The following is a 44,980-nucleotide window of genomic DNA, read 5'->3' as shown; positions in this document are numbered from 1 at the left end:
AACCCGTTGGTCGCGGAGACCCAGGACTCGACGAAGGCGTATTCGGGTGTGTCGTTGCTGGAGTCGGCGGCGGATCTGAAGTCGGCGATCGAGAGCGGGGACTGGGCGTCGGTGGCGTTGGGGGCGGTCGGGACGGCGCTGGATGCGTTGTCGATGGCGATGGACCCCTTCGGCGCGATCCTGGCTGCCGGGGTGGGGTGGCTGATGGAACACGTCGGCCCCCTCAAAGAAGCGTTGAACGGGTTGACCGGCAACGCCGACGAGATCGCCGCCCAGGCACAGACCTGGGCCAACGTCGCCACCGAACTGGGCGCCATCGGTGTCGATCTGACCGGGATGGTTACCGCGGACACCGCGACCTGGACCGGCAACGCCGCTGACGCCTACCGCCAACGCGCCAAAGACACCGTCACCTTGCTGGAGACGGCGCAGAAGGGGTGTGAGGGTGCCTCGAGTGGGGTGAAGACCGCTGGTGAGGTGGTGGCGGCGGTGCGGGCGCTGGTGCGCGACATCATCGCCGAGCTGGTCGGGCATCTGATCAGCTGGGCCCTGCAGGTGGTGTTCACCCTCGGCATCGGGATGACCTGGGTCGTCCCCCAGGTCATCAACGCCGTCGTCAAAACCGCTTCCAAGATCGCTGATCTGGTCAAACGCCTCGTCAAAGCGTTGCAGGCGTTGATTCCGCTGCTCAAACGCGCCGGGGACCTGTTCTCGGATGCGGCCAAAGCCCTGCGCAACATCAAACCGGGCAAGGCCGCCCCGGCGCCGAAGCACACCGAGATCAACGGCAACCCCAAAGGCATCGAGACCCACGGCGGCACCGGCGGCGGTAAGGGGGGTGGGGACGCCACCACCACCTCCGGCGCCAAAACCGACCCCGCAGGAACCAAAAACGACCCGACTCCGGTACCGAAGAACGCGGACGACACCGGGAAGACCACGGAACCCCCGCCACCACCGGCCACCCGTGGCCTCGACGGGGACGGCACCTCGACGTCGGGTGCGTCGAAGGGCCCCTCCAAGGACGGCCAGAACCCGGCGGAGACCAAGGAACCCGGCCAGAAGCCCTGCGAGTTCGACCCGATCGACGTCGCCACCGGCGACGTCCTGCTCACCGAGGTCGACCTCGTCGTCCCCGGCGACCTCGGCGAACTGGTCACCCGCAACCACGTGTCCTCCTACCGGGACGGCCGCTGGTTCGGCCCCTCCTGGGCGGCCCTGCCCGACGAGCGGCTCACCCTCGACGCCGGCGTGGTGCGCTACCACTCGGCCGACGCCATGGTGCTGACCTTCCCGCTGCCCGCACCCGGCACCACCGCCACCGCCCAGCACGGGCCGGTGCGCCTGCTGCACGCCGACGGCGACGACTACGTCGTCACCGACCCGAAACGCGGGCTGGCCCGGCGCTTCTCGCCCGCCACCGGCAGCGATGGCGAGCTGCTGCTGCGCGAAGTCCGGGCCGAGCACGGCGAATTCCTCGAACTCGACCGCGACCCCGGCGGCGCGCCCCGGCTGCTCACCCACTCCGGCGGCGCCCGGATCGCGTTCGACACCGCCGACGGCCGCGTGCGGGCCGTCCGCGCCCTCTCGCCCGGCGGGGACGTGCTGGTCGCCCGCTACGACTACGACGCACACGGCCACCTCGCGCTGCGCACGAACTCCACGCCCCGCCCGGCGCTCTACAGCCACGACGCCGACGGCCGGATCACCGGCTGGACCGACCACAACGGCGCCTGGTACCGCTACGTCTACGACGACCAGGGCCGCTGCGTCCGGACCGTGGGCGACCAGGGCTACCTGGACGGCTCGCTGGCCTACGCCCCGGGCCGCACCACGACCACCGACTCGCTCGGGCACCGCAAGGTCTTCGAGTTCGACGCGGCGGGCAACGTGGTCGCCGAGACGGACAAGCTCGGCGGCGTCACCCGCAGCGAATGGGGCCCGCACAACCTGCTGCTGTCCCGCACCGACCCGCTCGGGCGCCGCACCCGGTTCGAGCACGACGACGCCGGGATCCTCCGCGCGGTCGTGCGCCCCGACGGCTCCCGCGTGGTCCTGACCGAGCACACGGACACCACGCTGGAAATCGAGGTCACCGGCGACGACGGCCAGGTCTATCGCCGCCGCTACGCGGGCCCGGCGCTGCCCGATCCCTACACCGGCCCGCTCGGCGTCGCCGAGGACCAGGAGGCCGAGAACCAGGACGCCGGCCACGCGCCGGACCCCGGGACCCCGGCCGAGCCGGACCTGTTCGGCCGCCCGCGCGTCGTCCGGCACGCCGCCGGCCGCACCGCGCTGACCTGGACGGTGGAGGGCGACCTGCGGGCCGTCGTGGCCGCCGACGGCGCCCGGCAGCAGTGGACCTACGACGGCGAAGGCGGCGAGACGTCGCACATCGACGCACTCGGCCGCGTCACCGTCACCGAGCGCGGGCCGTTCGGCATCGTCACCGCCACCACCGACCCCTCGGGCGCACGCACCATCCACCGCTACGACACGGAACTGCGGCTGCTGGCCGTGACCGACCCGGCCGGACGGACCTGGGAGTACACCTACGACGCCGAAGGCAGGCTGCTCACCCAGTCCGACTTCGACGGCCGGGTCACCCGCTGCGCCTACGACGCCGCCGGGCAGCTGGTCCGCCTGGTCAACGCCGCGGGCGAGGTCGCCGAGTTCCGCTACGACCTGCTGGGCAACGTCACCGAGCGCGTCAGCGCCGCGGGCACCGAGACCTACCGGTACGACCCGGTCGGCAGGCTCGTGCACGCCGCCGGTCCCGGCGGGACGGTCGAGCTGGCCCACGACGACGCGGGCCGGGTCGTCCGGCAGACCACCGGCGGCCGGACCACGATCTTCGGCTACGACAGCGATTCCGCCACCCGGCGGCGCACACCGTCCGGAGTGGACGTCCACTGGCGACGGACGTCCGACGGCGTCGACCACCTGGAGGTCGCCGGGACCGGGCTGGCGCTGCGGCGCGACGGCGCGGGCCGCACGGTGGCCGTCGTGGCCGGGGCGAACCCGTTGGTGCAGCAGGAGTTCGACGGCGCGGGCCGCCTCGCGGCGCAGCGCACGCCCGCCGGGATCCGGCGCTACCACCGCCGTCCGGACGGCAGTGTCGCGGTGCGGGAGGACCCGGAAGGCGCGGTCCGGCACGAGTTCGACGCGGCCGGCCGGATCACCGCCGTGCTGCGACCCGGTTCGGCCGAGCACTACGCCTACGACGTCACCGGCCACCTGGTTTCGTCGTCGCCGGGCACCGGACCCGAAGCCGGGCCGCGCCGCTACACCGGCGGCGTGCTGGAGTCGGCGGGCGCGGTGCACTACGTCCACGACGCGCAGGGCAGGCTGGTCCGGCGGACCGTCGGCGACCTGACGTGGACGTTCGGCTGGGACGTCCACGACCACCTGACGACGGTGCACACCCCCGACGGCACGGTCTGGCGCTACCACTACGACGCGCTGGACCGCCGGATCGCCAAGGAGCGGCTGGACGCGGCGGGTGAGGCCGCCGAGCGGGTCGAGTTCACCTGGGACGGCAACGCACTGGTCGAGGCCCGGCACACGGCAGGCGGCGCGCCGGTGCAGACGTGGACGTGGGTGCACCACCCCGACGACGGCAGGCCGGTGGTCCAGGCGGTCACCACCCCGGACGGCCGTACGTGGCTGGCCGCGCTGGTCACCGACGACGTCGGGACGCCGACGGAGCTGGTGGGCGTGGACGGCGTGGTCCGCCCGGTCCGCACGAGCCTGTGGGGCCTGTCCGGGCCGGGCGCGGGGGAGACGCCGCTGCGCTTCCCCGGCCAGTACCTCGACCGGGAAACCGGGCTGCACTACAACGTCTTCCGGTACTACGACCCGGCGAACGCCCGGTACATCTCCCCGGACCCGCTCGGCCTCGTCCCGGCGCCCAACCCGCTGACCTACGTCGGTGACCCGCTGACCGAGTCCGACCCGCTCGGCTTGACGTCCGGCGGGTTCGGCAGCGACCCGGGCGACCAGCGCCGCTTCTCCACCCGGACGACGGCGGGCAAGTGCAAGCAGGCCACCCAGGCGGCGGCGCCGTACCCGAACCCGGCGACCCGGCCGAGGCGGGGCGGCGGCTCCGGCAGTACCTCGTCGAACCAGCCCGTCGCACCGCCCCCGCCGCGGGGCCCGAGGGACCCGGTCAGCGGCCGCACCACCTCCCAGGGCGGCGGCACGTCGTCCGGCGTCCAGACCCTCGACGGATCGCCACGGCCCGGCGGCTCGAAGCCGCAGCCGGGCGAGCTGACCGACGTCCAGGAACTGGAGAACACCAAGACCTCCGGCTACAGCAAGGAGCTGCAGGACGAGCTGAAGCACGTCAAGGGCTTCGACCAGGGCAGCGGCGCGCGCTGGATCCGCGGCCACCTCCAGAACGACAACCTCGGCGGCCCCGGCCTGTCGGAGAACATGACCCCGCTGACCTCGACGGCGAACAAGAACATGTCCAGCAAGTTCGAGACCCCGCTGAAGAACGCGAACACCCGCCTCGACCAGCTGAAGTCCCGGCTGCCGACGGACGCGGAACTGGGCCGCGCCGGCTTCCAGCCGAGCCAGTTCAACAAGGTCCGGCAGGACATCCAGAACCTGACGGTGGAGTACTCGGTCGACACGAGCCCCGGCGTGAAGTTCCCGAATTCGACGAACCCGTTCGAGCGCTCGATCCGGGAACACCTGGTGCTCAACGCGGAGTACAAGGGGCTGACCCCGGAGGTGCAGCAGTACATCAGCTTCGCCAAGGAGCCGAAGTTCCTGCCGCAGTTCCCGCCGAAGGGCACGAAGATGGACACCCTCACGGGCGAGTTCAGCTGACCGGGGCCGCCGGCCCGGCGGGGTAGCATGGGCCGGGTGATCGAGCTGGTGCTCGGGACGCTCGACCTGGCGAAGGTGCGGTTCGCGCGGTCGCCGATGGAGGAGCTCCGCAACAGCGTCTACGTCCTCGACGGCCGCCGGGGTGCGGATCTGCACCGGCCGTGGGTGGCGCTCGCCCGCAGCAGGCTGGCCGGTGTGGATCTCACCGTGCTGGTCACCCTGCTGTCGCTCGATCATGCCTTCCCGGGGTTCCTCAACCCGCTGACCGAGCCCGGCGAGACGTTCGGCGACCAGCTCGACCGGGTGCGGGCCACCGACGACGCCGGGGTCCGGTGCTACTTCGACGAAAGCTGGCCGCCGTCCGGGATTCCGCCGGTGCTGCGGCCGCTGTACGACGATCCGCAGCGCGCGCTCGGGCCCTTCTGCGATCTGCTCGCCCGCTACTGGAAGGCGGCGATCGAGCCGGTGTGGCCGCGGCTGTGCGCGTTGCACGAGGCCGACTTCGCCCACCGGTCGGCCATGCTGACCCGCGGCGGGCTCGCCCGGCTCTTCGACGACCTGCACGCGCAGATTGAGTACGCGGGCGACCGGCTGCGCGTCCTCCTGCCGCAGCACGACGTCCTGCACACCGTGAACGGCGTGGGGGTGCTGCTCAAGCCGAGCGCGTTCATCTGGCCGCGGATCAGCGTCTGCGACGGCCACGACCAGGTGTCGATCGGCTATCCCGCGCGCGGTGTCGGCAGGCTGTGGCAGCAGGCGCCGCCGGTGGCGCGCAGCCCGCTGGCGGACCTCGTCGGCCGCAGCCGGGCGGCGCTGCTCGCCCTGCTCGACCTGCCCCGCTCGACCACCGAGCTGGCCGAGCAGCTCGGCGTCACGGCCGCCACGGTCAGCGAGCACCTCATGGTGCTGCGGTCGAACAACCTCGTCCGGTCCCGCCGCACCGGCCGGGTCGTGCTCTACGAACGCACCCCGCGCGGCACCGGCCTCCTGCACGACGATTCGGCCCTGCCCTGATCGTCGCGTCCCGGTGGCTTCCGTCGCGACGATGGGACCACGAGGGACGAGGGAGGGCCGGGGATGCGCGGGACGGACGTCGCGGACGCAGTGGTGCGGATCATCGCGCGGGACGGGCTGGCGGCGGTGACTGCGCCGGCCGTCGCGGAGGAGGCGCGGCGGTCACGGGAGTGGGTGCAGCGCCACGCCACCGCCGAGGAACTGCTGCTGCGCCTGACCCTGACGAACACTGTTGCGGCAGTCGACCGCCGGATCGCGGCCGCACGGCACTCGCTGCCCGGGCTGCTCGGCACCCTGGCCGGGCAGCGGGTGCCGGATCTGGCGGAGCACCTGGCGTGGCTGAGCGCGCTCGCGCGGTCGGCGGCGGGCCCGGACCTCGCCGACCCGCTGCGCCTGCGTTTCGGCGCGGTCCACCGGGATCTCCACGCCCGGACCGCGACGGCGGCCCCGGCGGCGGACCACGCGGCCCGGGTGACATCGGCGCTGGCGGACGGCCTCGCGGCTCACGTGTTGATCGGCGCGTGTTCGCCGCAGGAGGCGGCGGGCTTGCTGGCCGCCTACGCGACGGCCTCGCGGCTCACGTGCTGATCGGTGCGTGCTCACCCCAGGAAGCGGCGGGCTTGCTGGCCGCCTACACGTCCATGACCTGATACCCCGGCGAACCGGCATAGGTGGCGAGGTTGGCGGGCCCGTAGGGCGGCTGCATGTGCTGCTGCCGGTACACCGCGCAGGAGGCGGCGAACTCCGACGCCGGGTCCGCGGCGCCGATCTCGCGGTCCACCGAGCCGAACCACCGGTAGAAGCCCTTGAGCGACCGGTGCAGCGTACCCAGCTCGTCGCGGGCGGCCAAGCCGTCGAACGCGTCCGGGGTGAACGCCAGCCCGCACTTCTCGGCGCGCCCCGCCATCCAGCGCAGCGTGAGGTCCGCCAGTGCGGGCTCGGGATAGCCGCCGCCGATGTCGGAGTGGACGCCCGCGAACCAGAGCTGCTCGCGTTGCTGGCCGTCCGCGTTCTTCGACGGCTTCCAGACCGCCGGGCGGAACGCCTTCCGGTGCTCGTCGACCGCCAGCGCCTGGAAGGCCGACTGCACCGTCGAGGACAGCTCGGTGTCGTGGAACTGCCAGCGCTTGTTCAGCCGGTGGATCAGGCGGCCGCCGCTGAGCGGGATGCCCAGCGCGCCGACGGTGTCCCAGACGCCGACGAACCGGATCGGCGTCACGTCCTGGTGGGCGTGCTTCGCGCGGAACTCCCGCGCCCGCGCGCTGTCCGGGCCGCTGAGGGCCCGGTTGCGGTCGCGGTACAGCCGGTAGGCGTCCCCGAGCAGGTCGATCTCGGCAGGCCGGAGGACACCGCAGTTGCGGATCAGGCCGACGACACTGCGCGCGGTGTAGGCACCGCGGCTGAACCCGAAGAAGAACAGCTCGTCGCCGGGTTCGTAGTGCCGGACGACGAACCGGTAGGCGTCCTGCACGTTGGCCGACAGGCCCACGCCGAACACGCCGCCGGTGAGGTGGTCCCACAGCTTCTTCCCGGTGCCGACGCCTTCGCGGTAATGGACCCGCTGCTCGATCCCCGCGGCATCCACGGGCGCGACGGCCTGCTTGAGCCGCACCACGTTCGTCGGAGCGGGCTGGGTGAGCGTGTTCCAGGTGCCGTCGCAGCAGATCACCAGCCGTTTCGCCATGTTCCCTCCCGGCGTCGTCCGTGAGTCGCCATCGGACAGTCGCGCGTTACGGCACGGCGGGCCTATCGTGCGGTATGGAGGACTGGGGGTCCGAAGCGGAACGACGGCTGTTCGCCACCGCGGGCACGTGGCTGCTGCTTCTCCTGGCGATCTTCGGCGCGGTCTTCCTGGTGGCCGGCATCCAGGGCGTCGCCGACGAGAGCCGGGCGGTGGGGGTGTTCCCGGCGCGGGTGGTGGCCGAGGCCGGGCCGTCGCTCCACACCGTGACCGTCCGCGGGCCCGACGGCCTGAAGCGGGTGAACGTCACGAAGTACGGCCGGCGCCAGGTAGGCAGCACCATCGAAGTCCGGTACTGGCCGGGCGGTCACCGGATCGAAGCGGCCACGCCGACGTACCGGCTGCTCGTGGTGGCAGGCAGCCTGATGATCCTGATCGGTGGCGGCGGCGCCGGTTACCGCGCCGCCCGGGCGCGACGGCGGCGGTAGGAACCGCGCTGGACGTCGCCGGTGGCGTCGGTCGTCGTACTTGCCCCCGAAAGGTGGCGGGCGGTGTTGACCAGGCCGACCATGCTGAACGCCTGCGGGGTGTTGCCGACCTGCCGCCGCAGCCGGGTGTCGTACTCCTCCGCCAGCAGGCCGACGTCGTTGCGCAGCCCGAGGAGCCGCTCGAACAGGTCCCGCGCCTCGGCCGTGCGGCCGATGCCGTGCAGGGCGTCGGCGAGCCAGAAACTGCACGCCAGGAAGCTCGCCTCGCCGCCGGGGAGGCCGTCGACGCCGCCGTCGGCCGAAGGGTCGTAGCGGCTGACGAAGCCGTCGTGGGCCAGTTCGGTGCGGACGGCCTCGACCGTGCCCGCCACCCGCGGGTCGCTCGCCGGCAGGAAACCCACCCTGGGGATCAACAGCAGCGCGGCGTCGAGGCCGCGGGACCCGTAGAACTGGGTGAAGGTGCCGCGCCCGGCGTCGTAGCCGTGGGTGCAGACGTCGTCGTGGATGCGGTCGCGCAGGGCACGCCACCGGCCGGACGGCCCGTCGAGGCCGTGGCGTTCGACCGTGCGGACCGCGCGGTCGACCCCGGCCCAGGCCATCACCTTCGAATGCACGAAGTGCCGCCGCGGGCCGCGGACCTCCCACAGGCTGTTGTCCGGCTTGTCCCAGTGGCCTTCGAGGAAGTCCAGCAGTGCGCGCTGCAGGTCCCACGCGGTGTGGGAGGTGGCGATCCCGGCCTCGCGGACCAGGTGCAGCCCGTCGAGGACCTCGCCCCAGACGTCGAGCTGGAACTGGTCCGCCGCGGCGTTGCCGACGCGGACCGGAGCGGAGCCCTCGTACCCGGCCAGCCAGTCCAAAGTGGACTCCGGGAGCCGCCGGCTGCCGTCGATGCCGTACATGATCTGCAGGTCGGCCGGGTCGCCGGCGACCGCTCGGACGAGCCATTCGCGCCAGGCGCGGGCTTCCTCGTGGTAGCCGGTGCCGATCAGGGCCTGCAGCGTGAAGGTCGCGTCGCGCAGCCAGCAGTAGCGGTAGTCCCAGTTGCGCGGCCCGCCGATCTGCTCGGGCAGCGACGTCGTCGCCGCGGCCAGGATGCCGCCGGTGGGCGCATAGGTGAGGCCCTTGAGCGTGACGAGGGCGCGGCGGACGGCGTCGGGCCACGCCCCGTCGTACCGGCAGCGGCCCGCCCAGTCCGCCCAGAAGCCTTCGGTGTCGCGCAGGGCGGTTTCGGCGTCGACGTGGCGAGGCCGCGGCAGGTGGGACGCGCGGTGGGTCAGCACGAACGGGACGCGGTCCCCGGCCGCCACGGTGAACTCCGCGTGGGTGGCCAGGTCCTCGCCGTGCAGCGGCACCGGGGTCCGCAGCCAGATCGCGTCCGGGCCGGCGACCGCGGCGAAGTCGCCGTCCTCGTGGTGCACCCACGGGGTCACGTGGCCGTAGTCGAAGCGCAGCCGCAGCAGCATCCGCATCGGGACGCGGCCGGAGACGCCTTCGACGATCCGCACGACGTCGGCGGCCTCGCCGCGGGGCGGCATGAAGTCCAGGACCCGGACGGTCCCGTCCGGGGTGTCCCATTCGGAGGACAGCACGAGCGAGTCGCCACGGTAGGCGCGCCGCGTCGCCGGGCCGCCGCCGGCCGGGGCGAGCCGCCAGGTGCCCGCCCGCTCGTCGTGCAGCAGCGCGGCGAAGCAGGCGGGGGAGTCGAAGCGGGGCAGGCACAGCCAGTCGATCGCGCCGTCGCGGGACAGCAGCGCGGCGGTGTGCAGGTCGCCCAGCAGGGCGTAGTCCTCGATGCGGGGCATCTCGCTCCTCAGTCGCCGGACAGGGTGATGACGACCTTGACGTCGTCCTCGCCCGCCTCGAAGGCTTCGGCGGCCTTCTCCAGCGGCACACGCCGGGTGACCAGCCGCTCCAGCCAGCCGCGGTCCGCCCGGGCGAGCGCGTCGGCCGCCGCGTGGTAGTGGCGCAGGTTGGCGTTGACCGAGCCGAGGACTACGTCGTTTTCGAGGACCAGCTCGCGGTTGATGCCGCCCGCGTCGACGGTGAGCGTCCGCCCGGTGGGGGACACGCCGGTGAGGCAGACGATGCCGTAGGCGGCGGTGCCCGCCATCGCCTCGAACACCAGGCTGCCGACGCCGGTCGCCTCGACGACGATGTCGGGTTCCAGCGCCGGGAGCACCTTCTCGACCGGGTCGTGGTGGTAGGTCGCGCCGAGGGACTCGGCCAGGCCGGGCTTCGGGCCGCCGGTGACGCGGTCGAGGACGTGGACGTCGAGCCCGCGCTGGACGCCGAGCAGCGCGGCCAGCAGCCCGATCGGGCCGGCGCCGGTCACCAGCACCCGCCGCGGCTCGAACCACGCCCGCTCGCCGACGCGCTGGATCTGCTCCCAGGCCTTCGCGACGACGGTCGTGGGTTCCAGCAGCATCCCGACCCGGCGCAGGCCCGGGTCCAGCCGCACCGCGTAGTCCGGTTCGACCGTCCACAGTTCACTGCCGTAGCCGTCGATCTCCTTGATGCCGCGCTCGGTGTAGCGGCCGTTGCGGCACATGTCGAACTCGCCGGCGGCGCACGCCCCGCACGGCTGCGGGTCGGGACGGCGGACGACGCCGACCACCAGGTCGCCCTGCGCGAAGCCGCCGGACGGCGTGATCACCTCGCCGAGGGACTCGTGCCCGAGCACGAGCCGGTCCCGGCCCGGCGGCGCCCAGCCGTACTCGCCGCGGGCGATCTCCTTGTCCGTGCCGCACACGCCCAGTGCCAGCCCGCGGACCAGCAGCTCGCCCGGTGCCGGCGCGGGGTCCGGCAGCGTGTCGTCCCGCAGCGATCCCTGCCGCTGCGGGACCACGGTCAGCGCTCGCATCCGGTGCTCCTCCACTTCGTCGTCGACTTGCCTGCCGGGTTGCCGGGGCCCGGCGGGCTAAACCTTCGCCACGACAACAGTTGCAGCCCGTAAGCAATCGGCGGGTGGTTTCGGACTTGCTAAGCTCGGCAAGTCGTGAACGCGGCGTCGCCGTCGAGGAGGAGTGTCCGTGAGCAGGCCCCTCTACCAGGCGAAGGCCGAGTTCTTCAAGACGCTGGGGCATCCCGCCCGGATCCGGGTGCTGGAGCTGCTGAGCGAGCGCGAGCACGCCGTGGCGGAGCTGCTGCCCGAGGTCGGGGTCGAGCCGGCCAACCTGTCCCAGCAGCTGGCCGTGCTGCGCCGCGCGGGGCTGGTGGTGACCCGCAAGGAAGGCTCGACGGTCCACTACTCGCTGACCAGCCCGCACGTGGCCGAGCTGCTGCAGGTGGCCCGCAAGATCCTGACCGGCGTCCTGGCGGGGCAGCTCGAGCTGCTCGACGACCTGCGGGACCCGTCGGGGGAGTGACGCCGGACGGTGTGTGCCGGGTCTCGCAATCCAACACTTGCAAAATTCTTTAACTGCATAGACCATCGACGACGTGGCTTCGACGTCGGCGGATCGCCCCGGAAACCCCTGTGTCGCGATCGTCTCCGACGGCAGCGGCCTGCCGCCCGGCGGCGACCTGACCGAGACGCTGAGCCTCGAAGCCGAGCTGGTCGGCCGCCTGGCTGGCCTGCCTGCCCGGCAGAAGATCCTCCCGGCCTCGGACGCGGCGGGCCTGGCCGCCGGAATCCGGGCCCTGCCCGCGGACATCAGCGCCGTCCTGCTGACCGCCGTGGCCCCCGCGCGGGCGCGCCAGGCACAGCAGGAACTGCGCGACGGCGGCGCGCGGCCGCTGGTCACCCGCGAGGACGCGACCGCGATCGCCCTGGCCGCGCTGGCCACGAGGACGCTGGCCGCGGCCGGGCGCTCGCACGGCAGCCGCGTCGTCCTCGCCGGGGCGCGGGAGCTGCCGCTGCTGATCACGCTGCTGATGGCGGCGGGCGTCACCGACATCACGACCTGGGAACCGGCCGACGCGGCGATCTTCCCGCTGCACGGCATCGTCTTCGGCGCGGACGTGGTGATCGACCTGGCCCGCGCGCTGCCGCCGCGGGTGGCGGCCCGGCTCGGCGGCACGACGGTGCTCACGGGTGCCGACGCGGCGGCGGCTCCCTACGCGGCGGCCGGCCTCCTCCACGCGGCGGTCACCACGCCAGGGCTCGTTTTCGGCATCGACGTCTACTGTGCTTGCGCCGACGTTCTCGTGCGCGGTGCCGGAACGACCGTGTCCGTTTCGCAGGGCACCGCACTGACCCGGCTGGTCGCCGAAGCGGTGAGCTGCCGGGGCGACGGCTGAAGCCGTTCCGCAATTCCGTTCCTGCCATGAAGATGAATCTCGTTCTGCGTTGGCACGCGGGCGGCCCGGGAATATCACCCCGGCGGGGGACTATCAAGCCCCGCAAGGCGGGCTGAGGTTAATTTCCGGCAACGCGACCGAACCGTTACGTGCGTTGCTCCGGTCGAGTCGTATCTTTTCGGGGCAGGCGATGATCGACATCGGTCGACGCAGGATCCGGTTCGCATAATCGTGGCACGAGTACCTGGATTCCATTTCCGGATGCCGGGAAAAATGTCGGAGTATTCACTTTAAGGAATTGCCATGCCCGCTGCCATCAGGTCGTTGTCCCGGGGGGATCAGCTCGGCGCGGACGGGTGCCGGTATCTGCTTCTCCCGCCGGCCGGTGGCACCGTCGGCACGCTCCGGCACGTCACCGCGGCCGCGCCCGGCGCCGACGTCTGGGGCGCGGAGTACCCCGGCCGGGGCGACCGGCTGGACACGCCGCCGCCCGGCTCGCTGGACCGGCTGGCCGAGCACCTCACCGGCGAGCTGCTGCTGCGCGGCACCGCGTGGGTGCGGCGGACCGTCCTGGTCGGGTTCAGCATGGGCGCGTTCGTCGCGGTCGAGGTGGCGCAGCGGCTGCGCACCCGCTGCGGGCCGCTGCCCGCCGCCGTCGTCGTCATCGGGGCACCCGCGCCGCAGCGGCGGATCCGCGGGCGGTACCGGCACCTCGGCGAGGACAGCCTGCCCGAGGTGCTGACCGGCGAAGGATTCGTGCCGGGACTGGGAAACCGGGCCTCGTTCGAGGTCTGGGCGTACGCGGTGGACCTCCTGCGCCGCGACGTCGCCCTCACCGCCGCCTACCGCGGCCCGGCAGGCACGCCGGTGCGGTGCCCGCTGGCCGCCCTGTGCGGGCAGGACGATCCCGTCGTCACCGAGGACGCGACCGAAGCGTGGCGGGAGTGGACGACCGGGGCGTTCCTGGCCGCGACCGTGCCGGGCGGCCACCTCGGGCTGCTCGCCCCTGGCCGCGGCGCGGAGTTCTGGACGTGGATGCGGCGGGTCGAACGGGACGTCGTCGCGGCGGGAGCACGCGATGCCTGACCTGCCGCCGTCCGTGGTCGGAGGCGGGCGGCGCTTCGTGCCGCAGGTGGGCTGGCAGCAGCTGTTCGAGCTGCGGGCCCGCGCCTTCCCGGGCCGGACGGCGCTGGTCGCCGACGACGTCGCCGTCAGCTTCGGCGACCTGTGCCGCTGGAGCGGGCGGCTGGCCAACGGGCTGCGGGCGGCCGGTGCGGTCCCCGGCTCGGTCGTCGCGTGCGCGATGTCCCGGTCCGTGCGGGCGATCCTCGCCCCGCTGGCCGTCGCCAAGGCGGGAGCGGTCTACCTGCCGCTGGATCCCGGGCTCCCGCCGGCGCGGCGCGCGCTGATCCTCGCCGAAGCGCGTCCGGCGGTGCTGCTCACGGACGTGCCGGAACTGGCGGCCGACGCGGATGTGGTGCTCACGCCGGAGAACTGGCGCCGCGAGCTGGCCGCCCGGCCCGGAGACGGCGACGCGGGCACCCGCCCCGGCGATGCCGCGTACGTCGTCTGCACCTCCGGCTCGACCGGGCGGCCCAAGGGCGTCGTGGTCGGGCACCGCAGCCTGGTCAACCTGTACGGCGAGCTGGCCGCCCGGCTGTTCCCGGCGGGCGGCGAGCCGCAGCGGGTGGCGCACGGCCTGCCGCTGGCGTTCGACGCGGCGTGGAACCCGTTGCTGTGGCTGGTCGGCGGGCACGAGCTGCACCTGGTGCCCGACGACGTCCGCGCCGATCCCGAGCAGTACGTCCGGTTCGTCCGCGAGCGGCGGCTCGACGTCGTGGAGGCCGTCCCGGCACAGCTGACCGGGCTGGTCGACGCGGGCCTGCTCACCGCGGGCACCTGCCCGCGGATGCTGCTCATGGGCGGCGAAGCGGTCCCACCACCGCTGTGGACGCGGCTGCGGGCGACGCCCGGCCTGACCGCGGTCAACCTCTACGGCCCGACCGAATGCACGGTGTTCACCACGTTCTGCCGGGTCGCCGATCAGGCGGAACCCGCGATCGGGCGGCCGATCGCCAACACGAGCGTCCGCGTGGTCGACCCGCACGACCGGCGGCCGGTGCCGGTCGGCGAGCCCGGCGAGCTGCTCGTCGGCGGGGCGTCGCTCGCGCTGGGCTACCTCGGCGACGCGGCGCTGACGGCCGAACGGTTCGGGACGGCACCCCAGCGCTGGTACCGCACCGGCGACCGGTGCCGCTGCGAGCCCGACGGCACGCTGCGCTGGCTGGGCCGCTTCGACGACCAGGTCAAGATCCGCGGGCACCGCGTCGAGCCCGCCGAGGCCGAACGCGCGCTGCTGGCGCTGCCCGGCGTGCGGCAGGCGCTGGTCCGGGGCGAGGACGGCGTCCTCGTCGCCTACGTCGTCCTCGGCTCGGGAACGCCGGCTGCCCTGCGCGAGCGGCTCGCCGAGACCCTGCCCGAATATCTGGTGCCCGCGATCGTCGAAGTCGGCGCGCTGCCGGTCGGGCGGACCGGCAAGGTCGACCGGCGCGCCACCCGGATCGCGCCGCGGCCGGTGGCGATGACCCCGGCCGAGACGGTCGTCGCGGCCGCGTTCCGCAGCCAGCTCGGGGTCGTCTCGGTGGCCCCGGACAGCGATTTCTTCGCACTCGGCGGGCACAGCCTTTCGGCCGCGGCACTGGCTGCCCGGCTGCGGGCCCGCGGGGTGCCGTGCTCGCTGCGTGACGTCCTGCGGCGGCGGACCGTCGCCCGGATCGCCGAACTCGTCCCCGACATCCCGGAAGGCGGAGCCCCATGACCGACTTCGACGTCATCGTCGCCGGCGGCGGGCCCGGCGGCTCGACCGCGGCCGGGCTCGTCGCCGCCGACGGGCACCGCGTCCTGCTGCTGGAGCAGGAACACCTGCCGCGCTACCGGATCGGGGAGTCGCTGCTGCCCGCCACGGTGCACGGGATCTGCGCCCTGCTCGGCGTGCGCGACGAGATCGAGCGCGCCGGGTTCGTCCGCAAGCGCGGCGGCGCCTTCCGGTGGGGGAGCAGCCCCGAGCCGTGGACGTTCTCCTTCGCCGCCTCCGAGCGCATGGCCGGGCCGACGTCGTACGCCTACCAGGTCGAGCGCACCCGCTTCGACACGATCCTGCTGCGCAACGCGGCCCGGCTCGGCGCCGACGTCCGCGAGGGTCACCAGGTGCTCGGCACGCTCCGCGACGGCGGCCGGATCACCGGCGTCCGCTACCGCGACGAGAGCGGACGCGAGCACACGGCGACGGCCCGGTTCGTCGTCGACGCCTCCGGGCACACCAGCCGCCTGCACCACGCCGCAGGCGGAGTCCGCGAGTACTCCCCGGACTTCCGCAACGTGGCGCTGTTCGGCTACTTCCTCGGCGGCGACCGGCTGCCCGAGCCGGACGCGGGCAACATCCTCTGCGTCGCGTTCGACGCGGGCTGGTTCTGGTACATCCCGCTGTCGCCGACGTTGACGAGCGTCGGCGCGGTCGTCCGCCAGGAGTGCGCCGCCCGCGTGCAGGGCGACCGCGAAACGGCGTTCCGCGGCCTGATCGCGGACTGCCCGCTGATCGCCCGCTTCCTCCGCGACGCCCACCGCGCCACCGAGCCGCCGTACGACCGGCTGCGGGTCCGCCGGGACTATTCCTACGACCGGACGACGCTGCACTGCCCGGGCCTGGTGCTGGTCGGCGACGCCGCCTGCTTCATCGACCCGGTGTTCTCCTCGGGCGTCCACCTGGCCACCTACAGCGCGCTGCTGGCCGCGCGGTCGATCAACAGCAGCCTGGCCGGGACGGTGCCGGAAGAGCGGTGCTTCGCCGAGTTCGAAGCCCGCTACCGCCGCGAGTTCGGCGTGTTCCGCGACTTCCTGAAGGGCTTCTACCGGCTGGAGGCCGACGCCCGGTCCTACTTCCGCCAGGCACACCGGGTGACCGGCCACGGCACCGACGACCGCGCGGCGTTCGCCGACCTGGTCGGCGGAGTGTCATCGGGCGATTTCGACGTCTTCGGCGAGGTCCTCGCGGAGGGAGCGCAGCTGCAGCTGCGCGGCCTGCTGGGAGCCGAGGCGGGCGAGGAGCCCCCGATGTTCCCGGGCGGCCTGGTGTCCACTCCGGACGGACGTCGCTGGCAGACGGCGTCCGGGGAACTGCCGTTGGTCCGGCAGGTGACCGATGCCTGACCTGACCGTCCTCCTCGCCGCACTGGCCGTGATCCTCGGGCTGGCCCGCCTTGCCGGGGCGGCCGCGATGCGGCTCGGCCAGCCCGCCGTCTTCGGCGAGATCCTCTGCGGCCTCGCCCTCGCCCCGGCCCTGCGGCTGCTCCCCGCCACCGCGGACAGCGCGCTCACCGCGCTCGCCCAGCTCGGTCTCGTGCTGTTCCTCTTCGCCGCCGGGGCGCACCTCGCGCCGTCGATGACCACGCGCAGGCTGAAGTCCGCCGTGATTCCCGCGCTCGGCGCCACGCTCGTCCCCTTCGCGCTGGGCGCCGCACTCGCCGTGTGGCTGGCCCAGCGGCACGCCCGCGGCGGCACCGGGGCGTTCGTCCTCGTCGTCGCGGCCGCGATGGCGGTGACCGCCTTGCCCGTGCTGGCCCGGATTCTCGCCGAACGCGGGCTGCTCGACGCCGTCGCCGGGCAGCGGGCCCTCACCGCGGCCGCCGTCTCCGACGTTGCCGCGTGGACCGTGCTCGCTCTCGCCACCGCTTCGGCGCACGGCTGGTCCGCCACGCTCGCGCTGCTGCCGCTGGCGGTGCTGTGGCCTGCCCGGCGCCGGCTCGGGCGGCTGTCCCGGTCGTCGGCGATGGTGGTGGCGGCCGGGCTCGCCTGCGCGGCCGCCGCCGTCACCGAAGCTGCGGGCCTGCACCCGGCGATCGGGGCGTTCTTCGCCGGGATCGTCGTCGGCCACGCCGTCCCGGCGCTCGCGGAACCGCTCAGCCCGGCCGGTTCGCTGCTGGTGCCGCTGTACTTCGTGCTCGTCGGCCGGGCCGTCGACGTGCGCCTGCTCGACGCGGCACTGGCCGCCGACATCGCCGCCGTCGTCGCCGTCGCCGTGGCGGGCAAGCTCGGCGGCGCCTACCTCGGCGCGCGCTCCGGCGGGCTGGACCCGCACCCGGCCGGGGTGTTCGCCGTGCTGATGAACACCCGCGGGGTCACCGAAATCGTCTTCGCCGGCATCGGGCTGAACCTCGGTCTCCTCGACGGCGCCCTCTACACCGCGATGGTCGTGATGGCGCTGCTGACCACGGCGATGACCGGCCCGCTGCTCACCCGGCTGTCCCGGCAACGCGAGGGAGTCTGACATGCCCGCCTACCCACCGGAACCCTGGCGCATCAAGATGGTCGAGCCGCTGCGGGCCACCACTCGCGCCGAGCGCGAGACGGCGTTGCGTGCCGCGGGCTGGAATCCGTGCCTGCTGCGGTCCGAAGACGTCTACGTGGACCTGTTCACCGACTCGGGCACCAACGCGATGTCGGACCGGCAGTGGTCGGCGCTGCTGCGCGGCGACGAAGCCTACGCCGGTGCCCGCAGCTTCTACGTCTTCGAGCAGGCCGTGCGCACCTTCTACGGCTACGAGCACGTCATCCCGGTCCACCAGGGCCGCGGCGGCGAGAACATCCTGTCCCGCTGCCTGATCCGGCCCGGCACCCACGTCCCCGGCAACATGTACTTCCCCAGCACGCGCGCCCACCAGGAACTGAACGGGGCGCAGTTCCACGACGTCATCGTCGACGAAGCCCACGACCCGGATTCGGACCACCCGTTCAAGGGCGACGTCGACCTCGCGAAGCTGAAGGCGGTGATCGACGAGTTCGGCCCGGCTTCGATCCCGTACGTCTCCCTGGCGGCGACGGTCAACATGGCGGGCGGGCAGCCGATCAGCGTCGCGAACCTGACCGAGACGTGCGAACTGGCGCACTCGCACGGCATCCCGGTGTTCCTCGACACCGCCCGCGCGGTCGAGAACGCCTGGCTCGTCAAGCACCGCGAACCCGGCTGGGCCTGCCGCCCGGTCGCGGAGATCCTGCGCGCGCTGTGCGCCCCGACCGACGGCGCGGTGATGTCGGCGAAGAAGGACTCGCTCGCCAACATCGGCGGCTGGCTCGCCCTGCGCGACCCGGACCTCGCCGAGCAGGCCCGCGGCCTGGTCCTGCTGTACGAGGGCCTGCACACCTACGGCGGCATGGCAGGCCGCGACATGGAGGCGATCGCGGCGGGCATCGCGGAATCGGTCGACGAGAACCACATCCGCGCCCGCGTCGCCCAGGTCGAGTACCTGGGCGAGCGGCTACGGGAGGCGGGCGTGCCGGTGGTACGCCCGTTCGGCGGCCACTGCATCTGCATCGACGCGGCGGCCGCCCTCCCGCACATCCCCAGGGACGAGTACCCGGCCCAGACCCTGGCGTGCGCGGCCTACCTGCAGGCGGGCATCCGCGGCGTCGAGCGCGGCGCGGTGACGGCGGGCCGCGACCCGTCGACGGGCGAGAACCGGTTGCCCCGCCTGGAACTCCTGCGCCTGGCCATCCCGCGCCGCGTGTACACGAGGGCCCACATCGACCTGGTGGCCGACGCCCTCATCGCGGTCCACCGCGACCGCGACCGGATCACCTGCGGGCTGACGTTCGACTGGGAGCCCCAGCATCTGCGGTTCTTCCAGGCCCGCTTCGCACCGGCGAGGGGACCGAGCATCTTCGGCGGCTGACGCGCCCCAAGGGGGGCGTTGGTGGAGTCCCACGCACCGAAGGCGAACCGTCTTGAATGACTCATTCAGGACCTCCGAAGACCTGAATGAGTCATTCAAGACACCGCACCACCCTCCGACCGCACTCCGGGCCACGGTTCCCCGCGAAACGGAGGTCGGCAAAAGGTGGTTCGCCAACGCCATGTTGGGGCGCTTGGGGCACCCGGCTCCAGCCCGCGTGGGATCGAACTGCCCCCGGCGAGCGGGCCGCCCGGGTGTCACGCGGCGAGCGTGCGGGGTGCCAGCCCGGCGACCCGGTTCAGCAGTTCCCGGGCGGCCGGCAGGTTCCGGTGCGGGCGCAGGCACTGGCGCAGCGTCCGCACGGCCGCGTCGAGCCGGGCGCTGTGGACCGCCGGGTAGATGTCGAGGAAGCGGTGCCAGGAGCCGACCGCCTCCTCCACTCCGCCGTGCGCGGCCTGCAGCTCGGCCAGGCGGGCCAGGGTGACCGCGCGGGCGCGGTACTCGTTGCGCGGGCGGTTGCGCAGTGACTCGCGCATTGCCCGGATCGCCCCCGGTCGGTTGTCCAGGCAGGCCGCCACGGCCGCGCGCTGGTGGGCGAACGAGCCGAAGTGGTACGCCCCCACCGCGCCGACCTCGCCCTCGGCGCGGGCCAGCTCGTGTTCGGCCGTGGCCAGCCCGGCCGACGCCCGGCGCCGGTCGCCGGTCGCGGCGGCCGCCACCGCCAGCTGGCCGTGCAGGAACGCGCGGGTCTGCGGGGCGGCCCTGGTGCCCACCGTGCCGGTGGCCGCCTCGGCCAGCCGCAGCGCCTCGGCGTGGTGTCCGAGCGAGCGGGCCTGGACGCTCATCGCCCGCAGCGTGATCGCGTACCGGAACTCGTCCTCCGCCTCGGCGGCCAGCTTCAGGGCGACGCGGTAGTAGCGCTGGGCGACGCCGTGCAGGTTGTCGTCGAAGCACAGGAATCCGCAGAGATACGTCAGCTCCGCGGCGACCTGCAGCAGCTCCCGGTGGACCGCCGGCGAGGTGGCGCCCGCGTGCAGCCACGGCGACACGGTGTTCGCCAGGTAACCGGCCACCGGCGCCCGGACCGCGCCGCCGCCGAGCGTTCCGTCCGCGTCGGAGAACACCTTCAGCGCGGCGCGCGCCGCGTCCAGCTCTGCCCGGCTCACGGTCCCGGTGCCCGGGGCGGCCGCGGCTTCCGGGAAACCCGGCACGGTGAGGAGCGCGAGGCGGTACACGTCCAGCCGGGACGGCACGCGTTTGGCGGGTTCCCCGGCCAGGCGGACGAGCCGGGCGGGAAGCGTGCCTGCCTTCGGCGGCAGCCCGGGGCCCGCCGGGAACCCGGCGCCGGAAACGGTGACCGTGCGACCCAGCCGTCTGCTCAGCGCCTCGGCGACCAGCTCGGGGACCGGCGGCCGGGGACGTCCGCCCGCGAGCCACTGCGCCGCCGAAGCCCGGCCGTAGCTCAGCCGCAGGCCGGACTCCGCCGCGACGGCGTTGACGGCGCGCGCCAGGTCGCCGCCGCTCCAGGCGCACTCGGTGAGAAGTGCTCGCAGTGCATTGTTGGGAACGCGCGCGTCGATGTTCATGAGTCCCGCTTTCGGTTTCGGCGCAAGATCTGTGAGAAGGATGCAGTGTCAATTCTGCCGCGAAGCTGGACGCTCGGCCGGTGGCATCCCCGTTGTCCTCATCGACGATCAAGAGCTTACTGATCAAGGAAGCCGTGACGGCAGCGGCGAACGAGTGTGTGCTGTGGCACAGGCAGTTTCTCTGTGTGAGCGAAGCGCGTCGGGAGGAAACAGTGATCACTCTTCCGGAACTGTTCGGACTTTCCGGGAAAACCGCGCTCGTGACCGGAGCGTCACGGGGAATAGGCCGGGCGATCGCGCTCGGCCTTGCCGCGGCGGGGGCCGACGTGGCCCTGCTCGCGCGGGGTACGAGCGCGCTGGAGGAGGTCGCCGCCGACGTCGAGGCCTGCGGGCGCCGCGCGCTCGTGCTCACCTGCGACGTCACCGACCACGCCGAGACACGGCGCGCCGTCGCCACGGCGCTGACCGAGTTCGGGCAGATCGACATCCTCGTCAACAACGCGGGTGGATTCCGGTTCGCCGGCCCGTTCCTGGAACTGAAACCGGACGACTGGGACGAGGTTCTCGCCCTGAACTTCGAAGCAACGGTGAATCTCTGCCGCGAGCTGGGTCCGCATTTCGTCAAACGGGGCAGCGGTTCTGTGGTGAATGTCTCCTCCATTGCCGGCACCGCCGGAGTGCCCATGCTCGCCACTTATGCCGCCGCCAAGGCCGCGCTCATTTCGCTCACCCGCTCGCTGGCCGCGGAATGGTCGTCGCACGGCGTGCGGGTCAACGCGCTGACCCCCGGCTGGGTGGAGACCGAGCTGACCAGGACGTTCGCCGCCGACCCCCAGGCGTCGGCAGGCCTGCTCGGCGCGGTGCCGGCGGGACGCTGGGGCGAGCCGGACGACGTCGTCGGCGCCGCGGTTTTCCTCGCGGCCGACGCGTCCCGGCTGGTTTCGGGTGCCTGCCTGACCATCGACGGCGGGACGACGGCCTACGCCGGCGGTCCCGCGATGCTGCAGTTCCTCGGCCTCGGCCGGATTTCCGCCTGAACCCCAAGGGAGAACCCATGCGTGATCGTGCCGTCTTCCTGTTTCCCGGCCTCGGCGCCTACTCCACCGGGGTGCTGCGCGAAGCGCGCCGGAACCACCCGGTGGTCGCCGAGACGTTCGACGAGATCGACGCCGCCGCGGCCGGGTGCGGTGTCCCGGCGGTGTCGGGCCTGCTCTTCGGGACCCAGGCCCCGACGATCAAGGACCTGCTCGGGCAGCGGGCGGAACTGCTGCAGCTGGCGATCTTCGGCGTGTCGGTGGCGACCCACCGGATCCTCACCGGCGCGGGCGCGGAACCAGACCTGCTGCTGGGCCACAGCTTCGGCGAGATGGCCGCGCTGGTCTGCGCCGGGGCGTTCGACCTCGCCGACGGCGTCCGGATGGTCTGCGCCCGCAGCGAAGCCCTGCGCCCGTGGGAGGGGCTGGGGGCGATGGCCGCGATCGGGACCGACGAGGTGACCGCGGGCCACCTGATCGGGCTGGTCCAGGAACCGGAGCTGGTGATCGGCTGCGCCAACTCGCCCCGCCAGCACGTGCTCTCGGGGCCCGGGAAAGCGCTTGCCAGGGTCGAGGAGGCCGCGGACGCGCTGGGCCTGTTCTTCGCCCGGCTGAACCTGCCGTACGCCTCGCACCACCCGTCGATGACGCTGGCCGTGCCGATCTTCTGTGAGCTGATGGCGCAGATCCGGCAGAAGCCGTTGCGGCTGCCGGTGTATTCCCCGATCCACGGCCGCCGCTACACCGACGCGGACGATCTCAAGCAGGCGATCGCGGACTGCCTCGTGCTGCCGGTCCGGTTCACCGACGCCGTCCGCGCCCTGCACGCCCAGGGCTGGACCCGCTATGTCGAGGTGGGCGCGCTCAACGCGCTGACCCGCTGCGTCCAGGCGACGGTCCCGGACGTGCACACCCACGCGCCATTGCTGCTGCCGGAGGAGGAGACCGCCGGCCTGCGCGCGGCCGTGGAAGCGATCCGCGCGGACGGGGCCGGTCCGGTGTCCGGGCAGCCCGGTCCGGAGGCCGCTGTCGTCGCCCAGCCGGTCCCCGAGCCCGCTCCGGCGATCCCGGCCGCGCGGCCCGCGCCACCGCAGCCGGGCGGTGGCCGCGCCGAGGTACTGGACCGGCTGCGCCGCCTGTACGCCGAGGCCCTCGAATACCCCGCCGAGGTGCTGGCCGAGGACTCGGCGCTGGAGGCGGAACTGGGCGTCGACTCGCTGAAGCAGACGTCCCTGCTCAAGAGGGTGGTCGAGCAGTTCGGCCTGCCGGAGTCGCCGGGTGACCTGCGGGTCTGGGAACTGCCGACGCTGGGCCGGATCGCCGACTTCGTGCTCGCCGCCCGGAACGGAGCGGTGCGGTGAGCGACCGGCGGATCGTGCTCGTCACCGGGGGCGCCCGTGGCCTGGGCCGGGAGATCAGCCTGGCCTTCGCCCGCGAGGGCGCCCACGTGATCGTGAACTACTTCCACGCACGCGACGAAGCACCGAAGCTGCTCGAGGAACTCCGTGCCCTCGGCCCGGCGGAACTGCTGCGTGCCTCGGTGGCCGACCGGGCACAGGTCGACGCCATGTTCGACACCGTCGCCGAGCGGCACGGACGGCTCGACGTCCTGGTCAACAACGCGGCCTCGGGCGCATTGCTGCCGCTCGGCGAACTCGACGAGTCGCACTGGCAGCGGGCACTGGACACGAACCTGCGAGGTTCCCTGTGGTGCGCCCGCCGCGCGGCACCGCTGCTCGCCGGGCGCCCCGGCGCGGCGATCGTCAACCTGTCCTCGTTGGGCAGCTCGCTGGTGATCAGCGACTACGCAACGGTCGGCACGTCGAAGGCAGCCGTCGAGGCGCTGACCCGGTACCTGGCCGTGGAGTTCGCCGCGGACGGCATCCGGGTCAACACCGCTTCCGGCGGGCTGCTGGATGGAGCGGTCGCCACGATGTTCCCGGACGCGGCGGCGCTGGCCGCGCGAGTGCGGGCAGCCACCCCGCTGGGCCACCGGCTCGGCTCGGAGCGGGAACTGGCCGAGCTGGTGCTCTTCCTGGCGTCCGAGAGGGCGTCGTGGATCACCGGCCAGACGGTGATCGCCGACGGTGGGCTGTCCCTTGGCGCGATGATGCTGTCGCCGGAGCGACCGGAAAACACACCGAAGGAGCCGGCCGCACTCGAGCCCGGCGACGCGATCGCCGTCGTCGGCATGGGCGTCGTCACCCCGGGCGCGAACGACCCGGACGAGCTGTGGCGCACCCTCGGCGGTGACCGGCACGTGTTCGGCGAGCCCGCGCTGTACGACATCACGTCGTTCCACTCGCCCGATCCGGAGGCCGAGGACAAGACCTACACCCGGCAGTCCGGGTTCATCACCGGCTTCCGGCCGCACCCGCGCCTGGCCGCCGAGCTGCGCGACGGCACCGTGCCCAGCCGCGAGTCGACGGCGTTGTGGCTGCGGCACAGCCTCTACACCGCGCTGGACGGCGTGACGACCGGCGCCGCCGACCGGTTCTTCGCCGCGTTCGGCTACACCGCCGACGGCAGCCAGGAACTGGAGGAACGCCTGGTGCTGTCCGGGGCCGGCCGCCGGCTGGGCGGGACGACCGAGGCGCTGCGGGCCCGGTACGACCGGCTCGGCGAGCCGGCGTCGGAGTTCCTGCCGCACCGCGTCGGGCGCAACGCGATCCACGGCCTGCTGCCGGAGGAGACCGAGCTGCTCATGGTCGACACCGCGTGCTCGTCGGCGCTCTACAGCGTCGATCTCGGCATCAAGGCCCTGCGCGTCGGCGACGCCGACATCGCGGTCTGCGGGAGCGCGTTCGCCTACAGCGCGCGGAACCTGGTGCTGTTCTCGAAGCTGCACGGCCTGTCGAGGTCCGGCGAGGTCCGCTCCTTCGACCGCGACGCCAACGGGGTGCTGTTCTCCGACGGCGCCGGCGTCGTCGTGCTCAAGCGGCTGGCCCGCGCCCGCGCGGACGGCGACACCGTGCTCGGCATCCTCGAAGGCACCGGCCTTTCCTGCGACGGCCGGGGCAAGGCGATCTACGCGCCCAACGCGGCGGGGCAGGCGATCGCGCTGCGCCGCGCGTACCGGGCCGCCGGGACCGGGCCGGACACCGTCGGCTGGGTGATCGCGCACGCGACCGGCACCCGGGCGGGCGACAGCACCGAGCTGGCGAGCCTGCACGAGGTCGCCGCGGACGGTCCCCGCGCGCTGCTGTCGTCCAACAAGCCGATCGTCGGGCACACCGGCTGGAGCGCCGGCCTGGTGTCGCTGGTCCAGGCACTGCAGGGCCTGCGTCACGGCGTCGTGCCGGCACAGCGGTACCTGCGCACGCCGATCCCGGCCCTCGACGGCAGCCGGTTCGTGCCGCCGTCCGGGCCCGCCGAGCTGCCCGCCGCGCCCCGGCGGGTGGCCGTGTCGTCGTTCGGGTTCGGCGGTACCAACGCCCACCTCGTGGTGACCGACACCCCGCGGGAGATCCCGGTGCCGCCGCCCGCGGACGAGGACGTCGTCCTCCTCGGCTGGTCGGCGGACGTGCCCGGCCGCATCGACGTCGAGCGGTGGCTGTGCGGGACCGGCCCGGCGCCGGAGCCGGGGTTCGGCGACGAGTACCCGCTGCCCGCGTTCGACGAGGTCCGCCTGCCCCCGGCGACCCTGCGCAACATGGACCGCACCCAGATCATGCTGCTGCGCGCGGCCGCCCGCCTCGACGCCCCGGTCCGCGAAGCCTGCACGCGGCTGCGGGACACGACCGGCGTCGTGGCCGGGCACATGGGTCCGACGCGCCGCGCGGTGCACTACGCGCTGCGCTGCTACCTCACCGACGTCCAGCGCTGCGCCGGCCGCGAGCTGCCCGAGCTGGCGGAGGCGGTGCGCGCGCTGGTGCCGCCCAGCACCGAGGACGCGTTCCCCGGCATCATGCCGAACATCATCCCGGCCCGCCTCGCCGCCCAGCTCGACCTGCGCGGGCTCAACCTGACCGTGGACACCGGCCCGGACTCCGGCCTGGACGCGCTACGCACGGCGGAGCGCCACCTGCGCCAGGGCGACCTCGACCTCGCGCTGGTCGCCGGGGTCAACGGCAACAGCACCCCGGAACTGGTGGACGTGCTCGGCGACGTCCAGCTCGCGGAAGGGGCGTTCCTGACGGTGCTTGCGCGGGAGTCGACGGCCGCGGAGCTGGGCCTGCCGATCCTGGCCCGCATCGCCACCGGCCACGGCCCGGGTACGCCGAGGACTCCGGCGGACGGCCCGACGTACCTGGGCGCGGACCCGATCGTCGAGCTGCTGCGGATGGTGACGGCGGGGCGGGCGGGCCGGATCGGCAGCACCCGCGCGCACGGCCCGTATGCGGACGTCCGGCCTGGTGTCCCAGCACCCGAGGCGGCACCAAGCCCCGGCCCGGGCAGCCGCACCGAACACGCCGACCTGCCGGTCGAGCGAATGATCCGGCGCCTGGTCCCGGCACCCGGGCGGCCCGTCCGTTCCGCACTCCCCGCCATCCCGGACGGTGCGTGGGTCGTCATGCCCGGCCCGTCCCTCCCCAACGATGTCACCCTGCCCGCCTCCGCGCGCCTGATCACCGACGTCACCGACCTACCCGACGGCGAGGCAACCCACGTCCGGGTGCTCGCCGGGCTCGGCGCGGCCGGTACCCCGCCCGACGACCTCAGCGCCGTCGATCGCCTCCGTGGCCTGCACGATCTCGCCTACCTCGCGGCCGCTCGCTGGACCGGGACCGCGGGCGCGTCATACGCCGTCCTGCTGCACGACGCCGTCCGGGACGGCGTCCCGCATCCCGCTACCGGCCTGTTCACCGGCCTCGTCAAGAGCCTCGCCCGCGAACACCCCGCCGGGCTCTGCTTCGCCGTGCTTGCCGACGTGCCGGATCTCTCGCTGCTGGAACGGGAATCGCGGTGCGAAACCGATCTGGCCGTCGCCGTGTACGCCGGTGGGCAGCGGTTCGAACACGTCCTCGTGCCGTCGCCGGCGGCAGGCACTCGGCTGCCGATCGGGCGGGACAGCGTGGTCGTCGCCGCGGGCGGGGGGCGCGGTCTCACCGCGGAACTGCTGGCCGCGCTGGCCGAGCGGGCCCAGCCGGAGATCTACGTGCTCGGCAGGCAGGCGCCCGGCGAGGGACCGGGCTCGCGGGCGGAGTTCCTCGCCGCGCGGCACCGGGCCGAGCCGGATCGGCCGGTCGCGGAGCTGTCCGCCGAGTACGACCGGCTCGTCGCCGGGGCCGCCGTGCGGCGCACCCTCGACCGGCTCACCGCCCACTGCGGCCCCGGCCGGGTGCACCACCTCGTCTGCGACCTCACCGATCCGGCCGCGGTCGCGGCGGCGATCGACCACGTCCACCGGCGGCACGAGCGGGTCGACCTGCTGATCAACGCCGCCGGGGTGCACCAGGGCGGCACCGTGCGGGCCACGCCCTTGCCGCAGGCCCGCCGCGTCCGGGACACCAAGGTGCTGGCCTACCTGAACCTGCGTGCCGCGTTCGCCGGGCGGCCGCCGCGGCTGTGGCAGAACTTCGGCTCGCTGCTGGCCGTGCTCGGCTGGCCGGGGGAGGCCGCCTACTGCGCGGGCAACGACCTGCTCACCGCCGCGGCCGCGTGGCGGCACGCTCCCGCCGGGGAGGCCGAGACCACCATCGCGTGGGCGCTGTGGGACCAGGCCGGCTTCGCCGCCGAACCTCTCACCCGGGAGCTGCTGCGCGGGCGCGGCGAGCTGACCGCACTGTCCACATCGGACGGTGTGGCCGCCTACCTCGCCGAGCTGGCCACGGGCGGGGCCGACCGCGAGGTGACCTTCCTCGGCGCCGCCGAGCGGCGGGTGCTCGCCAAGCCGTGGCTCACCCCGCGTGCCGGTTCGGCCGACCTGCGCTGGACGCCGCACCCCGGCCGGGACGGCTACCTCGGCCACCACCTGCTCAAGGACGTGCCGACGCTGCCGGCGTCGTTCGTCGCGGAACTGGCCGTCCAGGCGGCCACCCCGCCCGGACGGGTGCCGCTGCGGCTGGACGACGTCTCGCTCTCGCTGCCGGTGACCATGACCGCCGGCCGCGAGCGGGACTACCACCTGCGGATCGAACGGCGCGAGACGTCCGCCGTCGTCGAGGTGCTCAGCGACCTCACCGCGCCCGGCGGCCGGGTGGTCCGCGCCGACCTGCGCCACGCGTCGGCCGCGCTGACGACGGCCGCCGGTTGGCCGGAGCCGGTCCGGGAACCGCTGCCCGATCCCGCGGACACCCCGGTCACGCCGGGGTTCTACGGCGGCCACGGCCCGGTCCGGCTCAGCGGCCCGTTCGCGTCGCTGGCCGACGTGCGGGCCGGGACCGGCCGCGCCACCGCGCGGTTCGCCCCGGACCTGGGTGAGGCGGCGGCGACGGTCGCGACGCTGCGCACCCCCGCCCTGCTCGTGGACGCGCTGCTCCAGCTGGCCCTGATCGCCGAACACGGACCCGATCCGCGGATCCCGGCGGGGATCGGCCGCGTCGAATACCGCACCGGCGGCAACGACGCCGATCTGCTCCGCCGGTACGGCCCGCGGATCGTGCTCGGCGCCCGGGCGGGGGTGGCCACCGCGCAGGCACCGGACGGCACGGTCCTGGCGCGCGTGCACGGAGTCCGGGCGGGCGGCGCAGCCGCCCCGGCGGCGGTGAAGGAGGTGGCGGTCCGGTGAACGCGATCTCCGCACTGGTGCACACCGATCCCGGCCGCGCCGAGACGGCCGCGGTGTTCGGCCACGAGCTGTTCCGGCACCGCGAGGGCCTGACCCACCGGCAGCACTGCGAGCTGACCTACCAGCGGATGCGCCTGCTCAACGAGCGGCTGCCCGCGGCCAGCGCCCTGCTGGAGAAGCCGCGCACGCTGCTGACCGCGCTGGAGACCGCCGCCGTGGTGAGCCCGTCGCTGTTCCTCGCCATGACGATCCACTACTGCCTCAGTGCCAACGCCGTCGCCGAGTTCGGCCGCGGCCGCGCCGACCTGGCACCGTACGTCGCCGAGCTGGACTCAATGGCGTCGATCGGCACGCTGGTGGTGACCGAGATCGGCCACGGCAACAGCCACCTGGCCATCCGCACGCAGGCCCGCCTGGACCGGGAGACCGGCGAGTTCGTGCTGCACACCCCGGACCCGGACGCGCGCAAGTTCATGTCCAACAACGGGTTGCCGGGCGTCCCCAAGATCGGCGTCGTGTACGCCCGGCTGCTCGACGGCGACACCGACCACGGGATCTTCCCGTTCGTGCTCCGGCTGCGCGGGCCGGACGGAACCCCGCCGGGCATCCGGATCGACGCGCTGCCGGAGACCACGGACCTGCCGCTGGACTACGCGGTCGTCGAGTTCACCCACGCGCGGATACCCCGGCACAGCCTGCTGCACGATTCGGCGGTACTGGACGCCGACGGGGTCTTGACCGACCCGCTCGGGCCACAGCTGCGCCTCAAGCGATCACTGACCGTGCGGGAGAACGCGTGGCTGGCCTCCGCCGCGGCGCTGGCGTCGGTCGCCCGCGCGGCCGCCGGCCTCGCGCTCCGGCACGCCGGCGTCCGGATCAGCCGGTCGCGGTTCTCCGCCGAGCGGCCGGTACTCGGGTTCCGGCCGCAGCAGCAGGCGCTGTTCGGCGCGCTCGCCGAGACCTACGCGCTGACCTGCCTGGTGAACCGGGCCAAGCAGGCGTGGACCGAGCCGGGCGGCGACGATCCCTTGTGGACACCGGGCGCCGCGCTCGGGCGGACGCTGGGCCTGGCGAAGGCCGCGGCGACCGCGACGGCCGGGCGGGTCACGACGACCTGCGCGGTCCGCAGCGGTGCGCACGGGATGTTCGCGGTGAACCGGCTCGCCGGCTACCGGGGACTGGCGCACATGCTCAACCCCGCCGCGGGCGACGGGCGGCTGATCGAGCTCGACGCGGGCCGCGCACTGGCCGAAGGCGAGCACTACACCCCGCCGTCCGTGGCGCGCCCGGCGGGATTCGAGCCGGCCGATCCGGCCACCGTGCGGGCACTGGCGGCCTGGCGGGAACGGCGGCTGCACGAGCAGCTGACCGGGGATCTCGCCCTGGCCCGCCGTCGCGGGCAGGATCTGTTCCACCAGTGGGACAACCGGCTGCCGCTCGCGTGCCGCCTCGCCGAGGCGCACATCCGGCGGCTGGAGCTGGACTGCTTCGCCGCGGCCGTCGAGGCGGTGCCCGACCGGCGGGCCCGCGCGGCGCTCGAACCGCTCCTGGCGTGGCACGCGCTGGCCAGGGTCGAGGCCGACCTCGCGTGGTACGTGGCCGAGGGCGTGGTGACCGCGGAGCAGGCGGCCGCGCTGCCGACGGGGTTCCACCGGCTGTGCGAAGAATTGCTCCCCGTACTGCCCGAACTCGCCGGCGCATTGGAGCTGCCCGGCGCCGTGCTCGATTCCCCGATCGCGGGAACCGGTTACGGCGAAGTCTATCGGGAACTGCCGTAGGACACTCCGCGGTGGCGGTCCCTTGCAAACGCACGTGCAGGTGCGAGGGATTCGTTTCCCGGAAGGGGTGAACAATGATCTTGGCTCTTCCCAGAATTGTCGCTCGTGCCCGAAAGTCCTTGAGTCAGGTTCGAGGGCGAGGGGCAGGCTGGAATGAACAGGTCCGTGGAACGGCGCCGGTACGGCGTGGCCGGGACGGTCCCGGGGGAGCTGCAGGTCGCGCGGTTCGTGCATCCGGCACGGGGCCGCGTCCGCTGCCCGGCGTCCCCGCTCGTCGCGGCCGGCCTGCGCCGGGCGGGACACCGGGTGCGCGAGCCGGCCCATCCGCTTGTGCCGCACGGAGAATCCGGGCCGGGAGTGCTGTTCACCGCGTCGTTCCTCGACCACACTGGGACGCCGGTGGGGCTCGCCGTCGCCGCGCACGAGGCGGACCCGGCCGGGGTGGCCGCGGCGAGCGAGGCGGTCGCGCTGTGGTCGGCGCTGTGGCGGACCCGCCGGGTGATGGTCGCGGACCTGCCGCCCGCGTGCTGCGGCGGGCCGTCGGACGGCGGCTGCCCGGCGCCGTCCGCGGCCCGGAAAGCTGTCCGGTCATATGCGGACGAGGGAGACCATGTCGTGATCGTCGGCAGGCGCGCGTGCGCGTCGGCGTCGGCACTGCTCGCGCAGGCTCCCGGCCGGGCCGTGGTGGTCGAGCCGGGCTGTGACGTGGCCGCGTTGCGGCTGCCCGCCGACCGGGTGCGCTACCTGATCCAGCCGGGTATGCCCGTCGAAGAAGCCATGACCGTCGTGGCCTCGCTGCGTGCCCGTTATCCCGCGCTGCGCGGGCCCCGGCTGGAGGATCTCTGTTACGCCGCTTCGGATCGCCTGGCGGTGGCCCGCGCGATGGCCTTCTCCTGCGACCGGCTGTTCCTGCTCGGCACGCCCGGTCCGGGGCTCCTGCGCGCGGTTTCGGGGGCGCGGGTGCACGTCGTGGCCGATCCGGCCGTGCTGCGGCCGTCCTGGCTGGCGGACGCCGAATGCGTGGGAATCGTTCCCGGCAGCGCGGCTTCCGGAGTGCCGGTGCGGCGGTGGATCGACGTGCTGTCCGGGCTCGGCCCGGTTTCGGTGGTCCGCCGTTCGGTACACACCCGGACCGAGCGAACGGAACCGACCCGGGATCCCGTTCCGTCCGGTTTTCCGGCTCCGGAAATCGTCTGCTGAAAGCGCTACCCGCGGTTTTCCGAATTGCTCAGGACTCGAGAAGATAGCCCACCGACGGCACCGTGCGGATCGGCTGCGGCTCGCCGAGCTTGCGCCGCAGGTTGCGGATCGCCACCTCGAGGACGTTGCCCACCCGCGGGTCCGGCCAGGCGCAGGCGAGGAGCTCCTTGCGGGACACCGCTTTCCCCGCGTCGGCCATCAGCCGGTCCAGCAGGTCGAACTCGGTGCGCGTCAGGCTCAGCAGCACCCCGGCCCGGCGCACCTCGCGCCGCCCGGCGTCGAGTTCGAGGTCGCCGCAGCGGCGGACCACCGGCTGCGGCAGCGCGCTGCGGCGGCACAGGCTCCGGACCCTGGCCACCATTTCCTCGGTGAGGAACGGCTTTTCGAGGTAGTCGTCGCCGCCGCGGCTCAGCCCGGCCAGCCGCTGGGCCGGGTCGCCCAGCGCGGTGAGGAACAGGACCGGGACCGCCCAGCCGTCCCGGCGCTTGCGCTCGACGTACCCGAGCGCGTCGCCGCCGGGCAGCAGCCGGTCGAAGACCGCGCAGTCGTAGGTGTTGACCCACAGCAGCTCGTCCGCGGCAGGCAGGTCGCCTGCCGGATCGACGGCGAACCCGGCGCCGCGCAGCGACGTCGTGATCGCCAGGCGCAGGTCGGCGTCGTCCTCGGTGACCAAGATCCGCACTCACCCACTTAACCAGCCTCAGCTCGCGCGCTCCAGCAGCCAGCCCCGATCGGCCGCCTTGACCCCCGCCTGGAAGCGGCTGCGGGCGCCGAGCTGGTTCATCAGGTCCGACACCATCCGGCGGACCGTGCGCACCGAAAGGTCCAGCCGCGCCGCGACCGTGTCGTCCGTGCAGCCTTCCGAAAGCAGGGTCAGCAGTTCCCGCTGGCGTGCGGTGAGCCCGGCCTCGCCCGCGGAACCGGCGGACACGAACGGCGTCGCGCCGGACCAGAGGCGTTCGAACAGTTCGACGACGGTCGTGACGACGGCGGGCAGGTGCACGGCGGTGACCCCGGACGCCGGGCGGCGGGCCGGCAGCACGGCCACCGTCCGGTCGACGACCAGCGCACTCGACGGTACCTGCGCGACGGTCCGCACCACGGCCCCCGCCCGCACCAGCGCCGCCAGCCGCGTGGCCACCGCCGGGTCCAGTCGCGCCCGGTCGGGCACGAGGACCCGGTACCGCACGCCGCGGCCCAGGTTGTCGAGGTCGATCCGGCGCAGCGGCGCGATCGGGTCGGGGGCACCGGGCGCGAGGACGGTCATCACGACGACCTCCGTGGTGGCCGAGGCGAGCAGGCTCGCGGCCCCGCCCGCGCGGTCGGCGGCCAGCACGACGGGCGGCCGTTCGGTCAGCGTCGGGTTCATGCCGGCACCCCGCCGAGCGCGAGCACCGGGGTTTCCGGCACGGTGACGCCGATCCGGTCGGCGAGCCGCACCGCGGTCTGGACCGCCCGCACCGCCCCGACGAGCAGATCCTGGATGTGGGCGAGGTCGGCGTCCGACGGCGGCCCGCCGAGCAGCACCGTGCGGTGCGCGCTCGCCAGCGCGGCCCCGGGTTCGACGCCGAGTTCCGCCCGCAGCACCGCCCGCGCGCGGGCGAAGACGTCGAGGGCCTCGGCGCGGCGGCCGCTGTGGTGCAGGGCCAGCACCAGCCGGGCCCACGCGTCCTCCCGCAGCGGGTCCTCCTCGGCCAGCGCCCGCGCGAGGACGACGGCTTCGTCGTGCCGCCCGGCGGCCGCGTAGACGTCGGCCAGCCGGCTGCGGAGCCGGGCGTGCAGCTGGTCGGCGGCCGCGACGGCGGGGACCGCCCAGTCGTGGTCGAGGCCACCGTAGGGGCGGCCGCGCCACAGCCGCAGCGCGCCGGTCAGCCGCTCGGCCGCGGCCGCGGTGTCACCGGCCCGCGCGGCCCGCTCGGCGGCGTCGAGCGCCAGCCGGGCCAGGTCGAGGTCGAGTTCGCCGGGCTCGATCCGGATCCGGTACGCACCCGCGGTGCTCTCGATCCGCGCCCCCGCCGAGGGGGCAGGCAGGTCCCGGCGCAGCCGCCAGACGTAGGTCTTCAGGTTGCGTTCCGCCGACGCCGGCACGTCCTGTTCCTGCCACATCATCGTGATCAGCTGGTCTACGCTCACCCAGGCGTTAGCGTGGACGAGCAGTGCCGAGAGGAGGGCGGCGGGCTTGCCGGCACCCACCCTGACCTCGGCCCCGCCCGGCCCGCGCACCTCGAGCGGCCCGAGCACCCCGAACGACACTGGACACCTCCTTGGCTCGTTCCCGATCGACTGCAGTCACGATGCCGGACCGGTGATGAGGATTTGATGACATGAGCGGAGCGAGGGGCCGGGTGCTCGTCGTCGAGGACGAAGAGGACATCCGGATGGCCGTGACGGCCGAGCTGCAGGGCGCGGGTTTCACGGTCGACGCGGTGGGCACGCTCGCCGACGCGGCGAAGGCACTCGACGCGGCCGAGCACGCCTGCGCCGTCTTCGACCGCATCCTGCCGGACGGCGACGCGCTCGGGTTCGTCGACGCGCTCCGCCGCCGCGGCCGGGCGGTGCCGGTGCTGTTCCTGACCGCGCGCGACGCGGGCGCGGACCGGGTCGCCGGGTTCGCCCACGGCGGCGACGACTACGTGACCAAGCCGTTCGTGCTGGCCGAGCTGCTGGCCCGGGTGCTCAACCTGTGCCGGCGGGGTGGCCTGCGGCCGCCGGTGCTGCGCCACGCCGACCTCGAAGTCGACTGCGCGCGCCGGGAAGTCCGCCGCGGTGGTGTGCTGCTGTCGCTGAGCACCCTGGAGTTCGCGATCCTCGAGTACCTGGCCTCCCGGCCGGGGCTGGCGGTCACCCGCACCGAGCTGATGGAGCACTGCTGGGAGGCCGAGCCGATGGCGAACGTGGTGGACCGGGTCGTCAAGCGGCTGCGCGACAAGCTCGGCGAGCCGGAGCTGGTGCGCACCGTCCGCGGCGTCGGATACCGGCTGTCGTGAGCGATTCCTCCGCCGGCCAGCTGCGCCGCCTGCGCCGGCTGCTCACGTTCCTGTTCACCGTCATGAACGCCGCGGGCCTGATCGCGTTCGCCTGGCTGCTGGTCAAGGTCGACGCCGACCGCAGCACCCAGCGCCTCGACAGCGAGGTGCAGCTGGTCGTCACCGGCGTCAACCGGCTGCTCGGGTATTCCGGCGGCTCGCTCGTCACCGCGTTCATCGGCCAGGACCCGCTCAACGACAAGTGCCCGCAGTTCGCCGTCGTCCCCGGCGGCACGCCCGCTTTCGCCGGCTACTACAGCAAACGCCGGTGCGTGCCGGTCGACGACGCTTTCCTCGACGCGCTCGCGACCCAGGCGGTCCGGGCGGCGCACCCGCTGGCGGGCTACACCCGCACCCCGGACGGGCAGTCGCTGTACTTCGCGGTGGACCCGGTCCGCAGCAGCGAGCGGCAGTACGTCGGCGCGGTCGTGGCGGTGACGAGCACCGAAGCCGAGGACGCGCGGCACGACCGGTTCACGCTGTTCGTCGTGGGCGGGTGCGTGCTGCTGGTGGCCGCGGTCGGCGGGATCGGCTACCTGCTCGCCGGCCGGGCGACCCGGCCGGCGGTGGCCGCGCTGGAACAGCAGCGGTCGCTGCTCAACGGCGTGTCCCAGCTGCTCGACGGTGTGGTCCACGACCTGAAGACCCCGGTGGCGCGCCTGCGCGCGCTGGCCGACTCGGCCCACCGGAACCCGGAGGCCCAGGCGGAGCTGCTGCCGCGCACGATCCGGCTGGCCGGGATGATGGGCGACATCATCGACCTGTGGCCGAGCCGGGCGCGCGTGACGGCGGGCGTGGAGGAGCTGACGCTCGCGCCGCTGATGCTCGACCAGCTGGTCGAAACGCTGGCCGAGGACATCCCGACCGACGGCGCCCGCGTTTCGGTGACATCGGTGCCGACGCGCGTCAACGGCGACGCGACGCTGCTGCGCCGGGCGATCGCGAACCTGATCGGCAACGCCCTCAACCACGGCAGGCACGGCGGCGAGGACGCCGACGTCCAGGTGACGGTCCTCGACGGCCGGGTCATCGTCGCCGACCGCGGCCCCGGCATCGACCCGGAGGAGGCCCCGAAGCTGTTCGAGCCCCACTACAGCGGCGGCGGGTCGACCGGCATCGGGCTGGCGGTGGTGAAGTGGGTGGCCGAGGTCCACGGCGGGACGGTGCGGGTCTACAACCGCGACGAGGGCGGCGCGATCTTCGAGCTGAGCCTGCCGGCCGGCTGAGTCATGCGGTCTGCCGTGGAGAACGATTTCGGGCCGGATGGATCAAACGTGTACTCCGTGTGTATCCGCCGAAGTACCCTGGGTGCGTGATCCGAGGAGGGAAGGGGGCCGCGTGGCGGGCGCGGGCTCCGATCGCGCTGGCCGTGGCCGCCTGTCTCGCCGTCGTCGGGCTCGCCGTCGGAGGTGCCGCCGATCCGCTCGGCGGGTTCGCGTTCAGCCCGGCCGGGCACTGGGTCTACAACCCGCAGCTGGGCGTGGCCTTCCACGTCAGCAGCGGCGGTGACCGCGCCGACGCGCAGGTCGACGTGCCCGGGGCCGGGCCGGGGCCGGTCGTGCAGGGCGACACCCACGGCTTCGTGATCGGGCCGTCGAAGATCGTCGAGTTCGGGAAGTCGTCGCTGACCGTCGAGAACACCACCGCCGCGCCCGCCGACGAACTGCCCGTCACGCTGGAAGTCCGTGGTGGCCCGTACGTCGTCTACCGGCAGGCAGGCACCATCGCGCGGCTCGGGGAGTCCGCCGTGATCCCGGCGGGCGGCCCGATCGGCGACGTCGTCGCGACCGGCGACGGCAAGCTGTGGCTGCAGCGCACCGACGCCGGGCTGCTGTGCGAGCTTCCCGAGCAGGCCGACCGCCTGTCCTGCCCGGTCGCGCAGCCGCAGGGACACCGGGGACGGCTGACCGTCGTGGCCGACCGGCCGGTGTTCGTCGACACCACCGATGACACCATGCGGACGATCGAGGCGACCGAGCTGGGCCGCCCCGCGCCGCTGGAACTCGACGTGCCCGACACCGCGCAGCTCGCCTCCACCGACGTGGTCGGGCAGCTGGCCATCCTCGACGCGCCGGGGCAGAAGCTGCTCCTGGTCGACACCGCCGGGCTGGCCAAGGACCGCCCGCCGGTGCGCCCGCGCACGATTCCCCTGCCACCCGGTGACTACACGGGCATCGAGTCCTCCGGCGGGGTCGTCGCGGTGGTCAACCGGACCACCCACACCCTGCACACCTTCGACAGCGCCGGCGTGCCACGGACTCAGCGCCCGATTCCCGGCGGGGACAGCAAGCCGCCGCTGGTCAAGGGCGGCGACTCGCGGGTCTACGTCGACGGCGCGGACGGCGCCCACGTCATGGTCGTCGACCACGACGGCGGTGTCAGCGAGGTGCCGGTCACCGGCGACCGCAAACCCGGCAACGACCAGAAACCCCCGCCGCAGCAACAACAACCGCCTGCCGCCACACCCCAGGCGCCACCGCCGGTGGTCGGGGACGAGCGCAAACCCGTTGCGCCGCCGAAGAAACCGCAACCGCCGACGCAGCAGCAGCCACCACCGACGAAGGCGGCGCTCCCGGCCAGCCCGCCCGGTGCGCCGCGGTCGGTCACCGCGACGGCGGACGACGGCGCGGCCGCCGTGTCCTGGGGCGCGGCCGCCCCGAACGGCGCACCCGTCACGAGCTACCGGATCAGCTGGGCCGGTGGCGGGAAGACGGTCGACGGAACTCAGCGAAGCATCCGGATCGGCGGCCTGGCCAACGGCACCGCGTACGTGTTCACCGTCGTCGCGGTGAACCGGGCGGGCGACGGCCCGGGCGTCAGCTCCAGGGCGGTCACCCCGCGCGCGGCGGTGAGCCCGCCGGGCAAGCCGGGGAACCTGGCGATCGAGGCCACGACCAAGCACACGTGGGCGAAGGTGACCTGGACGGCCGCCGCGCCGAACGGCGCCCCGGTGACCGCCTACTACGTCAGCTGGGTCCGCGACGACGGTTCCCGCCGCGGTTCCAGGGTGATGGCCGGGAACGCAACGACGTACACGATCCAAGACATCTGGGACGGCAAGGACATCCCGTTCACCGTGACCGTGACCGCGGAGAACAGTGCGGGGAAGGGGCCGTCCGCCTCGGCGCACAAGGCGCCGCCGTCGTGAGGGGAGAAACAGTGCAGCAGCCGCGGGCGACCGAGGTCTACGCCCGGATCGCCGAGAACGTCCAGGGAGTGCTGCGCGGCAAGCCGGAAGTCGTCCGGCTGGCCGTGGCCGCCCTGCTCGCCGAGGGGCACCTCCTCATCGAGGACGTGCCCGGCCTCGGCAAGACGACGCTCGCCCGGTGCCTGGCCCGCAGCATCGGCGGGACGTGGAACCGGATCCAGTTCACCCCGGACCTGCTGCCCGGCGACATCACCGGCGTCATGGTCTACCACCAGAACAACGAGCGCTTCGAGTTCCACCCCGGCGGAATCTTCGCCAACGTCGTCCTCGCCGACGAGATCAACCGCGGCACCCCCAAGACGCAGTCGGCGCTGCTGGAGGTGATGTCCGAGCGGCGGGCCACCGTCGACTCGGTCGCGCAGGACGTGCCGCATCCCTTCCTGGTGATCGCCACGCAGAACCCGATCGAGATGGAGGGCACCTACCGGCTGCCCGAAGCCCAGCTCGACCGGTTCCTCATGCGGATCGCGGTCGGCTATCCCGACCATCAGGCCGAGATCGCGGTGATCATGAGCGCGTGCGCCGGGTACGGTCCCGACGAGCTGTCGCCGGTGGTCGACCTGCCCACGCTGCGCGCGGCGATCACCGAGGTCCGCGACGCCCGGCTGGATCCGGCGATCCTGTCGTACGCGGTCCGGCTCGCCGAGTACACACGCCACCACGGCGACGTCCGTTTCGGCGCGAGCCCGCGTGGCAGCATCGCGCTCGTCCGCGCGGCGCAGGCGATCGCCGCGACCGAGGGCCGGGCTTACGTGACCCCCGACGACATCAAGCTGGTCGCGAAACCGGTGCTGGCCCATCGGCTGGTGCTGACCGCCGACGCCGAGCTGAACCAGCGCGCGGCCGCCGACATCGTGCAGGAAGCGCTCGACAAGACGCCCGCGCCCGCCATCAGCACGGTGTGACCGGATGCGGCTGACCCCTCGCGGCGCGGGTGTCCTCGCCGCCGCAGTGCTGCTCTACGTCCTCGGCGAGGTCGCGGGTTACGTCCTGCTGCGGGCACTGGCCGGTGCCGCCGCGGGCGCGGTGCTCGCCGGCGTCGCGGTCACCCTGCGCCGTCCCCGCGTCGCGGTGCGCCGGGAGATCTCCGCGAACCGCATCCAGCGCGGCGGCGCGACGACGGCCAAGCTCGTGGTGAGCAACCCCGGCACGCGGCGCCAGCCGGGGTTCACCGCGCGGGAGCTGAGTGGCCACGGCGAAGTCGTCGACGTCGAGTCGCTCGCCCCGGGCGCCTCCGAGACGTACAACTACAAGCTGACCGGGCGGTACCGCGGCCGGATCACCGTCGGGCCGCTGACGCTCGAACGCACCGACCCGCTGGGCCTGCTCCGCCGTCCGGTCGCGGCAGGCGACACGGCGACGCTGTGGGTCTACCCACCGCTGCGGTCGGCGAAGGCGCCCGGCGCGGGACATCCGCGTCACCACCACGACGGCCCGACGACCGACGACTCGCTGCACGGCTCGGCCGACCTGCGCGACGTTCGCGAGTACGTGGTCGGCGACGAAGTCCGCCACCTGCACTGGAAGGCGACCGCGCGCACCGGCAGGCTGATGGTCCGCGACTACGTCGACCCGGACCACCCGCGGTTCACGCTGCTGCTCGACACCCGCCCGCCGGTGCTGTCCGCGGCCGAGTTCGAGGAAGCGGTGGAGCTGGCGGCATCGCTGGTGAACGCGGCGGCAACGGCGGGCCACCGCTGCCGCCTCCTCACCCCGGCCGGAGCGGACGTGACAACCAACGGCGGCGCGGTGGGCGTACGGCCCCTGCTGGACGTGCTGTGCGAAGCGGTCCAGGAGCCCGGCGAGGCAATGGTCCCGCCAGCGTTACGCCGCCCGGGAATGCGCGGCGGCTGCCTGGTGGTGGTCACCGGCCGCGCGAGCAAGGACCTGCCCCGGCTGGCGGGGGTCCGCGCGCACTTCTCGGCGTTGTACGTGCTGGGGGTTGGAACCCACGGGCTGGGCATGGACGGCCTGGGTGTGCACGGAATCGACGGAGTGCCCGGCGCCCGTCGGCTGAGCGCCCCGGATGCGCGGGAGGCGGTGAGCCGGTGGAACCAGATGGTGTCGTGAGCGCGGGGGTTTCCGGTGGTGCCGAAGTGGCGCTGGCTGCTGCGGTGCTCGGCGTGCCGGGTTTGCGGGAGGCGGTGAGCCTGTCATGAACACCCAAATTCCCCGCAGTGCCGAAGCGGCGATGCTGGCCACAACGGCGCTCGGCGGACTGCTGTTCGGCCCGGTCTTCGGCATCCCCGCGTTGCTACCCGGGCTGGTCGTCGTCCTGACCACGTTCGGGGTTGCCGAACTGTGCCGTCGCCGTCCTGGGCTTGTTCCGTGGCGTCCGCTTCTCGTGCCGGCCGCGGGTCTGGTCGCGATCGTCGAGACCGTCCTGCCCGGCACGACGCTGGGCGGGCTGCCGACCGCGGCCTCCGTGTCCGTCCTCGCCGACGGCGCATTGCACGGCTGGCAGCGCACCCTGCAGTCCACCTGGCCCGCGGTGCCGGAGCCGCGGCTGGTGGTGTTCGTGCCGCTGCTGGTGCTGCTCGCCGCGTTGCTCGGGCTCGAACTGCTGCACCGGACGCGCCGTCCGCTCCTGGCCCTCGTCCCGGCACTGCTCGTCGTGGTGCTGAGCCAGGCCTACGCGGCGGCGAGCGGCCTCACCGCCGTCCTTGCGGGACTCGGCCTTGCGCTCCTCGCCGCGCTGACGGTGCTTGCCTGCCGGGGACGGCGTTCCCCGCTGCTCGTGGCGCCGGCGCTCGTGCTCGGCCTGGCCGGGGCGATCGCCGCCGGTGCCGTCCATCCGACGGGACGGCCGGCCTACTCGCTGCGCGAGGACCAGCCGGCGCCCGTGCCCGCCGCGTCCGTGGCCAGCCCGCTGGACGACATCGCCGCCCGCCTGCGCACCCCCGCCACGCCGGTGTTCCGGTACACGGCCCCGGAACCGGTGGCCGCCTGGCCCGTCGCCGTCTTCGACGACTTCGACGGCGCGAACTGGCGTGCGGACACCGACTTCCGGCGCGTCGGCCGGGAGATCGCGCCCGGCCCGGCGGTCAGCGCGCCGGTGACCCGCCGGTCGGCCCGCGTCGAGGTCACCGGGCTGAGCGGGCCGTGGCTGCCGAGCCAGACCTGGCCCGCCTCCGTCGAGGGCGTGCCGGCGCTGGTGGACGAGCACCGCGGCACCCTCGTCGCCGAGCGGTCCGCGGCCGGTGCCCGGTACACGGTCGGCTGGTGGGAGCCGCAGACCGACGCCGCCGCCCTGCGCGACGCGGCGCTCGATCCGCGGGCGGGCCTCGGCGGCCTGAGCGAGGTCCCGCCGGAGATCGACGCCCTCGCCGAGCAGGTCCTGCCGGGGCTGCGGCCGTCGTTCCAGTCCGCGCTGGCGCTGGAGCGCTTCCTCGCGCAGAACTACCGGCTGGCCGTCGGCACCGACCTGCCGACCGGGCACGGCTGGCCGCAGCTGCGCCGGTTCCTGGTGGAGGACAAGCGCGGCACGAGCGAGCAGTTCGCCGCGGCGTACGTGGCACTGGCGAGGCTGCGCGGTATCCCGGCGCGCCTGGTGACCGGCTTCCGCGCCCCGGAGCGGCCGGAACCGGACGGAACGTTCCTGGTACGCAACGCAAACGCGGCGGCCTGGCCGGAAGTGGCGGTCGACGGCGTCGGCTGGGTCGCACTGGACCCGGCCGCGGGAGCGGCCCGCAGCGGCACGGGCGCCACCGGCGTCGCGGCGGCGGTCGCCCGGGTGCGGGCGGAACTGCCGCCGGATCCCCAGCTGCAGAACCCGGAGATCGCGCCCGGATCGTCCACAACGGACTCATCCGAGTCCGGTGTGGACTGGACGGCCCTGTCGATCGCGGTGGCGGCACTGCTGGCCGCGGTCGCGCTGGGCTGGCTGGTGGGAGTCCCAGCGACGGTGGCGGCCCGAGCCTGGCGACGCCGCCGCCGCACGGGCCGCGACGCGGTGCTCGGCGCGTGGGCCGAGGCCCGAGACCGGTTGCGCGCACACGGAATCGCGGTCACGGCGGGCACAACGGTACGCGACCTGGCGGCAACGGCGGCCCCGCTCACCGGCCCGGCGGCAACGCAGGGCCTGGACACCCTGGCACGGACGCTAGACGCGGCCCTGTGGTCGGGTGCGGCCCCACCCGAGGCACCCGCAACGGCCTGGGCAGCGGTCCGAACGGTCCGCGAGTCCCTCGCCCAACGCCCATGGCGCGAACGGCTCCGTGCGGCACTGAACCCGGCGGTGTTGCGGCGGCCTCGCTGACCTGCCGCCGAGCGCCCCAAGGCGGCCTTGGTTGCGTTCAACGCACCGAAGGCCACCTTGGGGCCGAAGCGGGAGCGGTCCCGGGCCTCGTTCAGCACACGGCGTTGCGAATCCCCCTGGCCTGGCTCTGCCAGGTGCCCCGCGGGCTGGTGGCCTGGATCCGGAAGCAGTAGGCCCGGCCGGGCTGCACTTCGACCCGCTTGCTGGTGAGGCGCTGGGCCCAGACCACCGAGGGCCGCGGCTGTCCCGCCTCGGTCACCAGCACGGCGAAGTCGAGGTTCGGCGGCGCATGCCACGTCAGCTCGACGTGGTCCTGCCGGTCGACGGGCGGATCGAGGACGATCAGCACGCCACCAGCAGACGTAGGCGAGACAGGCGCCGAAACCGAAACCGGCGCAGGCGCCGGGCTCGTCCCGCCGTCCGGCCACAGCAACACCGCCGCCACCACGGCGGCCACGCCGACCAACCCCGCCAGCGCCAGTGCGGCACCGCGTCGTTGACGGCGCGGCGCAGGCACCGGCGCGGGCCGAGGCTCGAGGACGAGCAGCGGCGCGCCCCGGAGGGCGTCCAGTGCCGCGAGGACCGCCTCGTCGTCCGGCCGGTCGGCCGGGTCCTTCGCCAGGAGCCGGGTCACCAGGTTCGCCAGCGCCGGCGGGACGTCGGTGAGTTCGGGCGGGGGAGCGTCGAACACCCGCAGCACGACCGTCTCCGCCCGGTCACCCGTGAACGGCGCCTGCCCGGTGCGGCAGAAGTGCAGCACCGCGCCCAGTCCGTACCGGTCCGACGCCGCGTCCATGACCGCCCGGCTCAGCGTTTCCGGCGCGAGGAACCCGACGTCGGCCGAAGGGCTCCGGCCGAACCGGCGGCGCAGGGCGACACCGAAGTCCGTGACCACCGGTTCGCCGTCATCGGTGAAGAGCACGTTGTTCGGATGGACGCCGCCGTGCGGGACACCGGAGTCGTGCGCGGCGGCGAGTGCCTTCGCCACGGCCGTCGCCACCGCCAGGGTTTCCGGCACGCCGAGCGGGCCGGTGCGGGCGACGCGGTCGGCCAGCGATTCGGCGCACCGGGGCGTGGATACGGCCGTCCGCCCGTCCGGCAGTTTCGTGACCTGCCCGGGCCGCCGGATCGGCGCCGGGCGCGCCTTGGCGAGCGCCGCCTGCTCGCGGTCGAACCCGGCGCGCGTCCGCCGGTCCAGCGGCTCGCGGAACACCTTGACCACGGCCCGCCCACCGGGGGCGAGGTACGACGACGCGTGCGGGCCGTCCCGGAACGGGACCAGGCCGCCGCCGGGCGGATTCTCCATCTCGCCGGTCATGGTAGCGCCCGGCGATCACCGGATCACTCCCTGCAGGTGGCGCCGCGCAGCGCGCGCGGGCGGCTGACCTCGACGCGGACCCCGTTGGTCGCCTGCACCTGGAAGCAGTACTTCAGCCGCGCGTCGATCGGCACCGTCGCCGAGCGGTCGTGGCGGACCAGGGTGGTCTTCGTCGGGCCGGATTCGACGGCGACGACCACCGCGAACTCCCACCCGGCGGGGCCGTTCCAGGACAGCGTGGCCGTCGTGCCGAGGTCGGCGGGCTCGGCCAGTTCGAGCAGGACCGGTTCGGCGGTCCGCGACGGGATGCCGGACGCGGGCGCCGCCGACGCGGGAGGCACGTACTCGGCGGGCCCGCGGGTGAGGAACCACCCGCCCGCGACGGCGATCGCGACGGCCGGGACGACGGCGAACCGCCACGACCGCTTCTTCCGGACCGGCGGCAGCTCGCCGGGCGGCTGCGGCGGCCAGGCGAACACCTCGGTCCCGAACGACGTCCGGGGAGTGTCCGGCGTCTCCGGCTCGGGTTCCGGGCCGTGTTCGTCCCACAGCCGGAGCAGCTGCCGCGTCACGGCTTCGGCGGACGGCGGCCGGTCGTCCGGGTCCTTCACCAGCAGCTGGTCGACGAGCACGAGCAGGTCGATCGGCGCCTCCGGGCGGTCCACCGGCGGCGCGGGGGTGTGGCGGACCGTGTCCCGCACGGCATCGGCCGGGAACGGCGGGCTGCCCGCCAGCGCCGTGTGCAGGACGACGCCGAGGCCGTACAGGTCGGCCGCGGGCCCGGCAACGCCGTCGTCGAAGGTTTCCGGGGCCAGGTAAGCGATCCCGTGGTCCGGGTCGCGGACGAACACCTCGCGGAGGGTGTGCCCGAAATCGCTGAGCACGGGCTCGCCGGAGGTCCGGAACAGCACGTTCGACGGCGTGACCCGGCCGTGCACGATGCCGGCCCGGTGGGCGGCGACGAGCGTCGAAGCGAGCGTGATGCCGAGGACGAGCACGTCGGCGACGGGGAGCGGGCCGGACGTGGCGACCAGCCGGGCGAGGGACTGCGCGCACAGCTCCATGCGCAGGGCGCACCGGCCGTCGGGCATCGGCTCGACGTCCTGCGGGACCACGATCCGGACCGTGTCCCCGAGCCGGGCGAGGGCGGCCAGCTCGCGGTCGAGGCGCGCGCGGGTCCGGCGGTAGAGACGGCCGGGGAAGACTTTCAGCGCCACGGCTTCCCCGCCGCGCCGGCACGCGCCCACGGTCCCGGACGCGCCGCCGCCCAGCGGCACCAGGCTGTAGGGGCCCACTTCCGCCGTTTCCATCGCCACGCTCCCTTCCGGATCGATCGTCGCGCGCCGGGCCGTCCCGCGGCGGGCGGTGGCCGGTTGCTGCCAGCGCACTCCGCGCGCCCGCGGCCCCCGGAAGACTCAGTGCTTGTTTCCCGCGACAGGGGAGGATTCGACATGGTGATCAGCAAGGCGGAGCGGCCGGTGCTGTCGGCGCGCGCGGCCCTGCGCAACGCGGCGTTCGCCCGCCGGGCCGGACCCCGCTACCTCGCGGTGCCCCGGAGGGCGTGGCTGGGCCAGCCGGCCCCGAAGGCCGAGCCGGAGGACGAGATCGGGGTGGGGGAGGACGTGCGCGAGCCGGACCTGCCGCCGCTCAGCCGGGCCGCGGTGACGCGGTTCGGTGCCGTCGCGTCCACTTTGGTGTATGCGGTGCCGCCGTGCGTGCTGGCCGGCACCCCGGCCGGCCTCGCGGCCGGTGCGGCCGCCGGGGTGTTCGGCTGGCTGGCGGGACGGTCGCTGGCCGACGAGTACTACACCCGCCACCACGGCGAAGATGCCTGAAACAGACGAGGCCGGGGGGGGGGGGGGGGCCCCCCCCCCCCCGGGGGGGGGGGGCCCCCCCCCGCCCCTTCCGGGGGCGGCGAG

At 74.0% G+C, this 44,980-nt stretch carries 32 protein-coding genes; 23 read left to right on the top strand and 9 right to left on the bottom strand.

Annotated elements, in window-relative coordinates; genetic code table 11:
• The 3 genes from ABJI51_RS41155 to ABJI51_RS41145 all read left to right on the top strand — a co-directional run.
• Nucleotides 1-4,836: RHS repeat-associated core domain-containing protein (locus tag ABJI51_RS41155; protein ID WP_431605717.1), on the top strand; the 4,836-nt coding region annotated here is incomplete at its 5' end.
• Nucleotides 4,837-4,872: 36 nt separating this feature from the next.
• Complete coding sequence (locus ABJI51_RS41150; protein WP_348956614.1) at nucleotides 4,873-5,850, top strand: ArsR/SmtB family transcription factor; 978 nt, start codon at nucleotides 4,873-4,875, stop codon at nucleotides 5,848-5,850.
• Nucleotides 5,851-5,913: 63 nt separating this feature from the next.
• A complete protein-coding gene (locus ABJI51_RS41145) occupies nucleotides 5,914-6,438 on the top strand; it encodes a TetR family transcriptional regulator C-terminal domain-containing protein (RefSeq protein WP_348956613.1) in 525 nt (174 codons plus the stop codon).
• A gap of 43 nt (nucleotides 6,439-6,481) precedes the next feature.
• On the opposite strand, the gene ABJI51_RS41140 is transcribed toward ABJI51_RS41145, so the two are convergent.
• Nucleotides 6,482-7,534 (bottom strand): T6SS phospholipase effector Tle1-like catalytic domain-containing protein, encoded by a 1,053-nt coding sequence (locus tag ABJI51_RS41140; RefSeq protein WP_348956612.1) that lies wholly within the window; start codon nucleotides 7,532-7,534, stop codon nucleotides 6,482-6,484.
• A gap of 74 nt (nucleotides 7,535-7,608) precedes the next feature.
• On the opposite strand from ABJI51_RS41140, the gene ABJI51_RS41135 reads away from it, so the two are divergent.
• Nucleotides 7,609-8,019: a hypothetical protein gene (locus ABJI51_RS41135; protein ID WP_348956611.1), complete on the top strand. Its 411-nt coding sequence runs from the start codon at nucleotides 7,609-7,611 to the stop codon at nucleotides 8,017-8,019.
• Here ABJI51_RS41135 and ABJI51_RS41130 read toward each other — a convergent pair.
• Nucleotides 7,986-9,821, bottom strand: coding sequence for a glycoside hydrolase family 15 protein (locus ABJI51_RS41130; protein WP_348956610.1), 1,836 nt, complete (start codon nucleotides 9,819-9,821; stop codon nucleotides 7,986-7,988). The genes ABJI51_RS41135 and ABJI51_RS41130 overlap by 34 nt on opposite strands.
• Nucleotides 9,822-9,829: 8 nt before the next feature.
• Complete coding sequence (locus tag ABJI51_RS41125; RefSeq protein ID WP_348956609.1) at nucleotides 9,830-10,879, bottom strand: glucose 1-dehydrogenase; 1,050 nt, start codon at nucleotides 10,877-10,879, stop codon at nucleotides 9,830-9,832.
• 169 nt (nucleotides 10,880-11,048) lie between these two features.
• Between ABJI51_RS41125 and ABJI51_RS41120 the strand changes: the two genes are divergently transcribed.
• From ABJI51_RS41120 to ABJI51_RS41090, 7 genes are all read left to right on the top strand, one after another.
• Complete coding sequence (locus ABJI51_RS41120) at nucleotides 11,049-11,384, top strand: ArsR/SmtB family transcription factor (protein ID WP_348956608.1); 336 nt, start codon at nucleotides 11,049-11,051, stop codon at nucleotides 11,382-11,384.
• A 73-nt stretch (nucleotides 11,385-11,457) separates the two neighbouring features.
• Nucleotides 11,458-12,258 carry a hypothetical protein gene (locus tag ABJI51_RS41115; RefSeq protein ID WP_348956607.1) on the top strand — a complete coding sequence of 267 codons (801 nt, stop codon included), beginning with the start codon at nucleotides 11,458-11,460 and terminating at the stop codon, nucleotides 12,256-12,258.
• Between the two features lie 303 nt (nucleotides 12,259-12,561).
• Complete coding sequence (locus ABJI51_RS41110; RefSeq protein WP_348956606.1) at nucleotides 12,562-13,344, top strand: thioesterase II family protein; 783 nt, start codon at nucleotides 12,562-12,564, stop codon at nucleotides 13,342-13,344.
• Entirely contained in the window at nucleotides 13,337-15,076 is a 1,740-nt protein-coding gene (locus ABJI51_RS41105; protein WP_348956605.1) for an amino acid adenylation domain-containing protein, read from the top strand. Before ABJI51_RS41110 ends, ABJI51_RS41105 begins: the two co-directional genes overlap by 8 nt.
• Nucleotides 15,073-16,464, top strand: a complete 1,392-nt coding sequence (locus tag ABJI51_RS41100; protein ID WP_348956604.1) for a tryptophan 7-halogenase — start codon at nucleotides 15,073-15,075, stop codon at nucleotides 16,462-16,464. The genes ABJI51_RS41105 and ABJI51_RS41100 overlap by 4 nt, the downstream gene beginning before the upstream one ends.
• Nucleotides 16,457-17,581, top strand: a complete 1,125-nt coding sequence (locus ABJI51_RS41095) for a cation:proton antiporter (protein ID WP_348956603.1) — start codon at nucleotides 16,457-16,459, stop codon at nucleotides 17,579-17,581. Before ABJI51_RS41100 ends, ABJI51_RS41095 begins: the two co-directional genes overlap by 8 nt.
• Before the next feature lies 1 nt (nucleotide 17,582).
• Entirely contained in the window at nucleotides 17,583-18,983 is a 1,401-nt protein-coding gene (locus ABJI51_RS41090; RefSeq protein ID WP_348956602.1) for a tryptophanase, read from the top strand.
• Between the two features lie 257 nt (nucleotides 18,984-19,240).
• Here ABJI51_RS41090 and ABJI51_RS41085 read toward each other — a convergent pair whose 3' ends face one another.
• Entirely contained in the window at nucleotides 19,241-20,569 is a 1,329-nt protein-coding gene (locus ABJI51_RS41085; protein WP_348956601.1) for an NsdA family TPR-like regulatory protein, read from the bottom strand.
• Nucleotides 20,570-20,649: 80 nt separating this feature from the next.
• On the opposite strand from ABJI51_RS41085, the gene ABJI51_RS41080 reads away from it, so the two are divergent.
• From ABJI51_RS41080 to ABJI51_RS41060, 5 genes are all read left to right on the top strand, one after another.
• Nucleotides 20,650-21,606 carry an SDR family NAD(P)-dependent oxidoreductase gene (locus tag ABJI51_RS41080; protein WP_348956600.1) on the top strand — a complete coding sequence of 319 codons (957 nt, stop codon included), beginning with the start codon at nucleotides 20,650-20,652 and terminating at the stop codon, nucleotides 21,604-21,606.
• Nucleotides 21,607-21,623: 17 nt separating this feature from the next.
• The gene (locus ABJI51_RS41075; RefSeq protein ID WP_348956599.1) at nucleotides 21,624-22,964 is read left to right on the top strand and encodes an acyltransferase domain-containing protein; all 1,341 of its coding nucleotides are present in this window, start codon (nucleotides 21,624-21,626) and stop codon (nucleotides 22,962-22,964) included.
• Complete coding sequence (locus ABJI51_RS41070; protein ID WP_348956598.1) at nucleotides 22,961-28,273, top strand: SDR family oxidoreductase; 5,313 nt, start codon at nucleotides 22,961-22,963, stop codon at nucleotides 28,271-28,273. Before ABJI51_RS41075 ends, ABJI51_RS41070 begins: the two co-directional genes overlap by 4 nt.
• Nucleotides 28,270-30,051 carry an acyl-CoA dehydrogenase gene (locus tag ABJI51_RS41065; protein WP_348956597.1) on the top strand — a complete coding sequence of 594 codons (1,782 nt, stop codon included), beginning with the start codon at nucleotides 28,270-28,272 and terminating at the stop codon, nucleotides 30,049-30,051. Before ABJI51_RS41070 ends, ABJI51_RS41065 begins: the two co-directional genes overlap by 4 nt.
• 153 nt (nucleotides 30,052-30,204) lie before the next feature.
• Nucleotides 30,205-31,251 carry a hypothetical protein gene (locus tag ABJI51_RS41060; RefSeq protein WP_348956596.1) on the top strand — a complete coding sequence of 349 codons (1,047 nt, stop codon included), beginning with the start codon at nucleotides 30,205-30,207 and terminating at the stop codon, nucleotides 31,249-31,251.
• Between the two features lie 28 nt (nucleotides 31,252-31,279).
• Here the strand turns inward: ABJI51_RS41060 and ABJI51_RS41055 are convergent, their stop codons facing one another.
• The 3 genes from ABJI51_RS41055 to ABJI51_RS41045 are packed head-to-tail and all read right to left on the bottom strand — an operon-like array spanning nucleotide 31,280 to nucleotide 33,504.
• Complete coding sequence (locus tag ABJI51_RS41055) at nucleotides 31,280-31,933, bottom strand: response regulator transcription factor (RefSeq protein WP_348956595.1); 654 nt, start codon at nucleotides 31,931-31,933, stop codon at nucleotides 31,280-31,282.
• Between the two features lie 18 nt (nucleotides 31,934-31,951).
• The gene (locus tag ABJI51_RS41050; RefSeq protein ID WP_348956594.1) at nucleotides 31,952-32,620 is read right to left on the bottom strand and encodes a helix-turn-helix transcriptional regulator; all 669 of its coding nucleotides are present in this window, start codon (nucleotides 32,618-32,620) and stop codon (nucleotides 31,952-31,954) included.
• Entirely contained in the window at nucleotides 32,617-33,504 is an 888-nt protein-coding gene (locus ABJI51_RS41045; RefSeq protein ID WP_348956593.1) for an AfsR/SARP family transcriptional regulator, read from the bottom strand. Before ABJI51_RS41045 ends, ABJI51_RS41050 begins: the two co-directional genes overlap by 4 nt.
• 71 nt (nucleotides 33,505-33,575) lie before the next feature.
• Between ABJI51_RS41045 and ABJI51_RS41040 the strand changes: the two genes are divergently transcribed.
• The 6 genes from ABJI51_RS41040 (at nucleotide 33,576) to ABJI51_RS41015 (ending at nucleotide 41,743) form a co-directional block, all read left to right on the top strand.
• Nucleotides 33,576-34,238, top strand: a complete 663-nt coding sequence (locus ABJI51_RS41040; RefSeq protein WP_348956592.1) for a response regulator transcription factor — start codon at nucleotides 33,576-33,578, stop codon at nucleotides 34,236-34,238.
• Nucleotides 34,235-35,503, top strand: a complete 1,269-nt coding sequence (locus ABJI51_RS41035) for a sensor histidine kinase (RefSeq protein ID WP_348956591.1) — start codon at nucleotides 34,235-34,237, stop codon at nucleotides 35,501-35,503. The genes ABJI51_RS41040 and ABJI51_RS41035 overlap by 4 nt, the downstream gene beginning before the upstream one ends.
• A gap of 86 nt (nucleotides 35,504-35,589) precedes the next feature.
• Nucleotides 35,590-37,425, top strand: coding sequence for a fibronectin type III domain-containing protein (locus ABJI51_RS41030; RefSeq protein ID WP_348956590.1), 1,836 nt, complete (start codon nucleotides 35,590-35,592; stop codon nucleotides 37,423-37,425).
• An 11-nt stretch (nucleotides 37,426-37,436) separates the two neighbouring features.
• The gene (locus tag ABJI51_RS41025; protein ID WP_348956589.1) at nucleotides 37,437-38,390 is read left to right on the top strand and encodes an AAA family ATPase; all 954 of its coding nucleotides are present in this window, start codon (nucleotides 37,437-37,439) and stop codon (nucleotides 38,388-38,390) included.
• A 4-nt stretch (nucleotides 38,391-38,394) separates the two neighbouring features.
• Nucleotides 38,395-39,555: a DUF58 domain-containing protein gene (locus ABJI51_RS41020; protein ID WP_348956588.1), complete on the top strand. Its 1,161-nt coding sequence runs from the start codon at nucleotides 38,395-38,397 to the stop codon at nucleotides 39,553-39,555.
• Nucleotides 39,556-39,640: 85 nt separating this feature from the next.
• Nucleotides 39,641-41,743 carry a transglutaminase TgpA family protein gene (locus tag ABJI51_RS41015; protein ID WP_348956587.1) on the top strand — a complete coding sequence of 701 codons (2,103 nt, stop codon included), beginning with the start codon at nucleotides 39,641-39,643 and terminating at the stop codon, nucleotides 41,741-41,743.
• 91 nt (nucleotides 41,744-41,834) lie between these two features.
• On the opposite strand, the gene ABJI51_RS41010 is transcribed toward ABJI51_RS41015, so the two are convergent.
• Nucleotides 41,835-43,049: a serine/threonine protein kinase gene (locus tag ABJI51_RS41010; RefSeq protein ID WP_348956586.1), complete on the bottom strand. Its 1,215-nt coding sequence runs from the start codon at nucleotides 43,047-43,049 to the stop codon at nucleotides 41,835-41,837.
• A gap of 35 nt (nucleotides 43,050-43,084) precedes the next feature.
• The gene (locus ABJI51_RS41005) at nucleotides 43,085-44,371 is read right to left on the bottom strand and encodes a serine/threonine-protein kinase (protein ID WP_348956585.1); all 1,287 of its coding nucleotides are present in this window, start codon (nucleotides 44,369-44,371) and stop codon (nucleotides 43,085-43,087) included.
• 141 nt (nucleotides 44,372-44,512) lie between these two features.
• Between ABJI51_RS41005 and ABJI51_RS41000 the strand changes: the two genes are divergently transcribed.
• Nucleotides 44,513-44,896, top strand: a complete 384-nt coding sequence (locus tag ABJI51_RS41000) for a hypothetical protein (protein WP_348956584.1) — start codon at nucleotides 44,513-44,515, stop codon at nucleotides 44,894-44,896.
• The last annotated feature ends 84 nt before the right edge of the window (nucleotides 44,897-44,980 follow it).

The organism is Amycolatopsis melonis (assembly GCF_040064235.1).
Classification (GTDB): domain Bacteria; phylum Actinomycetota; class Actinomycetes; order Mycobacteriales; family Pseudonocardiaceae; genus Amycolatopsis; species Amycolatopsis melonis.
The sequence above is the reverse complement of the archived record's forward strand: the minus strand, read 5'-3'. Positions and strand labels throughout refer to the sequence as shown.

Coding starts and splice junctions, on each gene's coding strand:
- ABJI51_RS41145 (WP_348956613.1), top strand. CDS start 5,914: ATGCGCGGGACGGACGTCGCGGACGCAGTGGTGCGGATCATCGCGCGG.
- ABJI51_RS41140 (WP_348956612.1), bottom strand. CDS start 7,534: ATGGCGAAACGGCTGGTGATCTGCTGCGACGGCACCTGGAACACGCTC.
- ABJI51_RS41135 (WP_348956611.1), top strand. CDS start 7,609: ATGGAGGACTGGGGGTCCGAAGCGGAACGACGGCTGTTCGCCACCGCG.
- ABJI51_RS41130 (WP_348956610.1), bottom strand. CDS start 9,821: ATGCCCCGCATCGAGGACTACGCCCTGCTGGGCGACCTGCACACCGCC.
- ABJI51_RS41125 (WP_348956609.1), bottom strand. CDS start 10,879: ATGCGAGCGCTGACCGTGGTCCCGCAGCGGCAGGGATCGCTGCGGGAC.
- ABJI51_RS41110 (WP_348956606.1), top strand. CDS start 12,562: ATGCCCGCTGCCATCAGGTCGTTGTCCCGGGGGGATCAGCTCGGCGCG.
- ABJI51_RS41105 (WP_348956605.1), top strand. CDS start 13,337: ATGCCTGACCTGCCGCCGTCCGTGGTCGGAGGCGGGCGGCGCTTCGTG.
- ABJI51_RS41100 (WP_348956604.1), top strand. CDS start 15,073: ATGACCGACTTCGACGTCATCGTCGCCGGCGGCGGGCCCGGCGGCTCG.
- ABJI51_RS41095 (WP_348956603.1), top strand. CDS start 16,457: ATGCCTGACCTGACCGTCCTCCTCGCCGCACTGGCCGTGATCCTCGGG.
- ABJI51_RS41090 (WP_348956602.1), top strand. CDS start 17,583: ATGCCCGCCTACCCACCGGAACCCTGGCGCATCAAGATGGTCGAGCCG.
- ABJI51_RS41085 (WP_348956601.1), bottom strand. CDS start 20,569: ATGAACATCGACGCGCGCGTTCCCAACAATGCACTGCGAGCACTTCTC.
- ABJI51_RS41075 (WP_348956599.1), top strand. CDS start 21,624: ATGCGTGATCGTGCCGTCTTCCTGTTTCCCGGCCTCGGCGCCTACTCC.
- ABJI51_RS41060 (WP_348956596.1), top strand. CDS start 30,205: ATGAACAGGTCCGTGGAACGGCGCCGGTACGGCGTGGCCGGGACGGTC.
- ABJI51_RS41050 (WP_348956594.1), bottom strand. CDS start 32,620: ATGAACCCGACGCTGACCGAACGGCCGCCCGTCGTGCTGGCCGCCGAC.
- ABJI51_RS41040 (WP_348956592.1), top strand. CDS start 33,576: ATGAGCGGAGCGAGGGGCCGGGTGCTCGTCGTCGAGGACGAAGAGGAC.
- ABJI51_RS41020 (WP_348956588.1), top strand. CDS start 38,395: ATGCGGCTGACCCCTCGCGGCGCGGGTGTCCTCGCCGCCGCAGTGCTG.
- ABJI51_RS41015 (WP_348956587.1), top strand. CDS start 39,641: ATGAACACCCAAATTCCCCGCAGTGCCGAAGCGGCGATGCTGGCCACA.
- ABJI51_RS41010 (WP_348956586.1), bottom strand. CDS start 43,049: ATGGAGAATCCGCCCGGCGGCGGCCTGGTCCCGTTCCGGGACGGCCCG.
- ABJI51_RS41005 (WP_348956585.1), bottom strand. CDS start 44,371: ATGGAAACGGCGGAAGTGGGCCCCTACAGCCTGGTGCCGCTGGGCGGC.
- ABJI51_RS41000 (WP_348956584.1), top strand. CDS start 44,513: ATGGTGATCAGCAAGGCGGAGCGGCCGGTGCTGTCGGCGCGCGCGGCC.